At 50.7% G+C, this 48,455-nt stretch carries 37 protein-coding genes, 1 tRNA gene and 1 riboswitch (1 of these 39 only partly in view); of the genes, 14 read left to right on the forward strand and 24 right to left on the reverse strand.

Annotation, left to right across the window (positions count from 1 at the left end; genetic code table 11):
* The 8 genes from ACG2E4_RS09920 to ACG2E4_RS09955 all read right to left on the reverse strand — a co-directional run.
* Positions 1 to 8,482, reverse strand: the 5' portion of a protein-coding gene (locus tag ACG2E4_RS09920; protein WP_395276442.1) for a GH36-type glycosyl hydrolase domain-containing protein. The gene continues 194 nt to the left of window position 1, outside the view; 8,482 of the gene's 8,676 nt are visible here — the first part of the coding sequence; its start codon is at positions 8,480 to 8,482; the stop codon falls past the left edge of the window.
* Between the two features lie 89 nt (positions 8,483 to 8,571).
* The gene (locus tag ACG2E4_RS09925; protein ID WP_395261304.1) at positions 8,572 to 8,898 is read right to left on the reverse strand and encodes a DUF5335 family protein; all 327 of its coding nucleotides are present in this window, start codon (positions 8,896 to 8,898) and stop codon (positions 8,572 to 8,574) included.
* Positions 8,899 to 8,974: 76 nt separating this feature from the next.
* A complete protein-coding gene (locus ACG2E4_RS09930; protein WP_395261305.1) occupies positions 8,975 to 9,229 on the reverse strand; it encodes a hypothetical protein in 255 nt (84 codons plus the stop codon).
* A 704-nt stretch (positions 9,230 to 9,933) separates the two neighbouring features.
* Entirely contained in the window at positions 9,934 to 12,432 is a 2,499-nt protein-coding gene (locus tag ACG2E4_RS09935) for a heavy metal translocating P-type ATPase (protein WP_395261306.1), read from the reverse strand.
* Between the two features lie 295 nt (positions 12,433 to 12,727).
* On the reverse strand, positions 12,728 to 13,303 hold the full coding sequence (locus ACG2E4_RS09940; protein ID WP_395261307.1) for an AraC family transcriptional regulator: 576 nt from the start codon (positions 13,301 to 13,303) through the stop codon (positions 12,728 to 12,730).
* Positions 13,304 to 13,429: 126 nt separating this feature from the next.
* The gene (locus ACG2E4_RS09945; RefSeq protein ID WP_395276443.1) at positions 13,430 to 14,059 is read right to left on the reverse strand and encodes a hypothetical protein; all 630 of its coding nucleotides are present in this window, start codon (positions 14,057 to 14,059) and stop codon (positions 13,430 to 13,432) included.
* 560 nt (positions 14,060 to 14,619) lie between these two features.
* Positions 14,620 to 16,170: an acyl-CoA carboxylase subunit beta gene (locus ACG2E4_RS09950; protein ID WP_395276444.1), complete on the reverse strand. Its 1,551-nt coding sequence runs from the start codon at positions 16,168 to 16,170 to the stop codon at positions 14,620 to 14,622.
* A gap of 12 nt (positions 16,171 to 16,182) precedes the next feature.
* Positions 16,183 to 17,847: a hypothetical protein gene (locus ACG2E4_RS09955; protein WP_395276445.1), complete on the reverse strand. Its 1,665-nt coding sequence runs from the start codon at positions 17,845 to 17,847 to the stop codon at positions 16,183 to 16,185.
* A 157-nt stretch (positions 17,848 to 18,004) separates the two neighbouring features.
* Here ACG2E4_RS09955 and ACG2E4_RS09960 point away from each other — a divergent pair, with 157 nt between their 5' ends.
* Positions 18,005 to 18,619: an ATP-binding cassette domain-containing protein gene (locus ACG2E4_RS09960; protein WP_395261311.1), complete on the forward strand. Its 615-nt coding sequence runs from the start codon at positions 18,005 to 18,007 to the stop codon at positions 18,617 to 18,619.
* Positions 18,620 to 19,033: 414 nt separating this feature from the next.
* Here ACG2E4_RS09960 and ACG2E4_RS09965 read toward each other — a convergent pair whose 3' ends face one another.
* Positions 19,034 to 19,411: a co-chaperone GroES gene (locus ACG2E4_RS09965; protein WP_395261312.1), complete on the reverse strand. Its 378-nt coding sequence runs from the start codon at positions 19,409 to 19,411 to the stop codon at positions 19,034 to 19,036.
* A gap of 149 nt (positions 19,412 to 19,560) precedes the next feature.
* Here ACG2E4_RS09965 and ACG2E4_RS09970 point away from each other — a divergent pair, with 149 nt between their 5' ends.
* On the forward strand, positions 19,561 to 20,421 hold the full coding sequence (locus ACG2E4_RS09970; protein ID WP_395276446.1) for an SDR family oxidoreductase: 861 nt from the start codon (positions 19,561 to 19,563) through the stop codon (positions 20,419 to 20,421).
* 20 nt (positions 20,422 to 20,441) lie between these two features.
* On the opposite strand, the gene ACG2E4_RS09975 is transcribed toward ACG2E4_RS09970, so the two are convergent.
* From ACG2E4_RS09975 to ACG2E4_RS09985, 3 genes are all read right to left on the reverse strand, one after another.
* Positions 20,442 to 20,942 carry a hypothetical protein gene (locus ACG2E4_RS09975; RefSeq protein WP_395276447.1) on the reverse strand — a complete coding sequence of 167 codons (501 nt, stop codon included), beginning with the start codon at positions 20,940 to 20,942 and terminating at the stop codon, positions 20,442 to 20,444.
* Positions 20,943 to 21,132: 190 nt separating this feature from the next.
* Positions 21,133 to 21,297, reverse strand: coding sequence for a DUF1328 domain-containing protein (locus tag ACG2E4_RS09980; RefSeq protein WP_395261315.1), 165 nt, complete (start codon positions 21,295 to 21,297; stop codon positions 21,133 to 21,135).
* A 49-nt stretch (positions 21,298 to 21,346) separates the two neighbouring features.
* Positions 21,347 to 21,544, reverse strand: coding sequence for a hypothetical protein (locus ACG2E4_RS09985; protein WP_395276448.1), 198 nt, complete (start codon positions 21,542 to 21,544; stop codon positions 21,347 to 21,349).
* A 315-nt stretch (positions 21,545 to 21,859) separates the two neighbouring features.
* Between ACG2E4_RS09985 and ACG2E4_RS09990 the strand changes: the two genes are divergently transcribed.
* The 3 genes from ACG2E4_RS09990 (at position 21,860) to ACG2E4_RS10000 (ending at position 24,529) form a co-directional block, all read left to right on the forward strand.
* Positions 21,860 to 22,015: a zinc ribbon domain-containing protein gene (locus tag ACG2E4_RS09990; protein ID WP_395276449.1), complete on the forward strand. Its 156-nt coding sequence runs from the start codon at positions 21,860 to 21,862 to the stop codon at positions 22,013 to 22,015.
* A gap of 409 nt (positions 22,016 to 22,424) precedes the next feature.
* On the forward strand, positions 22,425 to 23,519 hold the full coding sequence (locus ACG2E4_RS09995; RefSeq protein ID WP_395276450.1) for a Gfo/Idh/MocA family protein: 1,095 nt from the start codon (positions 22,425 to 22,427) through the stop codon (positions 23,517 to 23,519).
* Between the two features lie 122 nt (positions 23,520 to 23,641).
* Positions 23,642 to 24,529: a sensor histidine kinase gene (locus tag ACG2E4_RS10000; RefSeq protein WP_395276451.1), complete on the forward strand. Its 888-nt coding sequence runs from the start codon at positions 23,642 to 23,644 to the stop codon at positions 24,527 to 24,529.
* 257 nt (positions 24,530 to 24,786) lie between these two features.
* Here ACG2E4_RS10000 and ACG2E4_RS10005 read toward each other — a convergent pair whose 3' ends face one another.
* From ACG2E4_RS10005 to egtD, 12 genes are all read right to left on the reverse strand, one after another.
* Complete coding sequence (locus ACG2E4_RS10005; RefSeq protein ID WP_395276452.1) at positions 24,787 to 25,326, reverse strand: hypothetical protein; 540 nt, start codon at positions 25,324 to 25,326, stop codon at positions 24,787 to 24,789.
* Positions 25,327 to 25,375: 49 nt separating this feature from the next.
* Positions 25,376 to 25,591, reverse strand: coding sequence for a hypothetical protein (locus tag ACG2E4_RS10010; RefSeq protein WP_395276453.1), 216 nt, complete (start codon positions 25,589 to 25,591; stop codon positions 25,376 to 25,378).
* Positions 25,592 to 25,945: 354 nt separating this feature from the next.
* Positions 25,946 to 26,335 (reverse strand): hypothetical protein, encoded by a 390-nt coding sequence (locus tag ACG2E4_RS10015; protein WP_395276454.1) that lies wholly within the window; start codon positions 26,333 to 26,335, stop codon positions 25,946 to 25,948.
* 362 nt (positions 26,336 to 26,697) lie between these two features.
* A complete protein-coding gene (locus ACG2E4_RS10020; protein ID WP_395276455.1) occupies positions 26,698 to 27,036 on the reverse strand; it encodes a hypothetical protein in 339 nt (112 codons plus the stop codon).
* A 113-nt stretch (positions 27,037 to 27,149) separates the two neighbouring features.
* On the reverse strand, positions 27,150 to 27,893 hold the full coding sequence (locus ACG2E4_RS10025) for a hypothetical protein (protein ID WP_395276456.1): 744 nt from the start codon (positions 27,891 to 27,893) through the stop codon (positions 27,150 to 27,152).
* A gap of 54 nt (positions 27,894 to 27,947) precedes the next feature.
* On the reverse strand, positions 27,948 to 29,060 hold the full coding sequence (locus ACG2E4_RS10030) for a tyrosine-type recombinase/integrase (RefSeq protein WP_395276457.1): 1,113 nt from the start codon (positions 29,058 to 29,060) through the stop codon (positions 27,948 to 27,950).
* Between the two features lie 149 nt (positions 29,061 to 29,209).
* Positions 29,210 to 29,283 (reverse strand) — tRNA-Pro (locus tag ACG2E4_RS10035).
* 102 nt (positions 29,284 to 29,385) lie between these two features.
* The gene (gene mce / locus ACG2E4_RS10040; RefSeq protein ID WP_395276458.1) at positions 29,386 to 29,784 is read right to left on the reverse strand and encodes a methylmalonyl-CoA epimerase; all 399 of its coding nucleotides are present in this window, start codon (positions 29,782 to 29,784) and stop codon (positions 29,386 to 29,388) included.
* A gap of 15 nt (positions 29,785 to 29,799) precedes the next feature.
* Positions 29,800 to 31,389: a phosphoglycerate dehydrogenase gene (gene serA, locus ACG2E4_RS10045; protein ID WP_395276459.1), complete on the reverse strand. Its 1,590-nt coding sequence runs from the start codon at positions 31,387 to 31,389 to the stop codon at positions 29,800 to 29,802.
* 21 nt (positions 31,390 to 31,410) lie between these two features.
* The gene (gene yihA / locus ACG2E4_RS10050; RefSeq protein WP_395261322.1) at positions 31,411 to 32,001 is read right to left on the reverse strand and encodes a ribosome biogenesis GTP-binding protein YihA/YsxC; all 591 of its coding nucleotides are present in this window, start codon (positions 31,999 to 32,001) and stop codon (positions 31,411 to 31,413) included.
* Positions 32,001 to 33,503 carry an amidophosphoribosyltransferase gene (gene purF / locus ACG2E4_RS10055; protein ID WP_395261323.1) on the reverse strand — a complete coding sequence of 501 codons (1,503 nt, stop codon included), beginning with the start codon at positions 33,501 to 33,503 and terminating at the stop codon, positions 32,001 to 32,003. The genes yihA and purF overlap by 1 nt, the downstream gene beginning before the upstream one ends.
* Before the next feature lie 341 nt (positions 33,504 to 33,844).
* Positions 33,845 to 34,789: an L-histidine N(alpha)-methyltransferase gene (gene egtD, locus ACG2E4_RS10060; RefSeq protein WP_395276460.1), complete on the reverse strand. Its 945-nt coding sequence runs from the start codon at positions 34,787 to 34,789 to the stop codon at positions 33,845 to 33,847.
* Positions 34,790 to 35,200: 411 nt separating this feature from the next.
* Here egtD and ACG2E4_RS10065 point away from each other — a divergent pair, with 411 nt between their 5' ends.
* The 9 genes from ACG2E4_RS10065 (at position 35,201) to ACG2E4_RS10105 (ending at position 48,224) form a co-directional block, all read left to right on the forward strand.
* Positions 35,201 to 35,959 (forward strand): alpha/beta hydrolase family protein, encoded by a 759-nt coding sequence (locus ACG2E4_RS10065; RefSeq protein ID WP_395276461.1) that lies wholly within the window; start codon positions 35,201 to 35,203, stop codon positions 35,957 to 35,959.
* Positions 35,960 to 36,057: 98 nt separating this feature from the next.
* Positions 36,058 to 36,891 (forward strand): TIGR02757 family protein, encoded by an 834-nt coding sequence (locus ACG2E4_RS10070; protein WP_395276462.1) that lies wholly within the window; start codon positions 36,058 to 36,060, stop codon positions 36,889 to 36,891.
* 40 nt (positions 36,892 to 36,931) lie between these two features.
* Complete coding sequence (locus tag ACG2E4_RS10075) at positions 36,932 to 37,189, forward strand: hypothetical protein (RefSeq protein WP_395276463.1); 258 nt, start codon at positions 36,932 to 36,934, stop codon at positions 37,187 to 37,189.
* 53 nt (positions 37,190 to 37,242) lie between these two features.
* Positions 37,243 to 37,402: riboswitch (SAM riboswitch) on the forward strand.
* Between the two features lie 140 nt (positions 37,403 to 37,542).
* Positions 37,543 to 38,040, forward strand: coding sequence for a CoA-binding protein (locus tag ACG2E4_RS10080; protein ID WP_395261328.1), 498 nt, complete (start codon positions 37,543 to 37,545; stop codon positions 38,038 to 38,040).
* A gap of 22 nt (positions 38,041 to 38,062) precedes the next feature.
* On the forward strand, positions 38,063 to 39,397 hold the full coding sequence (locus ACG2E4_RS10085; RefSeq protein ID WP_395276464.1) for an O-acetylhomoserine aminocarboxypropyltransferase/cysteine synthase family protein: 1,335 nt from the start codon (positions 38,063 to 38,065) through the stop codon (positions 39,395 to 39,397).
* A gap of 161 nt (positions 39,398 to 39,558) precedes the next feature.
* Positions 39,559 to 40,611 (forward strand): homoserine O-acetyltransferase, encoded by a 1,053-nt coding sequence (gene metX, locus ACG2E4_RS10090; RefSeq protein WP_395276465.1) that lies wholly within the window; start codon positions 39,559 to 39,561, stop codon positions 40,609 to 40,611.
* A 9-nt stretch (positions 40,612 to 40,620) separates the two neighbouring features.
* Positions 40,621 to 41,844 carry a hypothetical protein gene (locus ACG2E4_RS10095; protein ID WP_395261331.1) on the forward strand — a complete coding sequence of 408 codons (1,224 nt, stop codon included), beginning with the start codon at positions 40,621 to 40,623 and terminating at the stop codon, positions 41,842 to 41,844.
* Positions 41,845 to 42,000: 156 nt separating this feature from the next.
* On the forward strand, positions 42,001 to 46,608 hold the full coding sequence (gene gltB / locus ACG2E4_RS10100; protein WP_395276466.1) for a glutamate synthase large subunit: 4,608 nt from the start codon (positions 42,001 to 42,003) through the stop codon (positions 46,606 to 46,608).
* 131 nt (positions 46,609 to 46,739) lie between these two features.
* Positions 46,740 to 48,224: a glutamate synthase subunit beta gene (locus ACG2E4_RS10105; protein ID WP_395261333.1), complete on the forward strand. Its 1,485-nt coding sequence runs from the start codon at positions 46,740 to 46,742 to the stop codon at positions 48,222 to 48,224.
* Positions 48,225 to 48,455: the final 231 nt, after the last annotated feature.

Consider the following 48,455-nt stretch of genomic DNA (forward strand, 5'->3'; position numbering starts at 1 on the left):
TAATTCGAACCGAATACTCCCTCCACCCGGATGAAATTCGGGGAACGATCCTCACCCTGTTGCCATCACGGATATCGATTCCAAGTATCGATTCCACCAGTACCCGGTACATCCATCCCGCCGACCCGGTATACCAGGTCCAACCGCCCATCCCCGTAAGTGGCGGCTCGCCGTAGATATCCGCTGCAACCGCAAACGGTTCCACTTTATAACGCCTGGCCAGCTCATTGGATGAGGCGTGCCGCACCGGCGTCAGCATCCGCAGCAGTTCCACCGCCCGCTCTCCCCGGCCCAGCTCCGCCATCGCCCTGATCAGCCAGAGCGCCCCGTGCGTATATTGGCCGCCATTTTCCCTCACTCCGGGGATATAGCCCTTGATATATCCCGGATCCCGGCTCGTCTTGTCGAACGGCGGAGTCAGCAGCCGGATGATTCCCTCCTGTTGGGAGACCAGCAGCCGATCTGCCGCATCGATCGCCTGTTCAGCCTGCGTTCCGGGCGCTGCTCCAGATATCACCGACCACGCCTGGGCAATGGCATCGATCCTGCACTCCTCATTTTCAGAGGAGCCCAATGGTGTCCCGTCATCATAAAAAGCGCGCCGGTACCACTCCCCGTCCCACCCGTTGGTGTTGAGGTTGGTCTTCAACTCTCGCCGGTAGGAACGGTACCGTTCCGTGCGATCGCGATCTTTCATCATCCTGGTGACGGGTATAAAATCACCCAAAATTTTATAGAGAAAAAATCCCAGCCACACGCTCTCTCCCCTGCCCTCTTCACCAACGCGGTTCATCCCGTCGTTCCAGTCACCGGTACCGATCAGGGGAAGCCCGTTTTTACCGGTTGTCAGCGACCGATCGACTGCACGGCAGCAGTGCTCATACAGACTGCCGGTGCTTCCCGACGATTCCGGCACCAGGTAGGCTTCATCCTCACCCTCTTCGAGCCCCCGCGCTTTAAGAAACGGTACCTCCTCCTCAAGGATGGATCGATCACCGGTTCTTTGGAGATAGAGGGCTGTGATAAAGGGCAGCCACAGCAGGTCATCGGTGATACGGGACCGAATACCGCGGTCGGTGGGCGGGTGCCACCAGTGCAGCACATCCCCCTCGACAAACTGGTGGGCGGCATGCAGCAAAATTTGGTTGCGCGTCAACTCCGGATCCAGGTAGAGGGCCGCGCCGGAATCCTGCAGCTGATCCCGGAATCCAAAGGCGCCGCCCGACTGATAGAAGCCGGAGCGCGCCCATATCCGGCAGGCGATATTCTGGTACTGCAGCCAGCCGTTGGCCAGCAGATTCAGCTCCGGCACCGGCGTTTGAACCTGGATTCGGTCCAGCTTCTGCTGCCAGTATCCGCGGATCTCCTGCAAACTCGACTCCAGCACCGCTTTATCCCGGTATTTGTTAATCAGCGCTTTGGCCTGCTCTTCCGATTCCGCCTCTCCCACCAGGTAGCAGATCTCGACAGTGCTGCCGGACTCCAGAAAGAAGGTGGATTGCAGGGCTGCGCAGGGGTCTCCGGCCATCCCCTCACTCTCCCGCAGGCGCTCCCGGTTCGTTACGGCCAGCGGTTTGCACAAGTCGCCGTTGCGCCCGATAAACGCCTCCCGGTCCGCGGTATAGCTGTCATCGGCACTCTGCCCGAGGTACTGGGCAGCAAACGCCACGCGCCCGGCAAACTCGTTGTTATAGTGATTTTGAGCAAACACCGCCTGCAGCTCCCGGTCAATTCTGGTGAGTACATGTTTTGCCGACTGCTCCCGCTGTACCCCGAGCACCCAGTCCTGGTAGCGGAACATCGAAAGGTGCCGCCTTGCCAGGTCTGAATTGTGCAGCCGCACCTTCACGATTTTTACCGGGTCGTCCAGGGCAACCCACTTTGTTACCTGCTGGGAAAGGTTCATCACCTGGCTGCCCGTCGCCGTATACCCGAACCCGTGGCGGACGGTGTACTGCCGGCTGCCCGGCACCGGTCCCGGGGTCGGGCTCCAGAATAGCCTGTGCTCCTCATCCCTGATATAGATCGCCTCCCCCGACGGATCGGTGACCGCATCATTTGACCACGGGGTAAGGCGGTTTTCCCGGCTGTTTTGGCTCCAAGTATAGTCGGAGCCTCTCTCGGAGGTGATGAATCCAAATTCCGGGTTGGCGATGACGTTGATCCAGGGAGCCGGCGGGTACTGCAAGCGGCCAGTCTGCTCATCCGCGTTCAGTGTGATAACGTACGTTTTCCCATCCTCTGCAAACCCTCCGAACCCGTTATAAAACTGCAGCTCCTGTTCCAAAGACTGCCCGGCACGTTCCTCTCCCTGAAGGTCTACCGGCCGGTATTGCTCCACCCCCGATTTTTCGGCAACCGGATCGCTGGCCGAAAAATCAAGGTTTGCCAGTTTCCCGGTCAATACCGCCCCGGCTACGCTCTCCAGCAGTATCCGGTCCTGGTCCGGCAGGTCATCGCCGCGGAGCAGGAAGACGCCTCCCCGTTCATGCTGCCACTGGTTTGCCGCGGACGACTGAATGCGCTGCTGTATCGCCTGCTGCAGCTCATCCACGTAGGAGGGCGGGTGGTCGTTGATAATAACCAGGTCTACCTTGAACTGCTTGAGACGCCACAGGGAGTGTGCCTTCAGGAGTTGATCGATATACTTGAGATAATCGGTATCCGTGATGCTGTAGACGAGGATCGGCAGATCGCCCGAAATGCCGTAGGTCCAGAGCCCGGACTGGGTTTTGCGATTTTTGCGGAGGACCTGCTCCGGTGCTCTCAGACTCGGCTCGCCGTAGAGGAGTCCCCCGGCCAGCTTTTGAAAATAGTGGGCCCGCTGCCCGTCCAGCCCGATATGTTCGAGTTCCACACGGCCGTAAATGGAAGCCAGCTCAAACACCCGATCGGTGGCATAGGGGTTGTCGTAACGGTCGGCCATCGATACCGCTTCTTCGTGACTATCCACTTTGCCGAGCCCGAAGGTGACGCTTTTTTTCTCCCCGGGACCCAGTTCAATAACGCGCCGCATGCTCACGATGGGATCGGGCACGTTCCCGGTGGACCCACTCAGGCGGGCACCAGGGTCCATCACCTCCGGTTCAGCAAGATTTCGTCCCCGCCCCACAAATTTACCGCGGTCAGTCTCATACTGCAGCGGCTCCGGCAGGTTGTTGAGATCGTCGCTGGCCAGGGTGTGTACAAGCCAGGTCTCATTCTCCTCCTTACTCCGGGGTCGGCGCCTGGCAATGAGGGCGTGATGTTCAGGTACGTGGTCGGTCTGGACAAAAAGATTCGAAAAGGCGGGATGTGCTTCATCCGCCTGCCGGGTGTTGAGCACGACCTCTGCATAGCTCGTCAGCTCCAGCCGGCGGGACCGGTCCGAATAGTTGGTCAACGTAATTTTACGGAGCTCAATATCGTCATCCGGCGAAACGCAGACCTCCATAAACGATTCGATCCACTCGTCAACGCGGGCCGTCTGGACCTTTCCCTCGTGGAACCAGCTGTCATACCGGTCGGCCTCGCGCCTTACGGGCTGGTGTCCCATCGACCAGAAGTTGTGTGTTTCCAGGTCCTTGATATAAAAGAAAAAGCCGCAGGGATCCTGTACCCTGTCTGCTCTCCACCGGGTCAGGGCGGTATCCTGGTGCGTCGAATACCCCGTGCCGGCATGGGTGATAACCGTGCTGTGCCTGCCGTTGGAGAGGATATGCGTGCGTGGGGTGGTGTCGCCAAGCGCGTCCCGGCCGGCATGGTCCACCGCCGCCTCCAGCTTCTGCTCCTCTCCCGGCTCCAGTTCCACGTCGATCGGCCTGGGCTCCTTGATCGGCACTCCTTTGGGAATGCGCTCCTGCAACAGCAGTTCACAGGACTGCACAAGAGGATCGCGGTGAAAAAGCTCCTGTATGGCGTTGCCGTCCAGGGCGTTGGTGATGGCCAGAATCCCCATGCCCTGGTGATGAGCCATATACATTTTGATTACCAGCCGCTCCTCTCCCTGCTCCAGGCGCGAGGGGGTGTAGTCAACTGCCTCATAGAACCCATTCATCCCGTAGGCCCCCTTTTGGCGGAGCAGTTCAAGGTTATCCAGCGCCTCCCGCGGCCGCACCATCAGCGCCAGCATACTGGCGTAGGGAGCCACCACGTAGTCCTCTGCAAGTCCCCTGCGCAGGCCCAGTCCCGGGGCCCCGAATGCCCGGTACTGGTAATGCATCTCCAGGTTCAGCAGCCCGTAGGCACTTTCGGAGACGCCCCACGGGTAGCCACGATCGCGGTTTTCTCCATACTCCTTCTGCCACCGCACTACATTATCATAGGTAAGGCTGAGAAGCGTGTCATCATACCGGCTCATAAAAAGGAGGGGCATCAGGTATTCAAACATCGTGCCTCCCCAGGAGAGAAGAATCTCGTTTCGGTCGATACTGGTCAGGCGGCGGCTCAACCGGAACCAGTGCTCGGGCGGCACCTCCCCCTTGGCGATGGCAATATAGGAGGCCAGCCGCGCCTCGCTGGAAAGAAGGTCGTAGGTCCCCTTGTCGTTGGCAGCACGATCTGCGTTGTAACCGATACTGAACAATCCCCGTTTTTTGTTGTAGAGGATGCCAAAATCCATCTGCCGTACCATAGCCTCGCACCAACCGGCCAACTCATTCGCCCTCTCAAGCCAGCGGTCAACAGGCTCCACGCCTGCCAGGTCCCGTAAAAGGGGTCGTTCCCCGTCGTCAAACAGGCCGGGGTTGCGATCCCCTTCTTGCTGCAGGGCCGCCCGTACTGTACGGACCTCCCGGAGCTGGCTTTCAATTTGGACCAGGGGCCGGCCAAACCAGTCACGGATCTCATCAAACTCGATATCCTTTACCCTGTCGGAAAGGCTGTCGAGGTTCATTCCATGCAGCTTTTGTGCGGGCCTGGAGAGCTCCACCAGCTTCTTTTCCCAGGCCTCCGGGGTGCTGGGAACCGGTCTCTCCAGCGCTTGTTCAACCGTGCCGAGCAATCTCGTTATTTTCTGGTATGTATCGCTCTCCGCCTTGTTATGGCTGCAGCACTCCTCCGTGAGGTCGGAGAGCGTGTCGATCGTGTCTTTCAGCCCCTGCCAGAACGTCTCATTCGGCCATCGCCTGTCGGGCAGATCCAGGAGCGCCTGTTTCAGTACCAGCAGCGAACCAGCCAGGTTCCCGGAATCCACCGTCGAGATATAGCGTGGGTTGAGCACCTCTCCCAGCCTGGTGCTGTACCAGTTGTAGAAATGACCGTTATAGGTATCCAGCATCTTCATCGATCCCAGCGTATTGCCGACCCGGTCCAGGAAAGAAGAGACGTTCAGGTATCCAAACCCTAGGGCCGAGACCGTTGCGGCCAGGCCCAGCCCCATATTTGTGGGAGACGTCCGCCCCACTGCTCCTATATAGGGATCCTCCTGCACGTTGTCAGGCGGCAGCCAGGAGTGTTCTGCCGTCACGTACCGCTCAAAAAAGTGCCAGGTCCGACGAAGATAGCCGCGCAACTGCTGCTCGTCAGCCGCACTCAGCTGCCGTTTTACCGGTTCAAAGTCGTTACTTATATACCATCCCAGCAGGGGCGCCAGCAGCCACCCAACTCCAAAAGGAGCCGCCAGCAGCAGTATAGTCGGCTTAAAAAACCAGGCGGCGGCGATCACCAGCAGGGCCCACACCAGGTTTGGCATCATGGTCAGGTAGTAGCCCCGCAGTCCGCTGCCGGCCTGCTGTTCGGCATGCGAGGCGGAGGTCCACTCCAGCAGGTTTTTGTGGGAGACCGCCATTCTCCACAGGGTCCGCAGCACGGCATCCAGCGACAGGTAGGCCTGGTGCGGCATAAACAGCAGTGTAGTGACCGCCTGCACCGTATTTATTTTCAGGTCATCCCGAATCTTCTCAAGGTACAGTTTCCAGGCCACCCGCGGGGGGCGGTTGAAGATTTCAGTGGAGAAGCTCGAATAGATCGGGAACGCCATGATCCCGAGTACGGCCGCCGTCCACGCCATGGCCGCTCCCGGCAGGATGGTCCACCCTAGCAGCAGGAACAGGAGCAGCGCCGCCGGGTTGAGAGAGCGTCGCAGGTTGTCAAAAATCTTCCACTTTGATACGACGTTGATCGGATTGTGGTCTTTGCCGCTCTCGCCGGAAGAGGGGACCTTCCGGAACAGCCACTGCAAAATCTGCCAGTCGCCCCTTATCCAGCGGTGGTTCCGCTTCGAATAGCTCAGGTAGGTGGTCGGGTAGTCGTCAAAAAACTCGATGTCGCTCAACAGTGCCGCCCGCAGGTAGGTGCTCTCCAGCAGGTCGTGCGACAGCACTTTATTATCTGGAAACCGGCCGCCGAGCACCTCGTCAAACACCTCCACGTCATACAGCCCCTTGCCGGTAAAAACTCCTTCCCCAAAAAGGTCCTGATACACATCGGAGACGGCGGTGGTATAGGGATCGAGTCCGACGTTGCCGGAATAGATCTTTGCGAACCAGGTCTTGTTGGCCGACTTCGGGGGGATCGATATCCGCGGCTGGAAGATTCCATATCCCTTGACGACCCGTTCCCCCGACTCGTCCAGCCGGGCGTGGTTGAGCGGATGAGCCGCCGTGCGAATCATATCGACGGCACTGCCGGGCGGCAGCTTCGTGTCGGCATCCAGGGTGATGACATACCTCACAGGCGTTCCGGCAATCGACTCTTCAAACGTTTCCCCGATATGGGTATAGGTCGACTCCGCCCCGGGATTCAGCAGCAGTCGGTTAAACTCCTCCAGCTTTCCCCGCTTCCGCTCCCAGCCCATCCACGCATCCTCCTTTTCATTCCAGCACCGGCGGCGGTGCAGCAGGAAAAAACGGTCGCCGTACCGGCTGCCGGTGTGGCGTTCGTTAAGCTCACGGACCTCCCGGCGTGCCGCCTCCAAAATTGCGTCATCACCCGGCATCTTCTCCTGGGGAGCATCGGTAAAATCAGAAAGGATGGCGTACTGCAGTCCCTTGTTGGGATTGGCCAGCGCCCGAATTTCGAGCAATTCAAACTGCTCGCACACATCCTCGGGGGAGCTGAAGAGGGTCGGGACCACCACGATGGTCCGGTACTCGTCCGGCACGGTACCCTTGATATCCAGTTTGGGCAGGATGCGCGGCGGCAGCAGCAGCGTGAGAATCCGGTGGGTTGAGACGATCGACATATCCAGGGCGGGCAGTAGAGCCGCGGCAAGCGTAAGCAGCAGCAGCCAGAGCGGGGCCTGCAGGAAGCCGGTCACCCAGGTGGCGATTCCAAGCAGCACCAAAAAATGACCACCGATCATCATAAAATAGGCTGAGGCGTGCCGCCTCGCCCAGTCCCGCGCCCACTCATCGAACGGCGCCCGGTAGCCGATGCGCCGGGCGAGCTCACCGTACCCCTCATCCATCAGGTAGTAGCCGATATGGTTTTCTACCGGGTCTTCCTCCTCTTGCCCGTTCTCCCGATTTCGTTCTTCGGCCATCTCCAGCACCTTCTCCGCCACCTGCTGTTCCGAGAGTGAAGTGTGGGTGCTCAGCTTTTCGATCTTCTTGCGGTAGGTGTCGCGCGTCTGAAAATCCATCTGCCCGTAAAAGCCGGAGGGATCCAGCCGCAGGATACGCTCCACGACGGCGTTCTCCTCCACAAAGTCAGACCAGTCGGCCTCGGCGACGTCCCGCAACGAGCTTATCGCATTCTGGATGCTGAGGTGCATGCGCGAGGTCTCCTGCGCCTCGGTGCGAAGCTCCTCTTCAAGAGTGGTATTCCACCTGCCAAGCTTATAGTCGAACCAGCCCCGTTCCATGTCGGTAAGCATGCCGCTGTTTTGCAGACGGCGGGCCAGGGCGATCAACAGGGGCTTGCCATCCCTGCCGTCCACAAAGAGGGAGGCCAGCTTCCGCAGCAGGTAGCCGGGTTCCTCGGTCTCCTCCCCGCGAATCGCCTCTATTTCCTGGTCGGCCCGATTCTTTATCGCCCTCATTCGGAGCAGCTCTTCGGCCCGGTCGGAGAGGCGCAAAATGAGCGCCAGCCGTATCATGATCGGAACCGCCCACAGCTCTCCCAGCTTCAGGGTTTCCACCCTCTGAAATGCCTGGACCACGGTCTTCGCATTTTCCTGGTCTATCGTATTGTCACTGAGGACCGCCAGCTTGAATACCGGCTCATAGATCCTGGCAAATCCAGCGTACTCCCCGCTCTGCAGACGCGGCAATTTCTTGTAGTAGGAGACCGGCAGATCTTCCTTTAACTGGACAATCTGTTCCTGGATGATATAAAAATTATCAATCAGCCATTCCCCGGCTACCGACAGATCACGATTTTTGCGGGCGGCCCGCGCCAGCGCCCGGTAGGTTTTGGTAAGCGTCTCCCTGGATGATTTGAGCAGGGGAGCGATCGGCTGGAGCGGTCGTGCCTTGAGCGTTACGCGCTGTCCCCGGGCGATATTTTCAATTTCGTGCTCCAGGTGCAGCTTATTGTAATGCACCTGTGTTTCTTCGGGCATAGCTTGTCTCTTTCGTTTGCTTTAATCGCATTTGCGTTCTCGTTGCGCTTCTCCTGTTTCCCGTCTGTTATTCGATGCGCCGGCCGGAGCTACCGTATCTCAATGATATCTTTCGTTCCGTCGGCCTCGATAACTTCTATGGAAGTTACCCATCCGTCTTCTTCCTGGTCCACGTAGATCTCTTTGGGATGCAGGATCATCCGGTTCAGCCGCTCTACATTGATATCCAGAATATCATCCTTGGGATCGTAGCTGATCCCCTTTAGCGGCGACCAGCGGGTCTCCTGCTGCACCCCGATATCATTGGACATGACCCGAATTTCAGCATATTCAGGTTGCTTGTCTTTGAGGAATTTTTTGGAAAAGGTATCGAAGTAGACCATCCATTCTTTTTTGTCGATTTTTTTTACTGCCATCGTTGATCTCCGTTTTCTTTAAAGAGGGCTTTAGGTGAATTGATCCTTGGATTAACCATAAACCGGTACACGGGGACTACCTTTTGATCCTGATACCCAGGTCCACGTGACCGTGCAGGTCTTCCTGGTGGTGCTGGTGAAACGCGTTGGCGATGAAAAGCACGCACAGGCTGCCCACAAAGGAAAACAGCAGCCCGTCCCCGAATCCCAGTCCGATGGCGATGGATCCGACTGCCACTGCCCCCACGGTTCCCCATGTCAGGTTCGCGACGAGGCTACGCCCTTCTCGCTTTATGAAGTATGCGAAAATGTATCCGACTGTCAGTCCCATGGCTATGAACCAAAATATTGCTGTTGCACTGAGTGTCACCATAACTGCCTCCTGCTGCCGGGTTGAGGTTTATTTCATTACAAATGCCTGGCTTTTACGTCTCCTGCCTATTCCTTGTATGCTTAACGTAATGATAGCTATTCTTGTATAAACTGAAGTAGGGGATTTACCTATTTCTGCTGCCGGGGATTTGGAATAGTCTCCTGTTTCATGTTGGGATTTCTTTACGCCCGGTTCTGGGAACTCGAGTCCTTAAATTTCAAATTTTTATAGGGCAGAAAGTGAATTATAAATTTAGAATAAGGAGCAAGAGGACGGGGGGAAGTGCGGACCGTCCCCCTTTGTGGCGTTGTTTATTTGAAGAGCTTGAAGTGAAGTTTGGAGGAGATCCAGGGAAATGATTTTTTTCAGTCCTGAAACTACAAACCTGAGGCGAATTACCTCACCAAGATTTTTTTAGTCATTGTGCGGGCTAACCCGGATTTCTCGCCAAAAAATTGGTTTTTCAGCAAGGCGAAGGGCAAAGGGCCGCGCAGACGTACGTTGGTACGTTGAGCCAATGATTTGTCCTTCAACGCAGCTGAAAGGCCAATTTCGCAGCCTATTACAGGCTGTAATGATAATTTGGCAGTAAAAGATGGCGTAAGTTACTGCCATCCATGAAGTCACATGATTTTATCCAACATACTCGTGAGAAATCCGGGCTAATACTCCGGCTGGAGATCCACGTTGTTCAAGCGCCGTGAGTTGGTAACCACGTTGATGGAGCTAAACGCCATCGCGATCTCCGCCAGTACCGGGTGCAGCATGCCGAAGATGGCGAGTGGAATCATCACCACGTTGTAGAAAAACGCCCAGAACAGGTTCTGTTTGATTTTGGTAAACGTAGCGCGACTCAGTTTTATAGCCTTCACCACCGCGCTCAGGTCGCCCTGCACCAGCACAATGTCGCCCGCCTCAATCGCCACATCCGTTCCGGTTCCTATGGCGATCCCTACATGGGCGCGTGTCAGCGCCGGGGCATCGTTAATGCCGTCGCCGACCATCGCCACGACCTTGCCCTGTTGTTCAAGCTCAGCTATTCTATCGGATTTCTGATCGGGCAGCACCCCGGCAATCACCTTGTCAATGCCCACTTCTTTAGCTACTGCGCGGGCCGTTCGCTCGTTGTCGCCCGTAATCATCACCGGCGTCAGGCCGTACTTCTTGAACGTGGCAATCGCTTTCTTGCTGTCCCCTTTTATTTGGTCGGCCACCGCTATAATGCCGGCCAGCTGATCACCGACGCCGACCATCATCGCGGTTTTGGCCTGCTCTTCAAGGGATCTCATTTCCTCGCGTGCCGATTCACTCAATGTTATCCCGGATTCCTCCATCAATCCGGGAGTTCCGATCCACACCTGCTTTCCGTCAACCAACGCTTTAATGCCCTTACCGGTCACAGCCTCGAACCGTTCCGCATGCTCCAGCTGGCCGTTGTGCTGCCTGGCGTATTCCACAATCGCCTGGCCCAGCGGGTGCTCGGATCCGGTTTCCGCCGAACCGGCCATGTGAATCAGCTCATCTTTCCCCATTCCATTCAGTGAGATTACATCCGTAACACCGGGCTTGCCCTCAGTGATGGTGCCGGTTTTATCCAGCACAATGGTATCAACGTCCTTCATCATCTGGATCGCCTCCCCTTTGCGGATGAGCACGCCATTTTGAGCGCCCATGCCGGAACCGACCATCAGGGCCGTGGGCGTAGCCAGACCCAGCGCGCAGGGACAGGCAATCACCAGCACCGCGATAGCCGCGTAGAACGCCAGTGCCACCGCTCCCATTTCGGGATTAATCCACGGGATAAAGTCTGCCGCCCACGTGGCGATTTCCCCGAAAAAGCCGGGAAATACCAGCCAGGCTGCAAGGGTCAGCAGCGCCGTCCCGATCACCACGGGCACAAACACACCGGTAATGCGGTCGGCAAACTGCTGGATCGGTACCTTGGAACCCTGGGCTTCTTCCACCATGCGAATCACCTGGTTCAGGAAGGTGTCCTGCCCCAGCTTGGTGGCTCTCACTTTCAGCACGCCGTTCTTGTTGATGGTGGCGCCGATCACTTCATCGCCCGTACTCTTGTTGACCGGCATCGATTCGCCGGTGGCCAGCGACTCATCCACGCTGCTTTCACCCTCCACAACTTCTCCATCGGTCGGGATTTTTTCTCCAGGACGAATCACCATCAGGTCGCCGATCTGAAGTTCATTGACCGGTACCTTAACTTCTTCACCATCGCGCTCTATGGTTGCCTCTTTGGCTTCGAGCGTCAACAGCTTCTGTATCGCCTCAGAAGCGCGTCCCTTGGCTTTGGTCTCCACATAGCGACCGGTCAGGTGAAACGCCATGATCATGCCGGCAATTCCGGCAAAGCTGTGGAACCGGGGCGCCAGCCCAAATTGATGCAGCAAGGTTACCACTCCCGTTGAGAGCGCGGCCAGCGTACCCATCGCAATGAGCACGTCCATGTTGGGCGTCCGGTTGCTGGCCGACTTCCACGCGCTTTTCATCGTTTCCCGGCCGGGTCCAAACATCACAAATGCCGAAAGCCCCAGCATGCCGATCTCCATGCCCAGGTGTCCCAGGAAGGCGTATCCCCAGATCATCTCGGGCAGCATCCACAGGATGATCGGGATCGTCGCCGCCCACGACCACCACATACGGGACTGGGCCTCGTCCACCTTCTTCTGCTCGCGCTCCAGCTTTGAATCGGCTTTATCCTGAGGAGACTCTGCCTCTTCCCTGAGCAACGTATAGCCGGCCCGCTCAACGGCCTCTGCGAAATCGTCCAACGTTACTGAGGCCTTTCGATATGTCACCTTGGCGCTTTCGGTAGCCAGGTTTACATTCGCCTCTTCCACTCCCTCCAGCGCCGCCAGCTGCGTCCCCACCGAATTTACACAGCTGGCGCAGTGCATGCCGTCGATTTTCAGGGTCTGGGTGACCAGGTCCGGCTCTACCACCTCATAACCCGCATCGGCGACCGCCTTTTTCAGATCATCACGGCTCACCCTTTCGGCGTCATATTCCACCGCAGCCGATTCACTGGCCAGGTTAACGGTGGCACCTTCTACGCCATCCAGCTTGTTAAGATTGGTTTCCACATTGTTCACGCAGCTGGCACAGTGCATGCCTTCAATTTGAAGGGTCTCTTTGGTCGTTGTCATATCGTAATCTCTTTCAGTTGAGCATTTTTCAAAATCTGTTCCAGTATAAAAAAGAGACGGAGTTGATCCGTTATAATTTTGTTGGGGATGGTTACAGAATTTTTACTGGTAAGCAGTACCATTGCAGAACAGCGGGGTAATACAATTTATTAATCATACTAAAAATCCGGGGAACAACTTTCTTCAATGTTCTTTTCATGCTTGGAAGCGCAGCAGAAATCCGGCTCCTATCTTCAATTGCTAATTTGTACCGCTGGTCCGATATATTTACCAGGCAGCATTGCCACCCAGGATTTCATTCAATAGAATCCAGAGATTTTCGGAAACTATTACTGGCTTTTTTGTAGTCGGTGACTGACATTCCGGTGACTTGCCGGAACTGGTTGGAGAGGTACTGCACGCTGCTGTAGTTAAGCCGCCAGGCGATCTCGCTGAGGGTGTGTTCATCATACGAGAGCAGTTCCTTGACGCGCTCAATCTTCAGGTGGATCAGGTACTTTTCAATGGTAGTATCCTCCTCCCCGGAAAACAGCTTGCTCAGGGATGCGTAATTCCGGTGTATCTTTTCCGACAGGTACTCCGAAATTTTGGGGACCTCCTGCTCGGCTTCCAGCTCTTTTACGTAGTTGATCAGGTGAGTTTTGATCTGTTCCACCTTCTGCTGTTCCCGTCCCTTGAGGAGTTCAAACCCCAACTTATTGAGTGCCTTTTCCACCTCTTGCTCGTCAATGTCCTCATTCTGCTCAACCACTGCTTTCCCCAGTTCGACATTCCGTACCTCAATGCCCAGGTTTTCAAATGCATTCTGCACCGCCATCACGCAACGGGGGCACACCATGTTTTTGATGTAATATTGATTTGTACTTGCCATAGGTAATTTTCTGTGCGCTAGTCAGTGCTATGAATCTCAAAATATATTAATGCAGCAATCGCTTATTCTGTTCCCAAGCAACCGTTAAATAGGTATGTTTTTCATTTTTTTCCACCGGGGGGATGACTAAAACAGGGGTTTATTCCGTATAATTTTCAGGATCAGTTTGTAGAGCTGCTCCTTGTGATTGTTGTATCGAAATTCGCACTCCTTGAGATGCAGGCGGTAGGTGGAAAGGTGAAGCCCCTTAAACTTTTCCAGACGCGACTGGGCAAATCCCCAGAATCCCTCCATGCGCCGGAATTTTCGCGCCTGCTGTTGATGGCGGGTTTCACTGCAAAGGTATATTCTGCGTTTTTGGATTGGGTCAATCACCATTTTAAATTCCTGGATCGAAACGCCGGATAAATACCACTTGAGGGAAGTATGATCAACCCCGGACCGGATCTTTTGCACTTCCTCCGGCTTCAATATATCCGCAAACACCTGCCGCTCATGTTCTCTGAGTCCGACCAGTTTAAACTTGGGGGGTGCACTGTTCAGATCGCTCCGGGATGAAAATACAAGGGGCTCCGTAACGGAACAATACTCCGCGATTCGCTGCCGGATCCCTTTCAAATATCGGTTTACGGTATTCCGGTTCAGGTCCGTCAATTCCGCAATCTGTATTGCCGTTAAATCCATTGAAAAAAGGCGGACTATTTCTCTGAATTTGGCTTCTGAAATTTTTGAACGGTTTACGTACTTGTTATTCATTGACGCACAAACAGTTATAGACTTTTCCTTATTGTTAACTAGTCAAGACCCTCTGATTCCGCCTCACGCCGAAGCAGAAGGCAGCCACAACCCTTCTATTTAGAACAAGTCTAAATTACATGATCGCCATCTATTTAAACACAGTCTAAATTAAAATCAAATTCTGTATGTGCGTTTTTTCTTTTTTCGGGGCTTATCTCGGTAATTTAGTTGCAGGCGCTAGGATCAGTGGTTCAACAGTGTTTATGACTGAGCAAGTAAGAGATTCAGCGTATCCCGGGGCAGGGATAGGCAATTCGGGCTGGATGTACTGGTGAAACGCCCGGCACTTTCCGGAGCGGTGATTATGAGGTGGGTCGTCACACGGCCAAAATGTCCTGGTAGCCCCTTCCTTCAGCATAGATGTACTTTTAAAAAGGGACCTTTGCAGAACCTGCTCTCTTGTTAGGGGGGGTACCACCGACCGTATTGACCTTTAATCGGGAGTACAACTCCCTCAGAAGAGGAATTGAGTGTTTTGAAAAGCCCTCTGAAAAATCTCGTTAAATTACAGGCAGATACTATAACGGCAGGTTGTCATGTTTTTTCTGGGGAATGGAATCGACCTTGTTTTCCGAAAATTCCATCGCCCTGATCAATCGTTTACGTGTCTCGCGGGGAAGTATCACATCATCCAGGTAGCCCCGTTCGGCAGCTTTATAGGGATGGGCAAACTGCTCCTTGTAATAGTCAACCAGTTCCTTTTCTTTGGCCTCCGGATCATCGGCATTCTTTATCTCTCTGCGAAAAATTATTTCCACTGCTCCCTTGGGTCCCATAACTGCAATCTCGGCCGTTGGCCAGGCTACATTAAAGTCGGCCCGGATATGTTTTGAATTCATCACATCGTACGCTCCCCCATAGCCTTTACGCGTGATAACCGTCATCTTGGGGACCGTCGCCTCACAAAAAGCATATAACAGCTTGGCCCCGTGTTTGATAATGCCTCCCCACTCCTGGTCGGTTCCCGGAAGAAATCCCGGGACATCTTCAAACACCAGCAACGGGATATTGAATGCGTCGCAAAAACGGACAAAGCGAGCACCTTTCAGGGAAGCATCGATATCGAGCACGCCGGCCAGTGACAGCGGCTGGTTGGCTACCACCCCGATACTGCGCCCGTCTAGGTGGGCAAAACCTACGACAATGTTGTCGGCGTAGTGTTGATGGACCTCCATGAATGAGTCGCGATCCACAATCCCCTCGATCACCTCTTTTATATCGTACGGTTTGTTCGGGTTGTCGGGGACGATTGTATCCAGCTTCTTTTCTTTTGCCGGGTCCGGTTCCCTGGACTTTTGGCGGGGTGGTTTCTCCTCGCAATTCAGCGGTACATAATCCATGATGCGGCGGATATTCTTCAGGCACACGGCATCGTTTTCCTCTGAAAAATGGGCGACACCCGATTTTGTGCTGTGGGCACTGGCTCCCCCCAGCTCTTCGGAGCTAACCTCTTCGTGCGTTACGGTCTTCACCACATTCGGACCGGTGACGAACATGTAACTGGTGTTTTTCACCATAAACACAAAGTCGGTGAGCGCAGGGCTGTAGACCGCTCCACCGGCGCAGGGTCCCATAACGGCCGAAATCTGTGGAATGACCCCGGAAGCCATGCTGTTGCGCCAAAACACTTCCGCATATCCCCCGAGTGAAGACACGCCCTCCTGGATACGCGCTCCTCCCGAGTCATTGAGCCCGATGACCGGAATCCCGTTCTTCATCGCCAGGTCCATCACTTTGCAGATCTTCTCGGCATGTGTCTCAGAAAGTGAGCCTCCAAAAACCGTGAAATCCTGGCTAAACACGTAGACAGGCCGCCCCTTGATTTTTCCCTGGCCGGTCACAACTCCATCGCCCGGTATCTTCTTTTTGTCCAGGCCGAACTCGGTACTGCGGTGCGTGACAAAGGCGTCGATCTCGTCAAACGAGTCCTCGTCGAGCAGCAAGTCGATCCGTTCTCGGGCGGTCAACTTTCCCTTGTCGTGCTGTTTTTGTATCCGCTTTTCGCCGCCCCCCTTTTTTGCCTCTTTGCGTCGTTGATTCAGCTCTTCGACTTTTTCGTGTTTGCCCATTACATCCGTCTGCTAATTCTGATTCAAGATTTCAATAAAATAGTTGTGCAGGCTGTCGGTGAAGTCAACCGCCACCTCGGAGTACATATCCACCAGGTTCCGATTAAAAATCTCTTTTTCAATAAACTGGCTGGCGTTTCGCCAGTTGTCCTTTCTCGACAACTCTTTCAACGCCTCTTCATACGCTTTTTCCGATCCCCTGAAAATCTCCTCTACAAACCGTGAGCGGTCGGGGCGGAGCATCCTTTTCAGCTGTTTAAGCTCCTCGGTGTCCATCTCATTATCGGTGGTAAAATCGACGAGGGGTTCACTCTGAACCCGGCCCGTATCATCTTCAGAATTCTCTTTTCCGCGTTCCAAATACACCTCGGACTGCTCCTCTTCAGGATCCAGGAAACGGAGCCACATCGGTTGTTCCTCCTCTTCCTCATCAAGGTGCTCCTCCCTTTCTTCTGCCGGTTTGCCGGACTCCGCGGGTTCTTTCGGAACTTCTGGTTCTTCCGGTTTTTCTGCCGTACCGGTCGGTTCGTCCTGCTGCTCTTTTTTCTCGCGCTCTTCCGGTTGAAATACCCGGGGTGCCGGCTCATTCTCTTCTTCTGCGGGAGGCTCGCTCCATACAAGCTTCACAGGTTCGCTCCCGGCATCTTCATCCGGGTCTCCCGCATCAGCAAACAGCTGGTTCAGGGCGTTCTCCGCTTCTTCATCCTCCTCTTCCTCCATCTCCTCAAACTCTACATCGGTCTCCTCTTCACGATACAGTGTATTGATGGATGCAGCAGCATTATCATCCTCGCCTGTCTCCTCCTGCTCTATACCTGATTCAGCCGGGCGATAATCCTCTTGTTCGCCGGCCTCTTGATTGTCTTTCTCCACCGGTTTCACCAGTCCCTCCCACCCGGTTGATATATTCGATTTCCCGGAAATCTGAAGGAAAAATTCATTTTGCTCATCCTCTCCCGGGAGATCTGGCGTGGAAAGCTGTTCGATAAGCTCCGAACGGTTCAGGGATCGGTTCATATTATCAAATTGACGTGCAATGCGCGGCATGCGTTTATCCTCGAAAAACATCCGCAACAGGCTGGAATCGATCTCCTCTCCCATCAGTAAAAAGAGCGGCTCCAGCATCTGGGCCCAATTCAGCGACGTGTACCGGGCGGTCAGCTTTTCATCGGCCTGGATTATCAGTTTCCGGCACTGTTCTTTGGAGAGCTCAATATATCCCTTCCGCTCCATATACCGGGGAATAAGCGATGCGAAATGGCGGTAAACCACGATACTGTCCATTCTCTCTGCCACTTCTTCGTAATCAAGCATTTCAGCAGCTCCAAAAATCACATCCGGCAAGTTTCTTCGGGGCTGGACCAGGATCTCCAGGATATCGCTTATCGCCGTTTCCAGCACCGGGCTGGCGTAGCTGGCGGGCAACCGCGCCTGTGTCCTGATGACCTCAACAAACTGTTTCCATGCGTGCTGTACGGTATCGGACTCCATCTCGGCCCACTCCGTTTCGGGCAGAACAATAGATTCAGCAAGGTTGCGCTGCAGCTCCACCTCCACCCGCTTTACGACGAACCGGGGCCAGCCGCTCTCGCGCAGATCACTCAGGCTGTAGGAATCCGCCTCTTCAGGGAGCAGGTTGACAAGCCGTTGGGTAATATGTTTTATCGTTTGATCCATAAAACCAAGTTTGAAATATATAGTCTCAACAGAGGTAACACAACCATATTTACCTCTCATCTACCAGGATATTCAGCTGTTGAAAACGAGCACATACACCGCCGGATTTTCAATATTTGTGATTTGGGATTTATCTCTGCCTTGTTACCTTTGATGCATGTTTTCAGTAGAAGTACATAACCTGTCCAAGCGTTACGGGGCCACGAGAGTGCTCGAGAATCTTTCGTTCTCATTCGAACCAGGTATAACAGGCATTGGGGGCTCCAACGGGTCCGGCAAATCCACGTTGCTGAAGTGCCTGGCCGGGCTGCTGAATCCCACTACCGGAACCATTACCTGGAAAAATGGAACGACTCCACTTGCCAATGACGTCTTCCGATCTCATCTCGGTTACGTTGCGCCGTATATCAATCTCTACCACGAGCTGAGCGTCCGGGAAAATATGGAGCTCATTTTAAAGCTTCGGAAAAAAAACTATTCCCCGGCACAGCAAAAAGAGCTCTGGGAACGGTTGCAACTTGCGGGTTTGACTGACAAGCCGTTCGGAGATCTTTCAACCGGCCAGCAGCAACGGGCACGGCTGGCATCTACTCTCAGCTATCACCCCTCCATCCTTTTCCTGGATGAACCCGGGGCTAATCTTGACAAGCAGGGCCGGGCAACCATCCGGCAGATCCTGGACAACTTCCGGGACGAACAAAAAATCGTGTTACTGGCGTCAAATAATCCCTCCGAGCTGGACCTTGCAGATCAAATTTTTTCCGTAGAATAAGCGCGTCAAATCCGTTACGAATCATCTCGTTTTACCTGCTCTCCCCTGCAGCATTCTTCTACATTAATACCGCAGTTCGCACACTGTCCGTGGCCGTGCACCCAGATCAACGGTGCCTCAGATCCACAATATGTACATCTTCCATGCCCTGCAGGTCTACAGTTGTTTGTGCCCACTCGCTGTTTTCTGTTTGGTTGCTCTGGCCTATTCAACGTTTTCCACTTCCATTTCTTATTCAAAATTCAGGCCCAACATTGTGCAGTGGTACTACCGCCACAACCTGCTTCCACCAATTCCAAATCTGTAAGCCTGTCCGCGTAATGCTTTGCTCCCCAAAAGGGACAACAAAAACACAGCCAGGTTTAATATAAGCAGCAACTTAACAACTTCTTCATCAAAAACAATACCCCTGGATCACCGGATCTCCATATCCTCCCTGATCAACAGCAGGATCGCCCCGTGGGGCACAATAATATATTTCTCATTTTCGAACTCAATTTCATGAGACTGCCCCTTTAAATAGATCGCCAGGTCTCCCTCCGCCGCCTGCATGCCGATATAGCGGGTTTCGCTGTTATCCTCTTTCCAGGGTTCGTCCAGTTCCTGTGAAGGGATGGGATATCCCGGTCCCGTTTTTATCACGTACCCGCTCTGGATATCCTCTTTCTCCTGTACCGTTGCCGGCAGTACGAGACCGCTCTTGGTCCGCGCTTCCATCTCACGAGGCTTGATTAAGACTCTGTCGCCAACTACAATAAATTTATCTACCGAATTGAGATAATCCTGAATCATATTGATGATTGCTCTTTTAGATCTTACTTAAAAACGTATTTTGATTAAACTTGTATATGTAATTTTCCGTTTCATATAACCCAGGGTACCGTTCCTGGCATACATGATCTTGTCCGGTTAGAAACAGAATGCGAATATAGATTCTTTTTATGGAGAACACCAACCTCGATAATAAAGTATGCCTCATTACGGGGGCCAATTCAGGTATTGGAAAAGCCACGGCCATAGAACTGGCCGAAAGGGGAGCCTATATTGTCATGCTGTGCAGGAACGAGAAAAAGGCGGAGCAGGCGCGGGAAGAGATTATTAACAAAACCGGGCAAACGGGGATCGAAATTCTGCTGGCCGATCTTGCCGTTCAGCACGATATCAGGAACGCTGCCCAGGCATTTCTCGACACGTTTGACCAGCTCGATCTGCTTGTCAATAATGCCGGAATTATTGCATCCGGGCGACAGGAAACGGTCGACGGTATTGAGAAAACGCTTGCCGTGAACCATCTCGCTCCTTTTCTTCTTACCCATTTGCTGATGGATGCCCTCAAAGCAGCACCCTCCGCGCGGGTCATCAATGTTTCTTCAGAAGCACACCGGACCGCTGCCCACGCTTTTGACCTCAATAACCTTCAGTTGAAAGAGGGATTCAGCCCGATGAAAGCCTATGGTGTTTCCAAGCTCTGCAACATCATGTTTACCCATGAGCTGGCCAAACGGACTTCGGGCACTCGCGTGACCACCAACGCTCTCCATCCCGGGGTCGTGCGGTCCCGGCTCACCAGCGAAGCCAGCTGGTTTATGTATCTGCTGTTTGCAATCGGACGGCCATTTATGAAATCTCCCCAAAAGGGGGCGGAGACCACGGTCTATCTGGCCACCTCTCCCGAGGTCGAGAATACAAGTGGAAAATATTTCAAAAACAAAAAAGAGACCCAGCCGGCGGATATCGCTTATAATGATGAACTGACGGAAAAACTGTGGGAGATCAGTTGCCAACTAACAGGAATAGAATAGATTACCGGGCCGGGGATTTCTTACCAAAAAATGATACGCTTTTTGAACAGCACTTTGCGGATTCGCCACAGCATGCTCTTTAACTGTTTCTCGTCGAATCCAAAATCCTGAAACTCGTAACCCAAATTTTTAAACGTTTTTTCATACTCCCTGATGCCTATCTCGCTCAAAAAAATCTGGAGCTGCGACCGCTCATACTCCCGGTACTGTTTTTCAATAATGCCAAGAACATGATCCCACTTGTGCGGATCCACTGAAAGTTCCACGCCCAGCCCCCTTGCGTCATCTTTGTTATCGCTTTTAAGGCACACATCCAGGCGCTCCTCCAGCTTTTCAGGAACCGGTTCTATGCGCATGACTTTCGGTCCCCGTTTTTCGCCGTTGGCCTGCGGGAAAAAACTTTTCCACATCTCGTTGGTCGAAGGATGGTGATAATAGGCCTCCCATTTTTCATCATCCTTCCGCAGCTGAACCATCTCTTTTATGAGCGCCAGCTGCCTGTGATAGTCTAACACATACATGACATTAACGGTTGGGTTCAATATTGTTGATCATTTCTCCAGTGCAGATTACTGCAGTTTGTACTCCAATAACTACCTCCTGGTCAAATTCGTACCCGGCGTTTATATCCCTGCAATGAGAATTTGCTGTTCCAGAAAATCCAGAAATTTAGCAAAACAACAGGGTTACAAAAGCCCTATTATAATCGACTTACACGCTCGGACGCCTGCCAAAAATCAACGAAACCACAAACAGCACCAGGAATATGTAAAAAAGTATTTCGGCGATTCCGGCCGCAGTGCCTGCAATGCCTCCAAAACCGAGTACGGCGGCAATGATGGCAATAATTAAAAATGTAATACTCCAGCGCAGCATCTAACCTCCCGCATTTATGTCACTGTCATGTTCATTTTATGCCGCTGTGTTATTTGGCACGCAGCAGCACCACACCCACCACAAGTACAACGGCGGATACCACCACCGGCACAATATTTCCCTGGCTCACCACCACATCCATCCCGAAAACGCCAAAGCTCTCGGACTCATTAAGATAGTTGACTCCGGTGTAAATAAGAGAGGCCAGGCCACCGACCGTTAGTATAGCTCCTATTGCATTTCTCATTGTTCAACAATCTTGTTATTGTTTTGATACCTTATAACGGTTATCGACAGATTTGTTCCCCGCTTCCGGGGATACTCAGCACCGGTTACCGTTCCTGCATGCTCATGGCACCATGGAAATCGCGTTCATGAAAATTATAAAATAATATAAACTAAACTACTGTTTTTATTGATTATAAAACAAATGAAATAAGATCTGTACGATACAAATTTTTCTGGTTGCAGTTTTTGGGAGGTACCATTTACTTGTAATTTTAAAACAGGAAACACGTGGTGTTGAGTCCAATCTCCGACACCCCGCCAACAATTCAGCATTATGGATAAAAGAGAATGCCCCGGTTGCGCAATGGAAGTAGACGCTGATGCAGAAGCATGCCCTGTCTGCGGATACGAATTCCCGCGTCAGCCTCTCAGCGTACAGATTGCGGCCTGGGTTATGATTGTGCTTCTTATTTTGTGGATGGTTCTGTAGGGCAGCTTATCGTGGTGTGAAGGTCATGCGATCGGTTTTGGAAATTCTCTCACCCCCACCTTTTGTTTTCACGAATCCCTTTGAAAAGCGATTAACATTTCTATTTTATTTAACAACGGGCTTTAGAAAGCCGGGATCTTGCCTGAAGTCAATCCACGGGCGCATTCGAAATCCCGGGGTAATATCGATGATTGAGGATTTCGAAGTGAACATATGTTTGAAATCGGACAAGCATCACATCCAGAGACCTTTGCAGAACCTGCTATTTTGTTGGGAAGTGGTTGTACCACCAACCGTTATTGACCTTTAAACGGGAGTACTACTCCCTCAAAACAAGGAATTGAGGTTATTACAACACCCTCTTTTATACAGTCTACTTAAAATCTCTTTATACAAATCCAGATCAATTATGAGTGAGAACATTTCCAGAAAAAGATTCCTGAAACGAGCCGGTTCCGCCCTGGCCCTTTCCACTATCGGGTTTCCCTCCGTTATACTCTCAAACAACCAGGAAAAACTTGGAGTGGCGCTGGTCGGCCTGGGGAACTACAGTACGACGCGGCTGGCTCCCGGACTTCAAAAAACCGATCACTGCGAACTTCGTGGCATTGTAACCGGCTCGCCGTCAAAAATACCGACATGGCAGGAAAAGTATGGAATCCCCGACAGCAATGTTTACAGCTATGAAACGATGCACGAGCTGGCCAATAATGATGACATTGACGTGGTATATGTTGTGGTTCCCACCGGTTTGCACGCCAGGTATTCCATCATCGCGGCCGAGGCAGGCAAGCATGTATGGTGTGAAAAACCGATGGCCATGAACGTCAAGGAGTGCCAGGCCATTATCGATGCCACGAATAAAAACGGGGTGCAGCTGGCAATCGGCTACCGTATGCAGCATGAACCAAACACCAGGACCATCATTCGATATGGCAAAGAAGAAACATATGGAGCCGTCACAGGGGTGAAAACCGGGGCCGGTTACGACGGGAGTCATCCGGAGGGCAACTGGCGAAGAGATGCGGAATTGGGAGGCGGCGCCCTGTACGACATGGGGGTGTACCCGATCAACGCCGCCCGTTACTCTACCAGCATGGAACCGATTGCCGCAAGCGGCATTCAAAGCTCTGAGCGCAAAGAGATGTATGACGAGGTGGATGAAACCACCGTCTTCCAGCTCGAATTTCCCGGAGGGGTTATTGCCGACGGGGAAACCAGCTTCGGTAAATCGATGAACTACCTGGACGTGGACTGCACCGACGGCTGGTACTATTTGCGCCCGTTTCAGTCTTATTCCGGCGTCAAGGGAAAGACCAGCGACGGAAAGATACTGCCGCCGGACCCCCATCACCAGCAGGCGCGCCAGATGGACAGTGAAGCCCTGGCCATTAAGGAAGGCCGAAAACCGATTGTACCGGGATCAGAGGGGCTGAAAGATATCCGCATTGTGCAGGCCATTATGGAATCTTCCCGAAAAGATGGAGCAAAGATCCAGCTGTAAGACATATTTGAGGAAGAAACCCGGGCCCAGGCTATTACCTCTTTTAATTTGTAACAAGTCCGCACCGAGAGGCTCTTGACATATTAGTTGGCAAATTTTGGGTTTTTATCATGGAGTGACATATGAAAGCACTATCTCTTCCACACCGGCATGGTTTGAAGATCACCTCCATATACCTCATTATATCGGCGGGCTGGATCTTTTTCAGCGATCGAATTATTGTTGAAATATTTGAAGATCAGGCCATTATGGCGCAGGTGCAGACCTACAAGGGTCTGTTTTTTGTAGTTGTCACCGCCGCACTCCTGTATTACCTGATTGGCAAAAACACCGCTTCGATACTAAAAAGCAGAGCCCGCCTTGAAACGCTGATAAAGCAGAAGCAGACCTTGTTGAGTGAATTGCACCATCGCGTAAAAAACAACCTGGCAATTGTTACGGGCCTCATTGAGTTGCAAGCGAATACAATGGATGAAGCTGACACAGAGGCCCTCCAGGAAACGCAGTTTCGCATATATACGCTCGCAAATATTGAAGAGTTGTTATACAAGGAAAAAGACTTTACCAAAATACCATTTCACGAGTGCATGAGATATCTGGTATCAAATCTCGAGCAGAGCGTCAACTCCCCATCCTCTATCCAGGCCAATATTGATGAGGTGAACCTTAATATCAACCAGGCGATACCACTGGGACTGCTGATCAATGAAATTTTTACCCAGCTCAGGGTTAATGGATACAAGGGGAAAATAGGTTCCGTCCGTATTGACCTGAACTACTACCTGCCCAGCAAAGTGAAGTTTAACCTGCAGCTGGTAGATCTCCCTGAAAAAGCCATTACCAAACTGGTTGAAACGGGTCATATTGAATTAAAATTGGTCGACCTGTATACAAAACAGTTAAAAGCCACCTCCGGATGGGAAACCACCTCCAACGGGTATACCTTCCACCTGGAATTCAATAAATCCGATCGTTCCGGCTCTGCCGCAACCATGGCCCAAAGCATGTAACCCGGAAACCTGCAGGGTAACGCTTAAAAACTCATATAAATACGCTGGTGGCGAACTCCAAGGTGACAAGAGGTGCCAGGAACAGCTAACTGTAAAACAGAAAAAGCCTCCCAACAGCGTTTAAAAGCTATCAGAAGGCTTGACTATGTCGGGAAGACAGGATTTGAACTACACCCTTCAAGTCTTATATAGCCACTTTTTAAATAATTTCGTTCATATATTAGGTTTTATGGGTAGTAATACTACCCATAAATTTACTACAATTTCAATCCCATATCCCTAAGATTCTTATCAACTTTACTAGATAACTGACCATAAATCCCCTCAGTAGTTCCATCTTTTGTAATGCATGGTTCATCACCTTCTCCTCTTAAGGATAATTCACATTCATCATTTGAACATACGAATGCAGTTTCTGGTTTTTTCGCTGGATGATTGTTCGGAAATGTCCACATTGCAGAGTTACACTCAGGACAAATAGGTTGAATTGAAGGATTCGAAACATTTTTTCTTGTATCATAATCCCACTTCCATATAACACCCCAAAACTCATCTTTTCGGTAATCTTTGTGTGATTCCTGACTAAACTCTTTAATTTTTCTATAACCATACACTACTCCCATCCCTAACAGAAAACTACCTATTGGGACATATAATGGAATGGAATATTCCGTATTAAATAATGACCAAAACCATCCAATACCTGATACTGATACTATACCTATTATTACTTTCACTAATAATTCAACAGTTACCTTCTCCCTTATCCTTTCCCGAAAAGATTTTTCTTTATCCATAATATCATTGTGATAATGCAGTAATGGGATTATATATCATTCTTAGTTCTTAAAGATTATCTACTTTAGTTTGAATATTTTCTTTAACCTCTTCAAAAGTATTCCCATATGCATCTAACCTCTTACTTTCACTATTTCCTGCATCATTCACAAATTCTATAGTACAGTACATGTGATGTCTGTGTGGTTGGAATTGTTCTGAATAATTAATTAGAAAATCCCCGTATTCAAATACATTTGGTCCCTTCTTTTTCCATTCACTCATAATGAAGATACTTTTGGTTGATAGAATGTTTGGTAAAAAGAACAATTAAAAATGTACTAATTCAATACCTCTTTATTACCATAAATAACTTATATCAGAACTTAGAGTTCTGATTCTTTAAAAGATATAACCAACCCAAAACTTTAGAAAACGTCTTTAGGACATTAAGAAGAAAATTAATATATCATTCTACCAAGAATGATTAAGAATTAATTCATCTGCTGAAGGAAACGGTTAAACTTCTTCAAGGTTTTACTCCCTCTGTTAACCTTTTTAATTAAGGAACTGAACATACGTTTTAATTTTCTATATACTCCCTTCAACGAAAACTTATCAACTCGTTGAACATCTAATTTACTTGCAATCTTTGATACTGATTTCGTTGATTCCAACATCTATTCCAGTATCTTTCTTGTCTGCGAATTTACTTTCGTTCAAACTCTCTTTGAATACTTTTTTGTATTTATAGTTCTCACGTTCATATCCCTTCCGTTTAATTTCAACAAGATACTTGTTGGTTTTCATAGATTGGACTTCCAAATCTTCAAGTTCTGAAAGTAATGGACGAAGTTCATCCTCTAACTGTTTGTATCTTGATTTATAATCATTCAGAGTATCTTTTAGGTAAGTTATTTTTTCTGATAACTCTCCAAACTCATCTATTTTTTGTTTTATATCTTTTTCTAATCTGAATTCATTCAGAACCTCTTCATTAATAATCTCTTTTAGTCTCACTGTCTTCATAGACTTACCCTCTTGTTATTATTTTTGAATCACTCTCCTTCTTAGGTGATATATTTATACACCTTTGTATTAAAATTTACTCTTGCTCTTCAGATTTAGATACACTCTGATTGTGATATTTTTCAGTTTGTCTGAAGTAAAACCAATCAATTATTTCATTTTCAATTACTTGATTGTCTATCTCTTTGAACTCTAAATAATCCTCTTTTGAATTAAACATTCCCACTGACAATTCAATTAATACAGATGTTGTAATATCAGATGGAAACTCTTCATCTTCTTCCTCTTTTTGGTCAAGATAGAGGATTCAGACTAAATAACAATATGTCACTAGACCAAGTAGGTAGCTATTATTAAATAGATCAATCTACAACCCTATACTTTTTATTAAATTTTTCTTCAGTTATAATCAATAAGCCCTGAATATAGGCAGTTTTATCAATGTTACTGTAATATTTACTCCTTAACTTACCTTTTACTAAAATTGCATCGGGATTTTTCAACGAATCTTCAGTACTTGTACTGGTTATAAAAAACAAGGGCAATGTTTCAGAAGTTCTACCTATCGAATTAACTGAACTTCTGCGAATTTTTATCCTCCTTTTTGCGGATTTTAGAACCTCTCTATAACTATCGCTTTTATATACTTCATATCTTTCTTCTGATAATTTGTTTTCTACTATTTCACCTTCTTCAGGCAAGCCACAACCAGAAAAATAACATATAGAGGTTATGAGAAGAAAGGTTAGATAAAACCTCATTATTTTTACCCCCCAAAAAGTTATTTTTATTATAAGTGAGCGTTTAGCTAACGCTACTTCGCATTATTCAGGTATGAAGAATCGGTAAATGCTGTGTAATAATTAGTATAAATACCAAGGCTATCAAGGCTAGTTCTTATTTTAAGAGTATCCTCTTTAATATTAAACTCACTTGCACTTGATGAATTAAAATACTGATCGATAGTTGTAAAAGTAGTATCAGTTTCATACCCGTAATCCTTTATTAGAGCTAGTCTACCTCCATTAATTAAAGTGAGATTGTAATTAAATTCATGTGCTAAACTCTTTACAAATTTATTATAAATACTGTCCTTAAATGAATAAAGTTTTCTCAATTGCATGTCCTTACCACTATCATAATAAGTAGTTTTAATAATGTTCATTGAAGAATCTAGTTCCATAATAGTTGGCATATAAGTTCCCTGTGAAGTTTTTTTATTTGGTTTTCTTACAGTAACTAGGCCAGCACTATCTATCACTGTTTTCTCCCACTGCCATACACCAACAAATGGAAAATTATCAATATTAGGTTTGTTTAGGTCGTGGAAGGAAAGGGTATCATTATTGATATGATCGACAACTTCAAATAATCCTCCTGTTGCAGTATATAACTTCTCTTCTAATAGTTTTTCATTCTCCCCTTCTCCCTGATATTTTACAACTTTCTTTTTCGCTCCATTGGGCCATCTATCTATAATTTCTGTGCTAGTACTTTCTGTTGAACACCCTATAAATGTAGTAATTAGAATGATGTATAGTAATTTAACCTTAGCCATGCCAACCCGTTTAATGAAGACTTTTAGAATTATTAACTAGTAAAATTGAAACATTTATGCAAAAGCACTACCAACCTGATTTGATATATCCATATTCAACAAATCAGCATAGTTTTGAGTAGTCTTAACGCTAGCATGCCTCATCCATCGTTGAACGGTGTAGATAGGCACTCCACTTCTCAACAGGTGAATACAGCAGGTATGCCGTGAGGAATGAACGCAGATATCCTCTCTTTCAGGCAAAGCGTATCTCACATACTTCTTGAAGGTTCGGGAGGTTCTCCTGCGGTCTTTATGTTTGAATAGGCGTTCTCCCTCACTACAATTTTCAAGCAATTTCTTGGCAAGCTTTTTAAGCGGTTCTACTTCCCCTATTGGCAGTATCTGTTTAGCCTTGCTTTTGGTGTTAAACGAGTCGGAGCCAATCGTAACCTCCCAGGTTTCTGTGTTAATATTTTCAGGTCTAAGGCTCAATGTTTCCGATATCCTCATCCCACTATACCGTTGCCAATCGATGAAGTCTATGAGCCAATATGCGTTTCTCTCGGCATTTTGATACCCCTTTTCAATGTCATGAGCAACCTTTTCCCTTATACCATTTTTAAGCTTTTCTATCTCTTCTTCGGTAAGGTAATTGATCGTATTATCCTGCTCTTTATCGTTGTTATAAATCTTCACCTTTCCGAAATCATAGGATATCAGATTCTCCTTTTTGCACCACTTGGCAAAAGGTACAATCTTCTTTTTGTGAGTTTTCTTTGTAGCATAAGCGTATTTATCCCTGTTTAGAAAACTGTTTATTTGATCGGGTTTTAATGCCTGAATGCACTTGTCCTCTCCTATATACCGACCGAAAGAATATAATACATAGGAGGTATTTTTAGCTGTGGTAGAACGCCAATCTTCTTGGGATTTTTGGGTAACGTAATAGTCCAATACCTCTTTTATTGAGGAATTTTCAGATACGGGTAAAGTGGATTTGGTGGCATCGTATCCTGTCCAAGGGTCATAGAGGTTCTGTGCGTACTTGTCCTCTAGTTTCTTGTGTATTTTCTGTGCGGTACGTTTGGTTTTGGTCTTTAGGGCAATTCGTTTTCGCTGTGGGCTTCTGTCCTTGCAATAGAACTGCGAATAATACCAATTATCCTGTTTAAGTAACGTAGCCATCGGTTTCTCCCATGTTATTTGAGAGCCTCTTCGTAACAATGGCGTAACAATTGGTGTTTTCCTGCTACTTTTCAGGAGATTTCAAGAAAGGCTAAAAACAGAAAAAGCCTCCCAACAGCGTTTAAAAGCTATCAGAAGGCTTGATTATGTCGGGAAGACAGGATTTGAACCTGCGACCCCACGACCCCCAGTCGTGTGCGCTACCGGACTGCGCCACTTCCCGAAAAAAGTCGATTCTGCGGCGGGCGTGCCAACGCTCACCTTACAGGCTACCACAGTTGTACTAGGTAATCGATGTCAAAGGTAAGAGTGTAAGACTCAAAACTCAACTTTTGCTTTGACAAATCTCAACCAGTACTCCACGGTTATCTTTTGGATGGATAAACGCCACCAATTTGTTATCCGCCCCCTCCACCGGTTCCTCATTTAACAGGGCAAACCCTTTTCGTTTCAGCCTTTTCAGTTCCTCATCGATGTTCTCGACCTCGAAAGCGACATGGTGCATTCCCTCTCCATGCTTTTCGATATACTTTTGTATGACCGAATCCGGGGCTGTGGAGCCCAGCAGCTCGACTTTCGATTCACCGGTCCGGAAAAAGGCAGTCTCTGTCTGCTGGCCTGCCACCACTTCCCGCTTATAGCATTCGGAATCCAGCAGCGACTCGTAGGTCGCAATTGCATCCTCCAAGTCGCTGACTGCTATCCCGATGTGATCGATACGCATGGTGGTCTGTATTGGTTACGAAAGACTGATATAGCGCAATCCGTCTACCCCGTCCAGATTAAGGATCGGCTGCAGCTCCTCTTCGGTCAACGGCTTATCCACCGCCACGGCCGTAATGGCCTGCGATCCCTTTTGGGTGCGACCGAGGCTGAGCGAAGCGATGTTGATGCCCTGCTCCGCCAGTGCGCCACTTACCGATGCCAGCATACCGGGCTTATCGATGTTGGTATACATCAGGATGTCACCCTCCAGGCGCAATTCAATACCGAACCCGTCTATTTTCACAATGCGGTAATCCCCTTCACCAAATACCGTTGCGGCAATCTCTTTGTACTCGGCATCGCCGTCAAATTTAACGGTAATCAGTTCATTGAAGGTCTTGGTTTCTCCCCCGGTCGTCTCCTTGATTTTGAATCCCCGCTCTTCAGCATAGTGACGGGCATTAATCAGGTTGATCGCTTCGCTCACATGCTCCGAAAGCATTCCCTTGAGCATGGAATCAGTAAGCACATCAGAATACTTGGCGCATTCACCGGAATACTCAAAAGAAAAACTGCTGGTGTGTTCGGGTGCAATCTGGATCGCCATCTCACCCAGTTTTTCCGCGAGCTCAAGATAGGGCTGTACCTCTTTGTTGGTGATAAGAGAGATTGACTTGCCGTTCAGGCTGCCCTTGAAACTTTTCTTTTCCAGGGCATCCGCCATCTGGTATGCAATCTGTTCAGCCACTTTTTCCTGGGCCTCCTCCGTAGAAGCGCCTAGGTGGGGCGTACTTATAATCTTCGGATGCTTGAGAATCTCATACAGATCTTCCGAAGGGGGCTCCTGTGAATAGACATCCAGCGCAACACCCGCCAGTATTCCGTCATCCAGCAATTTAGGCAGGTCCTCCTCTTTATAAATACCGCCGCGGGCACAGTTCACCAGGAACATTCCTTTCTTCATCTTGTCGGCCTTTTCAAGTGAGACCAACCCCTTGGTTTTTTCTGTGAGCGGCGTGTGTACCGTTAAAAAGTCGGCCTGGCCCAGCAGGTCATCCAGCTCCAGCAGTTCAACCCCGATGCTCTGGGCTTTTTCGTGAGACGCAAATGGATCATACGCTTTAACCGTCATCCCGAACTGCTGCATCCGTTTGGCAACCTCGCTGCCGATCTTGCCAAGACCAACGATCCCCAGCACCTTGCTGTGGACTTCGGTTCCCATATACTTTTTGCGATCCCAACCGCCGCTCTTTACCCTGTCGACAGACTGCGGGATATTCCGGGCGATGGCCAGAATCATGCCGCAGGTATGCTCGGCCGTTGAAATGGTGTTGCCATCGGGGGTGTTCATCACCAGTACCCCGCGCGCCGTGGCTGCAGGAATATCGATATTGTCAACCCCGACACCCGCCCGGCCGATCACTTTCAGGTTGTCAGCATGTTTTAACAGCTCTTCAGTAATTTTGGTGGAACTGCGAACAACGATACCATCATAACCGGCGATCTCTTCAAACAGCTCCTCTTCTGAAAGACTGGTTTTCCGAACTGCCTCGATACCTCGATCGGAAAAGACTTTTTCACAACGTTCATCTACGTTATCTGCTAGTAATATTTTATAGGACATGATTTTTATTGTTGTTTATTTTTATGCTTCTGAAAATTCGGAAATAAGATCTTTAAGCTCCTCCATTCCGGTACGTTCGCTGGATGAACTCAGCAGGATCGGCACCTCAATATTCATCTCCTCCAGAATTCTCTCCAACCGGAATTTTGACTGGTTTTGCTGGTTTCGCGATAATTTATCGCTTTTCGTCAACACTACACAAAACGGCAAACGGTTGACCCCCAGCCAGTAAAAAAAATCTTCGTCCAGCTTTGTGGGCTCATGCCGGATGTCGACCAGGTGAATTACCAGCCGAAGTGTAGTCCGTTCAAGCAGGTATTCACGGATATCCCGCCCCCAGCGCTCACGCTCCTTTTTCGGCACTTTAGCATACCCAAACCCGGGCAAATCCACAAAATAGGTCTTGTCATCTACCAGGTAGTAGTTCATCTGCTGGGTTTTGCCCGGGGTGTTGCTGGTTCGGGCCAGCCCCTTGTGGTGCATTAAAGCATTGATGAGGGACGATTTTCCCACATTTGAGCGGCCGGCAAAACAGATTTCGGGGCAGGCCGGTTCAGGACACTCGCTCAGGGAGGGGGCGCTGGTTATAAAACGGGCTTTCTTAAACTCCATCAAACAATCTCGTTTTCTTCCTTGCCAACGCCAAAATTGACCGGCACCGGGTATTTCTCTGTAAAGCAGGCAGTACAATACCCCTTCCCTGAAAGGTTCGCCTCCTTCACAGCGTTCACCAGCCCGTCCGGCGACAGGTACCGCAGGCTGTCAACACCAATCTCTTTGGCCATCTTCTCAATATCCCGGTCAAAACGGTTGGCCATCAGCTCATCGGGACTCGGGAAATCCATTCCGTAAAAACAGGGACTTATGATCGGGGGAGAACTCACCAGGAAATGAATCTCAGCAGGATTGGCATCTCGTATCATATCCACCAGGTAGCGGGAGGTAGTGCCCCGCACAATGGAATCATCGACAATGATGACCGACCGCCCCTCGATGACGCCCCGAACCGTGTTAAACTTGGTGCGCACCTTCTGGTCGCGCGATTTTTGCCCGGGCGAGATAAACGTCCGGCCTACATAGTGATTCCGAATAAGCCCGATCTCGAACTTGCATTCATGCCCAAGCTTCTGGTTCTCATGGACATATCCCAAAGCCGCCGTATTGCTGGAATCCGGTACAGAAATCACAATAGGCTTCTTGTCGGGCGGCACTTTATTGCATACTTCAGAAATAGGATGCTCCTTGGCAAGATACTTCCCGAGGTTCCGCCGCACCTTGTCCACATTTTCCCCAAAAATTTTGCTGTCGGGGCGTGAAAAGTAGACATATTCAAATATGCACTGGCTGGTTTCTGTTCCATGCTCCGGCTCTAAAAAGTAGGAGGTCGGCTCATCGGTTTCCAGCGTATTTTGATCAATCACCAGCACTTCACCGGGCTCCACATCACGTACATATTCCGCATCGATAATATCGAACGCACAGGTTTCGCTGGCCACGCAGTACGACCCGTCCACCTTTCCCAGCGCCAGCGGACGGAAGCCGTTGGGATCACGTACGGCGATAAGGCGGTTGTCGGTCAGCATCATCAGGCTGTAGGCCCCCTCTATCCGGGACAGCGCATCCAGGATCTGGTCGATCTGGTTTTTCTGCCTGCTGTGGGAGATCAGGTGAAGAATCAACTCCGTGTCAGAAGTACTTTGAAATATAACCCCCTTCTCCCGCAGGCGCTCCCGGATTTGCCTGGCGTTGGCCAGATTTCCGTTATGACCCACCGCCACATTGCCATCGCGGTAGTGAACACGAAACGGCTGAATGTTGGCCGGATTCCTGGAAGCCCCGGTCGTAGAATAGCGATTATGACCTATGGCGGCCTTGCCCTTGAGTTCCCTTTTCAAAATCTTGTGATCGTCAAACACATTGAGTACCAGTCCAAACCCCTTGTGCATCGGCATTACCCAGCGTTCTTTCTGGCTGTCATAATGGGTTGTCACAATGCCAGCTGACTCCTGGCCTCTGTGTTGGAGGGCATGCAGCCCGTAATAGGTGAGCAAAGCGGCGTCAGGATGGTCATAAACACCAAAAATACCGCAATAATCGCGTGGTTTATCGGTCATGAAACTGATTCACATTCCTATTGTTTTTAAGGCAGTGGAAAATAAGAAAATCAATCGCTAATTGACAGAGTTTATTATAAGGAATAATCTCCTCCCTATAAGAAATGAATCCTGTTTAAGCTTTGCCCGCATCTGAAACGATGTGTGGGACCCGCTGTTTCCACAATATTGCATTGTCACACAGTCGTTATCTTCCCAGCGGAATCTGCCACTCGCGGCATGTGCGCAACATCACATCCTGTCGCTAAGGGTGTTGATGAGGCGACCGGTCGCCGGCAGATTTTTTGCCGGACAATCTCCCCTTCGGCACAGCCGCTCGTCAGTTCCCGGGTATCTGATACCTACCGTTTTACCAGGTACTGCAGGGAGAAATAGCGGTTTTCATCCAGCCACACCTGTTCAACGGAGAACCAGTCCTTCACCAGGTCTCCAAACTCCTCTACCGAGTATTTATATGAGTTTTCGGTATGGATCGATTCCCCTTCGTGGAACAATATCCGTTCCCCGTCGATTTTCACCTCTTGTTTATGCTCAGAGACCAGGTGCATCTCTATACGTCCTTTCTCCTCATTGTAAAAGGCGTTGTGCCGGAACTTGTCAGGGTCAAAATCAGCGTCCAGCTCGCGGTTCAGCCGCACCAGGATGTTTTTGTTGAACTCAGCTGTAACACCGTTCTCATCATTATAGGCAGCCTCCAGGATAGTGCGGTCCTTCTTCAGATCCACTCCAACCAGTAATGCGGCTTCCTGGTCCGCCCTCGCAGCTACATTCTTTAAAAAATCGTGTGCCTCTCCGGGCCGAAAGTTGCCGATAGTGGAACCGGGATAGAAGAATACCTGCTCCCGGTAATCCGACGGGGAATCGGGAATTTCGAAACGGGAGGTATAATCGGCACAAATCGGCTGGATGCTTAGGTCGGGATAATCCACGCTTAGCTGCCGGGCCACCTCCTCAAGGTATTGCTCGGATATATCCACGGGATGATACGAGACCAGCGACGGGAGCCTGTCCAGCAGCAGTCTCGTTTTCCTGCTGCTGCCGCTACCCAGTTCTATCAGCACCGCCCGTGACCCGATGGCACGGGCAATCTCGTCAATGTGGGTCTCCAAAATTGAAATTTCCGTCCGCGTGAGATAATACTCCTCCAGTTCTGTTATCTCTTCAAAAAGCCGGGAACCCCGCCTGTCATAAAAAAATTTACTGGGAATCCTTTTCTGCGGTTTTCGTAATCCCCCGAGAACCTCATCCAGCATGGTTTGTTGCCGCGCAACTGCCTGGTCTTCCATTACATCTCCCACTGTTTCGTTTTAGATCAAAGTTAACGTTTAAAAAACTGTGTTTGTCATCAAACCGCAGCCAGAAATACAATTACCCAATTCCGGGCTTTATAAACCGTTTAACGGGTGGCCAACAGGAGGCACACCTGACGCCCCGGGCGCACTCCTGACTATAGCTGATGACCCGCAACCAACACCTCTTACCCGGATACTCCGCTCCCGTAAGAAAACGATAACAGAATACATCCGATACGATGGCGGTGGTACTTTGGGCATAGGGAAATCTGGTTATGAAAAAGCCTCTTCAATTCGACAATTGAACGCAATTTTATACCTTAACCTTCAACCTTCAACTTTCAACTTTCAACTTTCAACCTTTAACTTTCAACCTTTAACCAGTAATGAAGTACAAAATAAATCATGAAAAGTGAAAAGATAACTTTCCCGGGAAGCCAGGGAGGAGAGCTGGCTGCAAGAATTGACCGGCCGGACCAGCACACCAGCAAAGGATCCGTGCTGTTTGCCCACTGCTTTACCTGCAGTAAAAACCTGCGCGCAGTGGGACACATCAGCCGCACCCTCACCGACCACGGGATGAGCGTATTCCGGTTCGATTTCACCGGTCTTGGAGAAAGCGAGGGCGATTTTTCCAACACGAACTTCTCCTCCAACGTGGATGACCTGATTGCTGCCGCCACCTATATGAAACAGCATGAAATCGTCCCGCGCATGCTCATGGGACATTCCCTCGGTGGGGCGGCCGTCCTGCAGGCAGCCGACCGAATCGCCTCCGTTGAGGCCATTGCCACGATCGGCGCCCCCTGCAACCCGGAACATGTGCAGCATTTGCTTACTGATAAAAAAGAGATCATTGAAGAAAAGGGAGAAGCCGACGTCCGGCTGGCAGGGCGCACCTTCACCATAAAAAAACAATTTCTCGATGACTTGTCGGCTCAAAAGATGGACGGTATTATTCGTAACCTTGGCAAGGCGCTGTTGATCTTTCATTCGCCGGTTGACAATACGGTGGGGATCGACAATGCGGCGCATATCTACAAACTGGCCAAACATCCCAAAAGCTTCATCTCGCTTGACGACGCCGATCACCTGCTAAGCAACGAAGAAGACGCCAAATATGTGGGATCGGTTGCCGCGGCGTGGGCAGACCGCTACCTGTAGCAGCCGGCTGTTCTCCCGCAGGAGTTTCCTTTTACCATTGAAGATGATTCTTTTCTAACACCCCAGAACGCCCGCTACAAACTTGTATTCAACAATATATGCAGCAACAGCTTCTTTCCGAGTCAGAAATTATTGAACTCAAGCCGTGGCTCGACCGGTGGGTCGAGCGCATGGAAAAGCCGGATTATATTGATGACGACCCCGTTCTTTTTATGCACGCCTTCGAGGGCAAACTGGACCGGGAACTGGCCGGTTTTTTTGCTGCACTGATGGCCTGGGGTCGACGCGATATTGTCATTGCCAAAGTCAGGGACCTGCTAAAACGGATGGGTCACCGGCCGGCCGAGTTTATCGGCAATTTTTCGGAGCGCGACCGCCGACGGTTCGAAGGCTTCAAGCATCGCACGTTCAAGCCGGTGGATATCTACTGGCTTACCATGATCCTGCATAACATCCTGCAGGAGTACGGGGGATTTGAACCTTTCTGGAAAGAATGCCACCGAGAGGCCAACCGTACCGATCGCAATCTGCTGGCCGTGTTCCATGAACGCTTTTTTGAAACCTGTCCCGATGCGGCCCGGCGTACACGCAAGCATATTTCCAACTCCGAAAAAAACAGCTCCTGCAAGCGCCTTTACCTCTACCTTCGCTGGACCATCCGCAAGTGTAGTCCGGTAGACCCCGGAACGATGACCTTCATGGCCCCGTCCGAGCTGATGCTGCCGCTGGACGTACACGCGGCACGACAGGCACGGGTGCTCGGCCTCCTGGAGCGCACCTACAACGACTGGAAAGCCACCAGGGAACTCACCTCGAAGATGCGGTTGCTGGACCCTGACGACCCGGCAAAATACGATTACGCACTGTTCGGCATCGGCGTGACGGAAACAGGTCCCGGGGATGAGAGAATCCTGAATCCACAGTTTTTATGAGCTGGGGCGCTCCTGATGCTGCCCCGTCTTCACACAAATCATGAGAAAAGGTGGCGGCACCTGCAGCAACAGGGATGAAATTTTTGTGAAAAAAGCTCTAAAAATATTATACTTTGCATTCAATTGTGAGAAGAAAGAATATGTCAAGCATGATTATATTCAACTGCCGCATTCCGTTTATTTTCAACATCTGTTGTATTATGGCACGGATGCGGCTCCCAAAGCATTGAAGGGTTTAAGTGACTGTACCACCATTAACATGGATGAAATTCACAAAGCCCTTCGAAAGATTAATTGAAGGGCTTTTTTAATATAAAATTCGTTCTTTTTCACTCTTGGTTATTGAACATACTCTTATCGAGAAAGGCGGAGGGATCAGGCCCGATGAAACCTTAGCAACCGCTTCTTGCACAACCATCATATGTAGCTGCAGATGATGTGCAGGAGGGTTCAGGTGCTAAATCCTGCTTTTTCCAGGTGATTTACTGCCCGGAAAAAGGGAAGATGAGATTGAGGAATCGCTTCAAAACATGAGCAAAGCCTCTTCTGAACTTCCGCGATCAATCATCGATGAGGTAGTTCGGAAGAGGCTTTTTTGTTCCTGCTGCATAACAGCGGGGAACGAAGAATAATATAGCTTTAGATCACGCAATGAAATCAACATTTGACAGCTGGTATGCCGAGAAGATGCGGGCGAATCCGGAAATATCGGAAGAGACCGACCGGGTGGAGGAGCTGCTTGACACCATCCGGACGATCGCCGTCGTCGGAATATCGCGGAATCGGCACCGGGACAGCCATTTTGTGGGCCGATATCTCAAAAACGCCGGCTATACCATCATCCCCGTAAATCCCGGGGCCGACCAGATCCTGGGGGAGCAGGCATACCCCGATCTTGAAAGTATTCCCGTTCCTGTTGACGTAGTGGATATTTTTCTCCCGGAAACACTGATTCCGGATGTTGTTGACCAGGCCCTTGAGATCGAACCGGAGGCGATATGGCTTCAGCTGGGAACGGGAACACATGACAAGTTGAAGAACAAGGTCGAAAAAAGAGGAATCGATTTTTTCCAACACCGGTGCATGAAGGTAGACCATCAGTTTCTTATTCGTCCCAAGAAAGAGCGAAACGAGCAATCTGTATCCTAAACTTAATTAACAAGGTGACATTATGAGCAATAACGAAAACGGAGAAGAACGCAATTATCGATTTGAGACCCTGCAGCTACATGCCGGGCAGGAGCCGGATCCCACCACGGGTTCCCGCGCAGTACCTATTTATCAAACGACCAGCTACCAGTTTGATGATACGGAGCATGCGGCCACCCTGTTTGCCCTGAAAGAGTTCGGCAATATTTACACGCGGATTATGAATCCCACGACGGATGTGTTTGAAAAACGTATTGCGGCTCTCGAGGGGGGCGTCGCTGCGGTGGGAACGAGCTCGGGACAGTCTGCTCAGTTCATGGCGATAGCCACCATTGCTCAATCGGGCGACAATATTGTCTCCACCCCGTTCCTGTACGGCGGCACCTACAACCAGTTCAAGGTTACGCTGCCACGCCTCGGAATTGACGTGAATTTTGTGGAAGAGGACACCATCGAGGCCTACGAGGCAGAAATTGATGATAACACCAAGGGTATCTACGTTGAATCGATCGGAAATCCGCGCGGCAATGTTCCCGATTTTGAAGGACTTTCAAAACTGGCCGACAAGTACGGCATCCCCCTGATAGTGGACAACACATTTGGCGTGGCGGGTGCTGTCTGCAAGCCGATCAAGCACGGGGCCAACATCGTAACCGCCTCCGCCACCAAGTGGATCGGAGGGCACGGAACCAGCATCGGCGGTGTCATAGTGGATGCCGGTAATTTCGACTGGGGCAACGGTAACTTCCCCGTTTTCACGGAACCTTCCCCTGCCTATCACGGGCTCAAGTTCTGGGAAGTATTCGGCCCGGAAGGTCCGTTTGGCAATATCGCGTTTGCAATTCGGGCGCGGGTGGAAGCGCTCCGCGACTTCGGATCAGCCCCGTCTCCGTTCAACAGCTTTCTGCTGCTTCAGGGACTTGAAACCCTTTCGCTGCGCGCCGAACGCCATTGCGAAAACACCCAGAAGCTGGCCGAATGGCTGCAAGATCATGACAAGGTAACGTGGGTCAACTATACCGGCCTGCCCGATCATCCCTATCACGAGCTCGGCCAAAAGTACCTGGAGGGCGACCGTTTCGGAGCCGTTCTCACTTTTGGCGTGGAGGGCGGCTATGAGCCTGCTCGCACTTTTATCGACAATGTAGAGCTGGCAAGCCACCTGGCAAACGTGGGAGATGCCAAAACACTGGTTATCCATCCCGCTTCAACGACACACCAGCAGCTTTCGGATGAAGAACAGGCCTCAAGCGGCGTAAAGCCCGACCTGATTCGCGTATCCGTGGGAATTGAACATATCGATGATATCATCGAAGATTTCGAGCGGGCATTTGCCAAGCTCGGTGTAACCGCTTAACACCTGCCTGTTGAACAGATGACACCCGGCTTACAAAGCCGGGATTGACACAGGTTACAGCGACAGATCATAAAACGGGTGTGGAACCTTCTGCAACGTTCCACACCCTATCCTTAAAGTCTTGCGGGCTAAGACCCGCAACGGCATTACAAACAGAAGCAATGAACGAAGGTGTAAAACAATATCAATTGCAACAGGAGTTTGTAACGGAGTCGGGTTTTACATTCCCCGATCCGGTTATCGCCTACAAAACGTGGGGCAAACTCAACAAAGCACGTGACAATGTCATCTTGATCTGCCACGCGCTTACGGGCAATGCTGCCGCCGACGAGTGGTTCCCGGGGCTTTTTCAGGCGGGGGGCATTCTTGATACCGACCGCTACTATGTTATCTGCACCAACGTGCTCGGCAGTTGTTATGGAAGTACGGGGCCATGGACTACAGATCCCCGGACCGGCAATCCCTACCGCGCCGATTTTCCCGATATTACCATCCGCGACATTGTCCGTTACCAGCAGCAATTTCTGGATGAATTTGACATCCGCGGTATTGAAACCGTCATCGGAGGTTCGATGGGAGGCATGCAGGCGCTTGAGTTTTCAATTATGGACGAACGCGTGCGCAGCGCAGTACCGATCGCAATGGGAAAAGCTCATACAAGCTGGCAGATCGGCATTAGCCACGCCCAGCGGCAGGCGATATTTGCCGATCCCAACTGGAACGACGGATATTACGAAAAAGGAGACGGGCCCTCCGAGGGACTTTCTGCCGCCCGCATGATGGCGATGATCAGCTATCGCTGCCAGCAGGATTTTGAGAATAAATTTGGGCGTGATCTCCAGGAGGGGCATGACGACCTGTTCCAGGTGGAGTCGTACCTGAACTACCAGGGACAAAAGCTGGTTAACCGCTTCGACGCGCTCACGTATGTTTACCTGACCTGGGCAATGGATACGCACGATGTGGCTCGTAACCGCGGAAGCTACTCTGAAATACTGGGTGAGGTCGACATTCCGGTACTCGTTATCGGCATCAATTCCGACCTGTTGTACCCGGTAAACGAGCAGAAAGAGCTGGCGCAGCTCCTGGGAAACGGACATTACGAAGAGATCACATCTGAGTATGGCCATGATGCCTTCCTGATCGAATTTGACCAACTGAACAATATCATAAAGCCCTTTCTATCAACATATAAAACTCATCACGCAGTATAAGTAATCCCTATGTCAGAATCGTCACTATTAAAAGAAGACAACAGACCTGGTAATGGTACAGGTCTCAAGCTCCTGAAGAATGAACAACTGCCGCTGCTGGAGCAGCTGGTGGATTCCAGCCGCCGGCTCAACGAAGCCGCACACAAATTGATTGACCGCATTCAGCCGGCTGAACAGGCCGTGCCCCTGTTTATAGCGGGCACAGGCGAAGTTGGAGGCACGTTGATCCGGCTGATTTCCGAACTGGATACCGAGGAGTTCACCCTGGATATTATCGGAGCCTGCAACAGCGAACACTATATCTGGAATGAAGAAGGCATTGATCCCGCACAGGTTATTGAAACACTCCCCGGGGGAGAAGAGACCAATTGGAACCATATTTTGGACAAGCTGACCAAGGAAGGTCCCGAAAAGCTTGTCTTCATCGATGCCACCGGCAGTGCCGAGGTGGCACGACTCTACCCGCCGATACTGGAATCAAATATCCATATTGCCACCCCGAGCAAGCGAGCGAATACATTTGAGCAGGAGTTCTACGAACAGCTTCAACACATAACACAGCACAAGGACGTTGAATTTTGCTACGAACCGACCGTGGGCGCCGGTCTGCCAATCTTATCGACCGTGACCCGCCTGCTTGAAACCGGCGATACCATAACAGAGATATCCGGAGTGGGTTCCGGAACCATGACCTATCTTTTTAACGAGCTGGAGCAGGGCACCCCGTTCAGCAAGGCCGTCATCAAAGCCCGTAAACTAGGATATGCAGAGCCCGACCCAAGGGATGATCTTTCTGGTGAGGATGTGGCCCGAAAATTTCTTACATTAGCACGAACCTTGGGTTTAAAGGTTGAGCGGAGCGAACTGAACATTCAAACTTTGGTACCAGAACATCTTACATCGGTCGACCGGGACACATTTCTCACTGAACTGTCTGAGGTTGATGAGTATTGGAAGTCTAAAATAGAACACGCTAAAGAACGTAATGAAACACTCCGCTACGTCGGCAATCTTACAAATCATGACATATCCGTCGGAATAAAATCGGTACCTCTCGATTCCCCCATCGGGCGTTTAAGTGGTACGGATAATCTGTTTCAGATTACAACAAAACGCTACTCAAACTCCCCTATCGTTATCCAGGGACCAGGCGCCGGAAAAGAAGTAACAGCCGCCGGGGTACTGTCCGATGTCCTAAAAATTGCTCATAAGATCATCGTGTCGAAACATTAAAGGTTCAGGAGCTTTTTTGCTCCTGAACGTAATTGCGGTTCGCTCATTCTCAGCAATGGGTGTATGCAACTCCGGACGGATTTGCAACGAAACCTGTCTGGTATTTACGTTTATAAATTGAAACAACTGTAAGTAAACCGAAACAATTTTATGCACATGTCTGGAATGAACATGCCTCCCAAACAGGGATTGTATGATCCGAAGCACGAACGCGACGCCTGTGGTATCGGGTTCGTGGTGAACATCAAAGGAAAGCAATCCAACAACATAATCAATCAGGCATTAACTGTTCTGCACAACCTGGACCACCGGGGTGCCACCGGCAGTGAAGCCAACACCGGTGACGGAGCGGGAATACTGATCCAAATTCCCCACAAGTTTCTGAAAAAATCCTGCGAAGGACTCGGCATGGACCTGCCGGAACAGGGGCATTATGGAGTAGGAATGATCTTTTTCCCGGGAGATCGTGAAGATCGCCGGCCCTGCGAAAAGATTGTTGAAAAAATCGTTAAAGAAGAGGGGCAGGAAGTGCTTGGCTGGAGGAAGGTGCCCACCGACAATTTTTACCTGGGTAAATCAGCCAAGGAAACCGAACCATCCGTACGACAGATTTTTATCGGCCGAAGTGACGACCTGGAAACCGAACTCGATTTCGAACGCAAGCTGTATATCATACGTCGACGCATCACCCGGGCCATAGAAGAGACGGAGATGGATATTAAGGAAAAAGATTTCTTTTATATCGCCAGCCTCTCCTCGCGTACCATCATATACAAGGGGATGTTGACCTCCACCCAGCTCCGGGAGTTTTATCCCGACCTGCAGGACTCCGAAATGGAGTCGGCCCTGGCACTGGTGCACTCGCGTTTCAGTACCAATACCTTCCCCAGCTGGAAGCTGGCCCACCCCTACCGCTACATGATCCACAACGGGGAGATCAACACCCTGCGGGGCAACCAGAACTGGATGCACGCACGAGAATCGCAGTTTGCATCCGACCTTTTCGGGGATGATATTGAAAAAGTACACCCCGTCATCCAGGAAGACGGAAGTGACTCCGCCAAATTTGACAACGCCCTGGAATTCCTCCGCCTCAGCGGGCGCTCACTACCCCACGCCATGATGATGATGATTCCCGAACCGTGGGAGGGGTATGAAAACATGGATGAACAGAAAAGGGCGTTCTACAAGTATCACAGCTGCCTGATGGAGCCGTGGGACGGACCGGCCTCCATCGCCTTTACCGACGGGGTTCGCGTCGGGGCCACTCTCGACCGCAACGGGCTGCGCCCATCCCGCTACTATGTGACCCGCGACGACATGGTGGTGCTTGCCTCTGAAGCCGGGGTGCTGGATATTCCACCGGAAGATATTATCCAGAAAGAACGACTCCAGCCCGGCCGGATGCTGCTGATCGACACCGAAGAGGGGCGTATTATCAGTGATGAAGAGATAAAACAGGAGATTGCAACCGAACATCCCTACAAAGAGTGGCTCGAGGAGAACTTCGTTACGTTTGATAAAATCACAAAGAACCTGACCCTTGAGGAACCGAAGGTTTCTCACGAGGCGGTCGTCCACCGGCAAAAAGTGTTTGGCTACACGTATGAGGATCTCGAAGTCAACGTGGGTCCCATGGCAGAAAACATGCTGCAGCCGGTGGGAGCAATGGGGAACGATGCTCCACTGGCGGTGCTCTCCAATCAGCCGCAGTTGCTGTACAATTACTTCAAGCAGCTGTTTGCACAGGTCACCAATCCCCCGATCGATCCTATCCGCGAGGAGATGATCACCTCTACAGAGACTACGCTCGGTTCACAGGGCAATATTCTTGATCCGACTCCTGAAAGCTGCCGGCAAATTGAGCTAAAAACCCCGGTATTGAAAAACGAAGAGCTAAAGGCGCTCAAAGATCTGGATATCAAGGGTTTCAAAAGTGTAACCCTGCCGATTTTCTTTGAATCCGGTAGCGGAGGCGAGGGGCTGGAAAAGGCGCTTGACGACCTTTTTGAATCAGCGGATAAAGCGATTGACAACGGTGCCAACATCCTGATTCTCTCTGATCGCGATTTCAGTCGTTCCAAAGTACCGATTCCCGCACTTCTGGCGGTATCGGGGCTGCACCATCACCTGATCCGCACCGGCCAGCGCACCGAAGTCGGTATTGTGCTGGAGTCCGGTGAGCCGCGCGAGACGCACCACTTCTGCCTGCTGCTCGGTTACGGGGTGGAAGCGGTTAACCCCTACATGGCCTACGAAAGCCTGCACGACCTGATCCAGGAAGGCATGCTGGATCTCAGTTTCAAGCGGGCGGTCAAGGGATACAACAAGGCGGTCGTCAAAGGCATCGTCAAGGTGATGTCGAAGATGGGGATCTCGACGATCAAGTCGTACCGAGGTGCCCAAATTTTTGAAGCGCTGGGCATCAACGAAGAGGTGATCGACAAGTACTTTACCTGGACCGACTCCCGTATCGGGGGCATCGGACTGGATACGATTGCCGAAGAAGCCCAGCTGCGACACCGCAAGGCGTTCCCGGAAATTCAGACCAACGGCCAGGTACTGGACGAAGGGGGACAGTACAAGTGGCGCCAGAACAGCGAATACCACATGTATAATCCCGAGACCGTTCACACGCTGCAGTTGGCCAGCAAGACCGGAGACTACAAGCTATACAAAGAATTTGCCAGCCTGGTCGACGACCAGTTTGATCCCCCGCCGACGTTGCGGCACCTGTTGGACTTCAAATACAGCGAGGAGGATGCGATTCCGCTCGAGGAGGTAGAATCGGTGGAATCGATCTGCAAACGATTTAAAACCGGTGCAATGTCATACGGCTCTATCAGCCAGGAGACCCACGAAGCACTGGCTATCGCCATGAATCGCATCGGCGGGAAAAGCAATACCGGTGAGGGAGGCGAAGATCCCGCCCGGTACACCATCGATGAAAACGGCGATGACAGAAACAGCCGGATCAAGCAGGTTGCTTCCGGTCGGTTTGGCGTTACCAGCCAGTACCTGACCGAAGGCGACGAAATACAGATTAAGATGGCCCAGGGCGCCAAGCCCGGCGAAGGAGGAGAGCTGCCCGGACGAAAAGTCTATCCGTGGATCGCCAAGGTACGACTTTCCACTCCGGGCGTGGGACTTATCTCCCCGCCGCCCCATCACGATATCTACTCGATTGAGGACCTGGCTCAGCTTATTCACGATCTTAAGAACTCCAACAAGAATGCCCGTATCAATGTTAAACTCGTCTCGGAGGTCGGCGTCGGTACAATTGCGGCCGGGGTTTCCAAGGGACATGCCGACGTCATCCTGATCAGTGGAAATGACGGCGGCACCGGGGCCTCTCCGCAGACCAGCATCAAGCATGCCGGTTTGCCGTGGGAGCTCGGACTTTCCGAGACCCACCAGACGCTGGTGCTCAACAAGCTGCGCAGCCGCGTGGCCCTCGAGACCGACGGGCAGATCAAAACCGGGCGCGATATCGCTATTGCGGCGCTGCTCGGTGCGGAAGAGTACGGCTTCGGAACCAGCGCGCTCATTACGCTGGGCTGCATCATGATGCGGGTCTGCCACCTGGATACGTGTCCGGTGGGTATCGCCACGCAAAACCCCGAGCTGCGTCACAACTACAAGGGAGATCCACAAAACGTGGTCAACTTCATGAAATTTGTTGCCCGGGATCTCCGCGAGCACATGGCCAGACTCGGCTTCCGTTCTGTTGATGAGATGATTGGCCGCACCGATAAACTGAGACAGCGGGAAACCGACCACTGGAAAGGCCGGTATCTGGATCTTTCTCCCATCCTGCATCGACCCGAAAATGCCGACGAGGTAGGAACACGGAAAATGATCGACCAAAATCACGGGCTGGAAAACTCCCTCGACGTTCAGACGCTGATGGATATCGTGGAACCGGCGCTGAACGACAAGGAGCCGGTCAAGGCGAAACTGCCGATCAAAAATATCAATCGGGTGGTCGGCACAATTGTCGGCAGCGAAGTGACGCGCCGATACGGTGCGGAGGGACTGCCGGAAGATACCATCCACCTGCATTTCAAGGGTTCCGCCGGGCAGAGCTTCGGAGCGTTTATCCCCAACGGCATGACGCTTGAGCTGGAAGGCGACGCCAACGACTATTTCGGCAAGGGCCTGTCGGGAGGAAAACTCATTCTCAAGCCTTCTGCGGGATCCCTGTTTACGCCGGAAGAGAATATCATAGTCGGTAATGTTTCGCTGTATGGAGCGACCAGCGGCGAAGCCTACATCCGGGGAATGGCCGGAGAACGTTTCTGCGTGCGAAATAGTGGTGTGCATGCGGTTGTTGAAGCAGTGGGTGATCACGCCTGTGAATATATGACCGGCGGACGTGTAGTTGTGCTCGGTCCCACAGGCCGTAATTTTGCGGCCGGCATGTCTGGCGGTATCGCCTACGTGCTGGATCTCGACAACACATTTGAGGAACACTGCAATACCGAAATGGTATTCCTGCAACAGCTCGAAAATGAAGATGAAATCCGAAATGTAGAACAAATGATTCGTCGCCACGGCGAATATACCGACAGCAACAAGGCCTGGAAAGTGCTCGCAAAATGGGACAAGATGGTCCCCCACTTCGTAAAAGTTCTGCCCAAGGATTACAAGCGGATGCAGGATTCTATCGAAGAAGCTGAAAAGCAGGGACTTTCCGGCGAAGAGGCCGCACTTGAAGCCTTCTACACCAACAAAGAAGACAAGGCACGTGCAAGCGGAAACTAACTGATATTCCAAGCCTGCAGAGGATAGATGAGGACGCCATGTGCTGTACTTTTCGTGCGATCTCTGCGGCTGACACAAAATTTCATAACGAAATTTCTAAACGGTAAACGATACAAATATTATAGATTATTATGGGTAAACCGACCGGATTTATGGAATATGATCGTCAATCGATTCCATATAAAAAACCAGAAGACCGGATTAAAGACTGGGACGAGTTCTATGTCGAACTCAGTGAAGAAGAACTCCAGAAGCAGGGAGCCCGCTGTATGGACTGCGGGATCCCGTTTTGCCACACCGGCATCGAGCATAACGGGAAAGCGCTCGGCTGCCCGATCAACAACCTGATTCCGGAGTGGAACGACCTGGTCTATCGCGGAAAGTGGAAAGAAGCCCTTCACCGCCTGCACAAAACCAATAATTTTCCCGAATTTACCGGCCGTGTTTGCCCCGCTCCCTGCGAAGGCTCCTGCGTGCTCGGCATTACAGATCCCCCGGTAGCGATCAAAAGTATTGAGCAGGCTATCATCGACAAGGGGTTTGAGGAGGGATGGGTCAAACCGAATCCCCCCGAAAAGCGGACCGACAAAAAAGTGGCCGTCGTGGGATCAGGTCCCGCAGGACTGGCCGCAGCTGCCCAACTTAATAAAGCAGGGCACAACGTAACGGTATATGAGCGCGACGATCGGATCGGCGGATTGCTCACCTACGGTATTCCGAATCCAAAGCTGGACAAAGCTGTTGTAAAACGCCGTGTTGACCTGCTGGCAGAAGAGGGCATCGAATTTATCACCAATACCGAAATCGGTACCGACATCCCCGCACCCGAACTTACAAAGAATTACGATGCTGTTATCCTGGCCGGGGGAGCTACCAATCCCCGGGATCTGCCTATCGAGGGCCGTGAGCTTAACGGCATACATTTCGCCATGGAATTTCTCCACGCGAACACCAAAAGCCTGCTCGACTCCAACCACGAAGACGGTAACTACATATCAGCAGAAGACAAAAATGTGATCGTCATCGGCGGAGGCGATACCGGTACCGACTGTGTGAGTACCGCAATGCATCACGGCTGCAAAAATCTCACCCAGTTTGAGATTCTGCCCAAACCACCAAACAGCCGCGCCGAGGACAATCCCTGGCCCGAATGGCCCAACATCTACAAGATTGACTACGGGCAGGCGGAAGCCAAGGAGAAGTTCGGCGAAGACCCCCGCGAATATCAGGTGATGACCAAGAAATTTGAAAGTGACGGCAACGGAAATGTAAAAGCACTTCACACCGTGCGGGTCGAATGGAAGACGGGGGAAAACGGCAGTATGAAGCCTGTCGAAATCGAGGGTACGGAGAAGGTCTGGAAAGCCGATCTCGTGCTGCTGGCCATGGGCTTTCTCGGGCCGGAAAGTCCCGTACTGGAACAACTGGAGGTGGAACGCGATGATCGCTCTAACGCCAAGGCGGAACACGGCGACTACCATACCAACGTGGAGGGCGTGTTTGCCGCCGGAGACATGCGCCGAGGACAAAGTCTCATCGTGTGGGCCATCAACGAAGGCCGCGGAGCCGCCCGCGAATGCGACCGCTGGCTGATGGGACATACTGAACTTCCCTGAGAATTAGGAATGAAAAATGAAGAATTGGGAATTGGAGCCCGGAATTTTGTTTCCGGGCTTTTTCTATCAGTGACCCTTATCTCGTCGCGCCCCTCTGGTGCGTAACATCTGCGCCCGGGAGCTCCGAATTCTTAAATAACGTGAGTTCGAGATAAGAAAAGTACTTATTTCGAATAAAAAAGCGGAAGATTCAGTATATTTAAGTCGTTGCGCAACATAAACTTAACCAAA

Source organism: Halalkalibaculum sp. DA384 (genome assembly GCF_043951955.1).
In the GTDB taxonomy this organism is placed as follows: Bacteria; Bacteroidota; Rhodothermia; order Balneolales; family Balneolaceae; genus JAMQKA01.

Coding starts and splice junctions, on each gene's coding strand:
- ACG2E4_RS09925 (WP_395261304.1), bottom strand. CDS start 8,898: ATGGCAGTAAAAAAAATCGACAAAAAAGAATGGATGGTCTACTTCGAT.
- ACG2E4_RS09930 (WP_395261305.1), bottom strand. CDS start 9,229: ATGGGACTGACAGTCGGATACATTTTCGCATACTTCATAAAGCGAGAA.
- ACG2E4_RS09935 (WP_395261306.1), bottom strand. CDS start 12,432: ATGACAACGACCAAAGAGACCCTTCAAATTGAAGGCATGCACTGTGCC.
- ACG2E4_RS09940 (WP_395261307.1), bottom strand. CDS start 13,303: ATGGCAAGTACAAATCAATATTACATCAAAAACATGGTGTGCCCCCGT.
- ACG2E4_RS09945 (WP_395276443.1), bottom strand. CDS start 14,059: ATGAATAACAAGTACGTAAACCGTTCAAAAATTTCAGAAGCCAAATTC.
- ACG2E4_RS09950 (WP_395276444.1), bottom strand. CDS start 16,170: ATGGGCAAACACGAAAAAGTCGAAGAGCTGAATCAACGACGCAAAGAG.
- ACG2E4_RS09955 (WP_395276445.1), bottom strand. CDS start 17,847: ATGGATCAAACGATAAAACATATTACCCAACGGCTTGTCAACCTGCTC.
- ACG2E4_RS09960 (WP_395261311.1), top strand. CDS start 18,005: ATGTTTTCAGTAGAAGTACATAACCTGTCCAAGCGTTACGGGGCCACG.
- ACG2E4_RS09965 (WP_395261312.1), bottom strand. CDS start 19,411: ATGATTCAGGATTATCTCAATTCGGTAGATAAATTTATTGTAGTTGGC.
- ACG2E4_RS09970 (WP_395276446.1), top strand. CDS start 19,561: ATGGAGAACACCAACCTCGATAATAAAGTATGCCTCATTACGGGGGCC.
- ACG2E4_RS09975 (WP_395276447.1), bottom strand. CDS start 20,942: ATGTATGTGTTAGACTATCACAGGCAGCTGGCGCTCATAAAAGAGATG.
- ACG2E4_RS09980 (WP_395261315.1), bottom strand. CDS start 21,297: ATGCTGCGCTGGAGTATTACATTTTTAATTATTGCCATCATTGCCGCC.
- ACG2E4_RS09985 (WP_395276448.1), bottom strand. CDS start 21,544: ATGAGAAATGCAATAGGAGCTATACTAACGGTCGGTGGCCTGGCCTCT.
- ACG2E4_RS09990 (WP_395276449.1), top strand. CDS start 21,860: ATGGATAAAAGAGAATGCCCCGGTTGCGCAATGGAAGTAGACGCTGAT.
- ACG2E4_RS09995 (WP_395276450.1), top strand. CDS start 22,425: ATGAGTGAGAACATTTCCAGAAAAAGATTCCTGAAACGAGCCGGTTCC.
- ACG2E4_RS10000 (WP_395276451.1), top strand. CDS start 23,642: ATGAAAGCACTATCTCTTCCACACCGGCATGGTTTGAAGATCACCTCC.
- ACG2E4_RS10005 (WP_395276452.1), bottom strand. CDS start 25,326: ATGGATAAAGAAAAATCTTTTCGGGAAAGGATAAGGGAGAAGGTAACT.
- ACG2E4_RS10010 (WP_395276453.1), bottom strand. CDS start 25,591: ATGAGTGAATGGAAAAAGAAGGGACCAAATGTATTTGAATACGGGGAT.
- ACG2E4_RS10015 (WP_395276454.1), bottom strand. CDS start 26,335: ATGAAGACAGTGAGACTAAAAGAGATTATTAATGAAGAGGTTCTGAAT.
- ACG2E4_RS10025 (WP_395276456.1), bottom strand. CDS start 27,893: ATGGCTAAGGTTAAATTACTATACATCATTCTAATTACTACATTTATA.
- ACG2E4_RS10030 (WP_395276457.1), bottom strand. CDS start 29,060: ATGGCTACGTTACTTAAACAGGATAATTGGTATTATTCGCAGTTCTAT.
- mce (WP_395276458.1), bottom strand. CDS start 29,784: ATGCGTATCGATCACATCGGGATAGCAGTCAGCGACTTGGAGGATGCA.
- serA (WP_395276459.1), bottom strand. CDS start 31,389: ATGTCCTATAAAATATTACTAGCAGATAACGTAGATGAACGTTGTGAA.
- yihA (WP_395261322.1), bottom strand. CDS start 32,001: ATGGAGTTTAAGAAAGCCCGTTTTATAACCAGCGCCCCCTCCCTGAGC.
- purF (WP_395261323.1), bottom strand. CDS start 33,503: ATGACCGATAAACCACGCGATTATTGCGGTATTTTTGGTGTTTATGAC.
- egtD (WP_395276460.1), bottom strand. CDS start 34,789: ATGGAAGACCAGGCAGTTGCGCGGCAACAAACCATGCTGGATGAGGTT.
- ACG2E4_RS10065 (WP_395276461.1), top strand. CDS start 35,201: ATGAAAAGTGAAAAGATAACTTTCCCGGGAAGCCAGGGAGGAGAGCTG.
- ACG2E4_RS10070 (WP_395276462.1), top strand. CDS start 36,058: ATGCAGCAACAGCTTCTTTCCGAGTCAGAAATTATTGAACTCAAGCCG.
- ACG2E4_RS10075 (WP_395276463.1), top strand. CDS start 36,932: ATGAGAAAAGGTGGCGGCACCTGCAGCAACAGGGATGAAATTTTTGTG.
- ACG2E4_RS10080 (WP_395261328.1), top strand. CDS start 37,543: ATGAAATCAACATTTGACAGCTGGTATGCCGAGAAGATGCGGGCGAAT.
- ACG2E4_RS10085 (WP_395276464.1), top strand. CDS start 38,063: ATGAGCAATAACGAAAACGGAGAAGAACGCAATTATCGATTTGAGACC.
- metX (WP_395276465.1), top strand. CDS start 39,559: ATGAACGAAGGTGTAAAACAATATCAATTGCAACAGGAGTTTGTAACG.
- ACG2E4_RS10095 (WP_395261331.1), top strand. CDS start 40,621: ATGTCAGAATCGTCACTATTAAAAGAAGACAACAGACCTGGTAATGGT.
- gltB (WP_395276466.1), top strand. CDS start 42,001: ATGTCTGGAATGAACATGCCTCCCAAACAGGGATTGTATGATCCGAAG.
- ACG2E4_RS10105 (WP_395261333.1), top strand. CDS start 46,740: ATGGGTAAACCGACCGGATTTATGGAATATGATCGTCAATCGATTCCA.